The organism is Leucobacter sp. USCH14 (genome assembly GCF_037619215.1).
Lineage (GTDB): Bacteria > Actinomycetota > Actinomycetes > Actinomycetales > Microbacteriaceae > Leucobacter.
The window spans coordinates 113,820-164,468 of sequence record NZ_JAQPZP010000007.1; the positions used below are offsets into that span (position 1 = coordinate 113,820).

Sequence of the window (50,649 nt, forward strand, 5' to 3'; positions counted from 1 at the left end):
CATTCTGTGATCAGTGCTCACTAAGTTGTTCGACCTCACTGTATTCCGCGTCCTCGGAGAAATCAAGAGCACTGATCTCTGAATTGCGGAGGTCGATCGAGCCTGGCACACTGAACGCATGGAGCGCCCGAGACGAACGCACGCGGAGGCCCGCGCGCAGATGCGCGCGGGGATCCTGCGCCTGGGCAGAGCCCAGCTCGCCGAGGTCGGCGCCGCGGGCCTCTCCGTGCGGGAGATCGCTCGGGGCCTCGGAGTCGCATCTTCGGCGATCTATCGGCACGTGGCGAATCGCGATGCGCTGCTTACGCTGCTCGTGGTCGATGCCTACACCGAACTCGCGGACGCGGTGGCGGCTGGGGTGTCGGCGACCGAGGCCCCCGCGCAGCGCCTGCGGCAGCTCGCGTGCGGCATGCGGGAATGGGCCGTCGCCCACCCCGAGTCGTGGGCGCTGCTCTACGGTTCGCCCGTGCCCGGGTACCAGGCGCCCGCAGCGCAGACGACTCCGGTCGGCACCCGGGTGATGGTGCAGTTCCTGGGCGTGCTGGCAGCGGGGGACGCTGCCGTGCGTCATCGCGAGCGCCCTCCCGTCAGTGCGGGGCTCGCCGCCGAGCTCAGCGGGGGAATCGAGGAGCTGACCGACGACACCGATCGGTACCTCGCGTCCGAGGCCGCCGCCGCACCCGGCTTCGCCGCAGATGCGCTCGAATCCTGGACGGCGCTGGTCGGCATCATCAGCGCCGAGGTCTTCGGGCAGCTGGGAAGCGACCTCTCGGCCTATGGTGAGGAGATGCTCCACCGCTGCACGACGACGATGGCGCAGCGCTTCGGATTGCGGTGACGGAATCGAGTCTCGGTGGGACGTCTCAGGGGCATGGCACACTGAAACGCATGGACCGCGATCGCACCGAGCACTCATCCGGTACGCCGACCCCCGCAATCGGGCGGGCGATCATCGTGATGGGCGCCTCCGGTTCGGGCAAGAGCACGATCGCGGCGACGCTCGCCGCAGAACTCGGGGCACGGTACATCGACGCCGATGATCTGCACGCGCCCGCGGCGATCGAGCAAATGCGTGCAGGCGTGCCCCTCACCGATGAGGATCGCTGGCCCTGGCTCGAGACGATCGGCGCGCGCATCACTCAGGAGACCGCCGGCGGCTCCGACCTCGTCGTCGCGTGCTCGGCGCTGCGCCGCGTGTACCGCGACCGTCTGCGCGCGGGGAGCACCGCCGCCCTCCGGTTCGTGCAGCTGCAGGTGCCCCGCGAGGTGCTGATCGAGCGGGTGCAGGGCCGATCCGGGCACTTCATGCCGTCGGTGCTCATCGACTCCCAGCTCGCGACCCTCGAGCCGCTCGACGCCGACGAGTCGGGGTTCGCCGTGGACGGATCGCGCCCCGAGGTCGAGGTGCTCGACCGCATCGAGCGGGCACTGGGCCGGTAGCCGGCGCAGGGCAGCGCAGGGCCGCGCGCACCCGGTCGCCCTAGCGCAGGAAGACCGGGTCGAGTGCGAGCAGCAGCGCCGCCGTCCAGTGGCAGAGGAACGCGATGACGGTGAGCGCGTGGAAGATCTCGTGGAACCCGAAGACGCCGGGAACGGGGTTCGGCCGCTTGGTGCCGTAGATGACGGACCCGAGCGTGTAGAGGAGGCCACCGACCACCACGAGCACCATCGCCGCGAAGTTCGCATTCGCGATGTCGACGATGTACATCATCGCCGCCCAGCCGAGCAGCACGTAGAGCGGCACGTACAGCCAGCGCGGGGCTCCGATCCAGAACACGCGGAAGCCGATGCCGAGCAGCGCTCCGCCCCACACGAGCGCGAGCAGCAGTACGCCCTTGTCGAGGGGGAGCGCGAGCAGCGCGATCGGGGTGTAGGTTCCGGCGATCAGCACGAAGATGTTGGCGTGGTCGAGTCGTCTGAAGACCTGCTTCGTGCTCGGCTTCCAGTTGAAGCGGTGGTACAGCGCCGAGACGCCGAAGAGCAGCATGCTCGAGAGCATGTAGACGACCGAGGCCCACTTCGCGACCGCGCCGTGAGCGAGGGTGATGAGCACGATTCCGGCCGCGATCGTGATGGGGAACGTGCCCGCGTGGATCCAGCCGCGCCACTTCGGCTTCGCCTCGACCGACCCGGGTTGATCGTGCGAGTGATCGATGGCGTCGTCGAGGAGCGGAAGGGAGAGGCGATCGGGCTCGGGCAGCGGCCTCTCCGATGAGCGCGGGCTCTGCGACGTCATGCCTCCGAGTCTACGGTTCCGATGCCGCGCGCCGGGCATGCGTCGGGTCGAGCCGGTACACTCGGAACGTGAGTGCCCAGCCGTCGAATCCGCGGGCCGGTCTGCTCTACCGGCTGTACCAGCGACGCCTGCGACGCGAGATCGATCCGCGGCAGGTGCCGCAGCACATCGCCGTGATCGTCGACGGCAACCGACGCTGGGCGAAGCAGCGGCTGCAGGAGCGCGCCGCCTTCGGGCATCGCGCCGGTGCGCGCAAGATCCCGGAGTTTCTCGGCTGGTGCGAAGAGGCCGGCGTGGGCACGGTCACGCTCTACCTGCTCTCGGCCGACAACCTCGGTGCGCGGGATCGCCAGGAGCTCGACGACCTCTTCGGCATCATCGCCGAGCTCGCGGGCCTGCTGGCCGAGCACCCGGGCTGGCGCGTGAAGCACGTCGGCACCTGCGACGGCCTGTCTCCCGAGCTCACCGATGCGCTGCGGGCGGCGGAGCAGACGACGGCGGATCGCGAGGGCCTGCACATCAACCTCGCCGTCGGCTACGGCGGCCGCAGTGAGATCACCGCGGCGATGCACAGCGTCATCGCCGAGCACCAAGCAGCCGGCGGCACCATCGACACGCTCGCGGAGCGGTTGACCCCCGAGCTCATCGGCGAGCACCTGTGGACGCGGGGGCAGGCCGATCCGGATCTCGTGATCCGCACCTCGGGGGAGCAGCGGCTCTCCGATTTCATGATCTGGCAGTCGGCGCACTCGGAGTTCTACTTCGTCGAGGCGCTCTACCCCGATCTGCGCGAGGTGGATCTGCTGCGCGCTCTGCGCGATTACTCGTCGCGGCAGCGGCGGATGGGAGGCTGAGCGGATGTCCGCACGCACGACGACGGCGACGACGGAATCCCGCGGTCTTCCCGACCTCGCAGGGCAGCGAGTGCTGATCACGGGAGCATCCGGCGGCCTCGGCGGCGGCATCGCCCGCGCCTTCGCCGCCGCAGGAGCGCGTCTCGCCCTGCACTACCGGGGTGCGAGCCGCGCATCGAGCGACGCCGTCGGGGCCCTCGCGCGAGAGCTGCGCGAAGCGGGTGCGGAGGCCGAGACGCTGCGCGCCGACCTCGCGCTGCCGGGCGCCGCGCCCGCACTGATCGATGACGCGGTATCGGCACTCGGCGGAATCGACGGGCTCGTGAACAACGCCGGCGTGCAGCCGGTCGCGACGCTCGCAGAGACGACCCGTGCGGAGTGGGACGAGGTGCTCGGCACGAACCTCGGCGCGGTGTTCGAGCTCTCGCAGGCCGCGGCAGCGGTGATGATGCGCGGCGGCGACCGCGGCGCGAGTCGCTGGATCACGCACATCGCCTCCGTCGAGGCGCATCGGCCGAGCCCCGCGCACGCGCACTACGCCGCGGCGAAGGCCGGTCTCGTGATGCACGCCCGTGCCGCGGCGCTGGAGCTCGGGCCGCTCGGGATCCGCGTCAACACCGTCTCGCCGGGGCTCGTCGACCGGCCCGGCCTGGCGGAGGCGTGGCCCGAGGGCGTGGAGAGCTGGACGAGCCGCGCCCCGCTCGGGCGTCTCGCCACCCCCGCCGATATCGGAGGCGCCTGCGTGCTGCTCGCGTCGCCCGCCGCGGCCTTCATCACCGGGCAGGATCTGGCCGTCGACGGCGGCATGCTGGCCACCCCGGGCTGGTGAACGTCACCACACCCCTGACTCGAGAACGGAGCTGCCGATGAGCGACTACGAAACCGTGCTGCGCGCCGACGCCATGCTGACCCCTGAGGGGACGATCGTCGACGCCGAGCTCGCCTTCGACGGCTCGGGGCTCATCACCTATGCGGGATCCGCCCGCCCCGATGCCGAGTCGGCGAGCGACCGCGTCGTGCACGAGCTCGCGGGGCAGGTGCTCATGCCGGGGCTCGTCAACGGCCACACGCACTCGGCGATGACGCTGCTCCGCGGGGTCTCCGACGACGAGGGCTTCATGCCGTGGCTGGCGGCGGTGCAGGCGCTCGAGCAGCACCTCACCCACGACGACGTCGCGGTCGGTCTGCAACTCGCGATGGTCGAGATGATCGAGACCGGCACCACCGCCTTCGCCGACATGTACCACTGGGACTCGGAGCTCATCGAACTCGTGCGCTCCTCGGGCATGCGCGCCCTCGTGGCGCTCGCCTCGTTCGCCCCCGACGCCGTCGGCTTCCCCGGAGTGTCTCCGTGGAACGGCGCGGACGCCACCGATCAGACGGAAGCGCTGGCCGCCCAGTACGCGGGCGACGCGCAGGTGCGGATCGCGTACGGCCCCCACGCGCCCTACACCTGCCCGCCCGAGTTCCTGCGCGACATCGCTCAGCGGGCCATGCGCCTCGGCATCCCCATTCACACCCACATCTCCGAATCCGAAGCCGAGGTCGCGCAGATCGAGGAGCGCTACGGGGCGACCCCGGCTGCCCACCTCGACTCCCTCGGGCTCTTCGAGGCCGACGTGCTCGCCGCGCACTGCGTGCATCTCACCGACGACGAGATCGCGCTGTTCGCGCGCACCGGAACCGCCGTGAGCCACAACCCCGTCTCGAACCTGAAGCTCGGCAACGGCATCGCCCGGCTGCCGGAGTGGGAGGCCGCGGGGCTGCGCATCTCGCTCGGCACGGACTCCGTTGCGAGCAACAACACGCTCGATCTCTTCGAGGAGATCAAGACCGGCACCATCCTGCACCGCGGCGCGCATCGCGACGCGGCGATCGTGCGGGCCGCCGACGTGCTCGACATCGCGACGCGGCGCGGGGCCGAAGCGATCGGCTTCCCCGAGACCGGGGCGCTCGAGGTCGGGCGCCTCGCCGACGTGATCGCGCTCGACGTCACGGGATCCGCCGCGATTCCCTTCGACACCTCGGCGCTCGTCTCGCACCTCGGATTCGCAGCGACCGGGGCCGACGTACGCCACGTCTTCATCGGCGGCCGGCACGTCTACGCCGAAGGCGAGCACCTGACCCTCGACGCCGATGCGATTCGGCAGCGGGCCGCGGAAGCCCGCGAACGCCTGAGCGCCGCCGCGCGAGACGCCTGAGCGCACGCGCGCCCTCACCGCATTCCATTCCCGACACACCGAAAGGCCACACATGCCCGTCCGACTCCCCGCCGATGCCGAACTGCCCCTGCTGCGCGCCCGCGTCTCCGACCTCGCCGATCGCGCACTCGTCGTCGGCGACCCCGCACGCGCCGCACGCGTCGCCGAACGCCTCGACGACGTGCGGCAGCTCGCCGTGAACCGCGAGTACCACGTGTACGCGGGCACCTGGAAGGGCGTTCCCGTGACGGTCGCATCGCACGGCGTCGGGGGAGCGGGAGCCGCGGTGTGCTTCGAGGAGCTCGCCCGCGGCGGGGTGACGCGCATCATCCGGTCGGGCACCGCGGGCGGCATGCAGCCCGGCATCGTCGACGGCGCCGTGGTTGTCGCGACCGGCGCGGTTCGCGCCGACGGCGTGAGTCACCAGCTCGTGCCGACCGAGTTCCCGGCGGTCACGACCCCCGAGCTGACCGTGGCGCTCCGGGAAGCGGCGAATCGGTCGGGGCTCGACGTGCACAGCGGCATCGTGCTCACCGGCGACATGTTCTACCCGAGCGACGTCATCACCGGCGTCGACCTGGCACTGTGGCAGCGCGCGGGAGTCGCCGCCGTCGAGATGGAGGCGGCGACCCTGTTCGTCATCGCCGCGCTGCACGGCATCGAGGCGGGCGGCGTGTTCGCCATCGACGGCAACCCGCTTGCCGCCGACGACACCGATATGGGCGAGTACGATCCATATCGCGAGATCGTCGTCACCGCGGTCGACGCCGCGCTCACGGCGGCCCTCGACGTGCTGGTGTCGTGAGCGTGCTGCTGCCGACCGCGCAATCGCCGTTCTCGGCGGTGCTCTTCGACTGCGACGGCGTGCTCGTCGACTCCGAGACGATCACCATCGGGCTGCTCGCCGAGATGCTGCGCGAGCTGGGGTGGGAGATCTCGTACGAGGAGACCGTGCGCACCTTCATCGGCCGCGCCCTCGTCGACGAGTGGGAGGTGATCCTGGCGAACACCGGCTTCCGCATCACCGATGCCTGGATTCACGAGTTCCACGTGCGCCGGGATGACGCACTGCGCGTCAGCGTGCGCCCCGTCGCCGGCGCGGACGAGATGCTCACCGCGATCACCGAGCGCTTCGGCGAGCGCATCGCCCTCGCCTCGGGTGCGGATCGCGTGAAGATCACCATGCAGCTCGAGGTCACGCGGCTCGGGCGCTGGTTCGGCGACCGAGTGTTCAGCGGCATGGAGCAGGCGCACAGCAAGCCCGCTCCCGACGTCTACCTCGCGGCCGCGGCGGCGCTCGGGGTCGACCCGGCCACGGCACTCGTGGTCGAGGACACGGTCGCCGGGGTCACCGCCGGAATCGCGGCGGGTGCGACCGTCTTCGGGTTCTCACCGGGAAGCCCGGTGAGCACCCACCGCGATGCGCTGCGCGGCGCCGGAGCTTCGCTCGTGTTCTCGAGCATGAGCGAGCTCCCCGGCCTGATCGACGACTACGCGATGCGCGAGCGGTCGAACGCGTCGAGGCTGATGCCCTGAGCGAGCACGACCTTCGCCCACTCCCGGGCCGAGTGCAGGCTGTGATCGCGGTAGTTGCCGCAGCTCACCGCCTCCGTGCCGGGCACGTCGCTCCAAGTGATGCGCTCGGCCAGGTCGGTGAGCGAGCTCTTGATCGCCTCGGCGACCGTCTCGACCGTCGGCTCGCCCCACGCGATGAGGTGGAACCCCGTGCGGCAGCCGAACGGCGAGATGTCGATGAGCCCCTCGAAGCGGGTGCGCAGCAGCGCGGCGAGGGTGTGCTCGATGGTGTGCAGACCGGCGGTCGGAATCTCCGCCTCGTTCGGCTGCACCAGGCGGATGTCGAAGTTCGAGATCGCGTCGCCCTTGGGGCCGCGCTCCACGCCGATGAGGCGCACGTACGGGGCCAGCACCTTCGTGTGGTCCAGGGAGAAGCTCTCTACTTCGGCAAGTTCGACATCGCTCATGCGCCCCAGTTTCTCACGGGGAACGATGCACGCGGCGCAGGTTACGCCGCGTGCACCGCTCAGGCTGCGCGGGCCAGATCCTTGCGGGTCAGGGCGATGCGCGCTCGCGCGCTCGACGGGGATTCGGAGACGCTCACGTTCCAGCCGGCTCGATCGAGCCGCTTGAGATCGCTGCGCGCGTCGGTGAGACGGTCGGTCTCGACGAGGTACAGGGTGCGGCCCGAGCTCCGGTAGACCGAGCGGCGCTGCGCCCAGGCGGGTACGAGCATGTCGTCCGCTCCGCTCAGGGAGTGGTACGGGGTGCGCAGGGGAGCCGCGATGGCGGGGCGCGCGTCAGCGGTGCCGGGCATCTGGTGGATGGGCTTCTGGTGGACGGGATTCTGGTGTTGGGGCATACGGGTATGCGAAGTCATGGTGTTCCTTTCTCAGCGCACCGTCACGGTGCGCGATCCCCGAGCGATTCTCGGGGGATGGGCTCGCTCGGAGCCCTGCGCTGCATCGCCGGGGCTGCGTCGGTACAGCCCGCTCGATCTTCAGGATCGAAAGCGGAGCGCATCTGCACCGGTCTCATCGGGGGACCAGCCTCGTCTGAGGCCTTCGGTGCTTGGTGGGTATCGCGGCACCTGTCGCAGAGTTGAGGTGATCTCGACGTGCCAATCGTTGGCGATCATGCGTACGGCTCGCGAACCCGACCCTTCATATTAGAACACATTTTCGAGAAGCGCTAGTGTTGGGTTCGAATATGTGGATCGACGGGCGCGCGAGCGCCGCTGGGAGTGCCGATGTCTGAACCTGCGACCCTGCTCGTGTTCGCCCACCGCGACGAGGCGTCCGCCTTCGCCGACGTAGAGCACCTCGTGACGGGCGTCGGCAAGGTCAATGCGGCGGTGGCGCTCGCCGCCGAGCTCTCGGAGCGGCCGGTGGAGCGCGTCGTGGTGCTCGGCACCGCGGGCGTGGTGAGCGACGGCCCCGAGCGCCCATCGCTCGACACTGTGTACCAGATCACCGGGGTCGTGCAGCACGACTTCTCGCTGCCGTCGCCGGAGTTGCGGCCGGCGGGCGACGCGATCCTGCCCCCCGAGGCCACCGCCGTCATCGCCACGGGCGACGTCTTCGTGCAGAACGACGAGCAACGCGCGACGATCGCGGGGCTCGGCGCGAACCTGGTGGATATGGAGGCCTACGCCTACGCGAGCGTGTGCGCTCGCTTCGGTGCGGCGCTGCAGATCTTCAAGGTGCCCTCCGACTTCGCCGACTCGTCGACCACCGACGAGGAGTGGGACACGATCGTCTTCCGCAAGAGCGAGCAGCTGCGCGAGTTCTGGGACGCGCGGCTGGCGTAGGGGGCGCGGTGGGGGCGCGGTGTCGCTGTGCGATTATTCCCGTGGCGGTGAGCAGTTGCGGCGCCCGGAGGTACAGGAGCGCATCTCGACGAGATCCCGTTTTGTGCTGCTTCGAAGTGAGGGGTGCGCACAAAGTGCGCTCTCGCTCTTCGCGCAGGCGCGAGCTTTGCAGTGCCGGCGCGCCCCGGCCGGCTCGATTGGCGCGCCGGGATCGCATCCCGTAGGATCTTCCGCGGTGACGTGTCCGAGCGGCCGAAGGTGCAACTCTCGAAAAGTTGTGTAGGGTAACCCCCTACCGTGGGTTCAAATCCCACCGTCACCGCCACATGTGCAAGCCCCCGAGATCCTCCGAATGAGAATCTCGGGGGCTTCTCGTCTTCGCCGATGAAGATGGGATAGGGCGAGTCACCGAGGGAGCGCGATGGTTGTACTAGAAGCGGGGTCGTACCCGGAACGTGCACGAATCGGCGCCAAGCTGCGCCGTGCACGAATCGCGCGTCACCTGACGATGCGCCAGGTCGCCGAATCGAGCGGTGTCACCGAGGGGTTTCTGAGCAAGCTCGAGCGCGATCTCACCTCGCCGAGTCTCGCGACACTCGTGACGGTGTGCGATGTGTTGAAGTTGGACGTCGGGGATCTGCTGTCCAAGACGGAGGTTGCCCGGGTGCGCTGGGAAGAAGCGCCGAAGCTTCTCGAAGCAGACGAGGGCGTTGAAGAACGTCTCCTCACGCCGCGATCCGAGGATCGATTGCAGGTGATCTACAGCGTGTTCGCTCCCGGTGCGAGCGGCAGCATGCTCGATTACTCCTTGAATACGCCGTTGCACTTCGTGCACGTCCTCGAGGGCGAGCTCACGGTCGTATTGCACGACGAGGAATGGACGCTCGGTCGTAGGGATTCGCTGACGTTGGACGGCCGGGACCTGCACAGTTGGCAGGCGTCGGCTGAAGTCGGAGCCTCCGTGATGTGGTGCTTGGCGAAGACGATGCAGCAGTAGGCGTCGACAGCTCTGGAGAGCAGCTGGGAGAATCCGCTTGCAATTGACTTGCATGTAGGGCAATAATAATTGACCTAGAAGCAATACACGGCGAAGGGGCCGCATGTCAGTTCAAGCAATGCACGAGGAAAACCGTCTCGCGTCGGGAGCGATCAACCTGCCCGAACTCGTCTTCACCGCGTTGGCGACGCTCGCGCCGCTGACGCTGGTCGCAGCCGTGATGCCACTGCACTTCTTGGTAGGGGGTGCGGCCGTCCCGGGCGGCTATCTCATCGCCGCCGGAGTCATGGCGCTGTTCGCCGTGGGGCTCAACACCGTGGTGAAGTATCTGCGCAGCTCCGGCGCGTTCTACACGATCATCTCGAGGGGCCTGGGAAAGGTCACGGGCACGGTTGCGGCAATGCTCGCGGTGCTCGCATACAACGCGCTGCAGATTTCGACGTATGGAGTCATCGGTACGTATGCCGCGAGCAGTCTGGCGCAGTGGTTCGGCATTTCGTTGCCATGGTGGGCCTATGCCCTCGTCTCACTCATGATCGTCGGTGCACTGGGGTACCGGGGTATCACGGCGAGCGCGAAGATTCTCGGTGTCGTTCTCGTGCTCGAGGTGCTTGCCCTCATCGTGCTCGCCATCGTGGTGCTCACGGCGCCCGCAAGTGGAGACGTTCCCGTCGAGATCTATGCGCCCGCCCTCGTGCTGCGCCCGGAAACACTCGCGATGTTCGCGCTCGTCTTCGGCGCCTTCATGGGGTTCGAGTCGACGTCGATCTACTCTGAAGAGGTGCGAGGCGGGACGCGCACCGTGCGGCGTGCGACGTACATCGTGGTCGCGTTCATCGGAGTCTTCTACAGTCTGATGGCGCTCGTCGTGGTCACTGCATACGGTGCCGACGGTATCACCGGGGCTGCTGAGAGCGATCTCGAAGGTCTCGTCGTCAAGCTCTACGCGGGCCTGACTCATCCTGCGGTGTACGAGATCGTGAACCTTCTCCTGATTCTCAGCGCGTTCGCTGCGCTGCTGGCGTTGCACAACGCATCGAACCGCTATGTGTACACACTCGGGCGGGAGAGGATCCTGCCACGGGTATTCGGGCGCACCCATCCCAGAACGTACTCGCCGTGGGTAGCGGGAATGCTGCAGAGCGCACTCGGCCTCATCGTGGTCGTGGTCTGCGCGTTCGGGAACGTCGACCCCTACACCGTCCTCCTGCTCGTCGGCAGCGCGCTCGGGTTCCTCGCGATCATCGTTCTCTGGTCGCTGTGCTCACTCGCGAGCGCGGTCTACCTGTGCCGAGCGCATCCAGAGGAGGGCCTGTGGAGAACCCTCATCGCGCCAGGCGCGGCCTGGCTCGCACTGACCTTCATCGCGATCCTCGTGATCGTGAACTTCGATCTCTTCACGGGCGGAGACCCGACGGTGAACATCATCGTATGGGTGCTGGCAGGGTGCGCGGTCATCGGCGGACTCTGGCGCGGCCTCTATCTGCGCAGTAGACGGCCCGACATCTATCAATCGATGGCCGCTACCACCGAAATCTCCGTCATTCCCTGACGTCGCATCCCGCGAAGTCATTGCGTCGATCGCTCACCGCACCGCAAAGAAGGAGCTGCACACCTTGAGTGCTATCAGCCGGCACGGCTACATCCCCGTAGATCTGACCTCCGCTTACAACGCGCCCGTTTCGCTCTTCGAGGATCCCCGAGAAGTGACGCTCGGCCAGCGCACGCTGCACGGCCTGCCGTTCTCATTCGGCACACCCGACCACGCCGTCGTGCGTGTAGATCCATTGCAGCACGTGACTATACCCGTGGGAGACACCGCTCGCTGGCTCGTCTTCGCCCACGCGGTGCTCGAAACCGATTTGTACGACGGGGGATCGATCGGAGAGCCTGTCGGCTCGTACCTCGTGCGTTTCACGGATGGCACGGAAGAAGAGGTGCCGCTCTCGCAACGGTTTGAGATCGGCCCGACGCCTCGGAAGTGGCTGGGACACGTGACACCCCTCGACTGGGGGCAGACGCCGTTTCTGGCAGTCAACGACGCCGAGCACGAACTCATGGACCGCGTCTGCGGAAGGTTCGACACCGCAGGTGCGCGGCTCGTCGAGATCGAGGATCCGCAATCCCGAGTTCCGTACGTGCTGCCGTATCGCTTCTACCTGTGGGCGTGGCGCAACCCGCGGCCCGCCCAGGAGGTTCGCGACGTCGTGCTCCGCGGAGGAGACCGGCACACGCTCATCATCGGTGCTGTGACGCGCAGCATCCTCGACGAAGAACCTCTCAATCGCGCGGTCGAACGTGAAATGCTCGTGCGGCTCGAAGACTCCGAGGTCGATGAAACCGTCGAAGTCCTCGTCGACCGCGGCACGGCCCATTACGTATACCGGACCAATCGCACACCCGAACACACCCGCGTCGGAGCGCCCGGGTGGGGGAGCGAGCACACGAGCGCCGACAGCGGATACACGCGGATCGCCGCGGCCGACTCGGCGACGATCACGATCGTGCGCGGGGGCCACACCATCGCGGTGTTCACCTGGGGCGATCTCGTCGCTGCGGGCACTCTTGAACTGGACAACGGAGTATCCGTTTCCCTCCCATCCGCTGATCGAACCTGGGTCACGGGAGAGATCAGAGATGCGGATAGCGGGGAACCGATCGCTGCTCGGATCCGATTCGAATCGGAGCACGGTGTTCCTTACGCTCCCTACGGACACCACGCCCACATCAACTCCGATGGCGGAACGTGGAACCTCGACATCGGAGGAGACGTTCGTCTCGGAGCCAGCACGTATGCCTTTGCCGACGGACGATTCGAAGGCTGGCTTCCGAATGGGAGTGTGACTGTCGAGGCGGTGAAGGGGTTCACCTACGAGCCCGTCCGGGAGCAACTGACTGTCACTCCCACGCAGCACCACTTCGTCATCGAGCTCAAGCGGAAGTTCAGGCCGATCGATCGCGGATTCGTCGGCGGGGACACGCACGTGCACTTCGTATCGACCAAGGGTGCCGAACTCGAGGCGCGTTCAGAAGATCTTCACGTCGTCAACCTGCTGCAAACGCAATGGGGGCACCTTTTCACCAGCACCGAAGAGTTCAGCGGTCGGGCGGAATACTCGCACACGAGAGATGCCGTGGTGTTCACCGGTCAAGAGAACCGCACCAACATGCTCGGTCACATCAACCTGCTCGGGCTCCGAGAGCCCATCATGCCGTGGTGCACGGGAGGCTCGGAGGAGGCGGAACTCGGCGGGGGTCTCGAGACGACACTGTCGCGATGGGCCGACGAGTGCCACGCGCAGGGTGGAACCGTCGTCCTCGCCCACTTCCCGGTGCCCTACGGCGAGACCGCGGCGCTCCTCGCCACGGGAAGACTCGACGCCGTCGAGACCATCGGGTTCGATCACTACAACATGGGCGAGTACTACAAGTACTTGAATGCTGGATTCCAGATTCCGCTCGCTGCGGGAACCGACAAGATGACCGCGGAAGTTCCGATCGGGATGCTGCGCACCTACGCGGGCGTCACGACGAATGCCATCGATTACTGGGAGTGGTGCCGGGGCATTGCGTCCGGGAATACGATGGTCACGAGTGGTCCGCTCCTGTGGGCGACGGTTGACGAGCACGTCGCCGGGGCGACGCTTCACGTGCAACACGGTCGTCTCGTGACGGTCGCGGGTGAACTCGAAACGATATTCCCCGCCGCGGAGATCGAGATCATCGTCAACGGAATCGTGCACACTCGCGTACCCGTGGATCGGACAACCGGCACGTTCGCCTTCGCTCGCGACATTGCGATTCATGAGGACTCGTGGATCGCTCTCCGTTGCTTCGGCGAAGCAGATGCGCGGCACCACGACACATGGGATCGGGTGGTATTCGCACACACCTCGCCGGTCTACGTCTCCACCGGCGACACATACGGCAGGTACAGCGAGGACACCCTTCGCAACATGCTCCGCATCGTCGAGGGCGCCCGCCGTTACGTGATCGAGCGCGGCCGCACGCAGTGGGCCGGTGCGGTGTCGCATCGCCACCGAATGAGCGACCACACCGCCTATCTCGTCGCCCCATTCGACGAAGCCACCGAAGCTCTTCACGCGCGACTGCGCAATCAGCAATAGTCACACCGAGAGGAACTGCACCACGCCATGCACCAGACCGAACTCGTGTATCTTTCCGCGACCGAAGCCCTCAGGCGTTTCGCCGAGGCCTCACTGCGACCCAGCGAGCTGCTCGAAGCGCTCATCAACCGGATCGAAGCCGAGAACCCGAAGCTCAACGCGTTCACCGCGGTCTACGCGGACAGCGCGAGAGTAGCGGCCCGAGAAGCGGACGAGCGTTACGCGACGGGAACTGCGCGACCGCTTGAGGGAATCGCGCTCGCCGTGAAAGACAACATTCCGATTGCAGGACATACGGTGACATACGGCTCGAAACTGTATGAGCACAATGTCACCGCGAACACCCATCCCGGCGTCGAACGGCTTCTGGATGCGGGTGCTATCGTCATCGGTCGCACCACAATGCCCGAGTTCGGTGAAGCGGGCAATTGCTACACGCCGCTGTGGGGCGTCACCAGAAACCCGTGGAACACGCAATACGGACCGGGCGGATCCTCATCCGGAGCCGCAGTTGCGCTCGCCGCCGGAATGACCACGATTTCAGACGGGTCCGACATCGGCGGATCCATCCGGATTCCCGCGTCCTGCTGCGGCGTGTACGGCTACAAGGCTCCGTACGGTCGAAACCCGAATGATCTTCCGAACACCTTCGACCCGTATATGCACTACGGACCGCTCGCCCGAACCGTCGACGACATTCGCCTCATGCAAGGGATCATCTCAGGTCGCCATGTCGACGACATCGGGACCGTTGCGGAGACCGTCGACTACACGAGGGTTCAGGACGTCAGGGGGTGGAAGATTGCGTACTCGATCGACCTCGGCTACTTCCCCGTCGACGAGGACGTGCGCGACAATCTGCTCTCGCTCGTCGAAGGCCTTCGGGCGCTGGGCTGCACCGTCGAAGAAGTGCCTCTCGACTGGGGCACCGAAGTCTTCGATGCGTGGGTCGCCACCAACTCCAGCAGGGGATCTGCGGCGCGCTTCGTCCACGACTTCGAACGCGATCGGCATCTGCTCTCGGACTACGCGGAAGACATGATCGCGAAAGGCAAGGAGCTCTCGTCGAGCGACCTGATCGAAGCGCTCGAGGTGCACGTGCAGATGTACCGAGAACTCGGGCCGATCCTGGAGAACTACGACGCGTTTCTCTGCCCGACGACCGCACTTCCGTCGGTGCCCGCCGACCGATCGCCCCTCGATCTCGACATCGAGATCAATGGTGAGGTCGTGCCCCCGAAGGTCGCCGAAGCGTGGTTCATGACGTACCCTTTCAATTCCCTCGCTCAGCTTCCAGTGCTCAGCGTGCCCAGTGGAATCTCACGCACCGGCGTTCCGACCGGCGTGCAGATTGTAGGACGCTCCTACGATGACAACCGCGTTCTCTCCGTCGCGAATGCGCTCGAACGCCATGTCCACGCGACCGACTTTTCCGCACTTCAGCAAGGAGTACAGCAGCATGACCACAATTGACGCCGTTACTGATGTCCGCTCGTCGACGCTCCCCGGTTCGACACCGCCCCTTGATTCCTACGATCATGTGAGCTCGGGGTGGTCGGAGACCGAGTATCGCGCGGACCTCGGCAACCCCGCAGTAGAGGGTGGCTACTGGTGCGGCGGCGAAGGAAGCGTTTCGTTCGACTCCTGGCCGTACACCGAGCTGTGCGTCATCCTTTCCGGGCGCGTCGCTGTGGAAGACAGCGAAGGCCGTCGGAGAGAGTGGGGAGCGGGTCAGTCCTTCCTTATTCCACAAGGTTTCTCCGGAACTTGGCTGACCCTTGAACCCACGGAGAAGGTGTTCGTGGGGGTCCACAGCTGAATCGCAGCGCATCGATTTCGTCAGAGCATGGGTTGGAGCACGGGCGTGAGAGCATGTGGGGATGGTGGACATTCGACAAGCGGTGGATGCGGACGCCGATGACATGGTCGAGGTGCAGAACGCGATCTACTGTGCGGGGTTGCGGTCGGGCCCCGTCGACATCGCCACCGTGCGAGAGCGCTACTTGGAGATGAGCTACCGCATCGCCTGCACGGTCGCCGACAAGGACGGCCGCGTGATCGCCTTTCAGTCGCTCAAGTGGGCCTGGCCCGACAACCCCTACGGCCTTGCAGCCGACTGGGGGATCATCGGCACCCACGTGCATCCCGAGGCCGGGCGCTCCGGGCTGGGGAGGCGCCTTTTCGAGGAGTCTCTGGCGGCGGCCCGGGTGGCCGGCATTGCGCATATCGACGCGAGTATCGGTGCCGACAATGCGCCCGCGTTGTCGTACTACGCGGCGATGGGCTTCGCGCCCTACATGCGTCGCGGCGGGGACATCGCGCACCGCCTCGACCTGGAGGGCTCTGTCTAGACCTCATCCTCTCGCCGCGGGTTGCGGATCCCGAGGAACGACACGATCGCCCCGGCGAAGAACAGCACGCCCGTGACGATCGCCGCGGAGTGGAACCCGCCGAGGTCGAGCCGCCCGCCGACGATGGTCGCGAGGAGCGCGATGACGATGAGCCCGGCGACGCGGGAGATCGCATTGTTGACGGCCGAGGCGATCCCGCTCCGCTCGGGCCCGATGGCTCCGAGGATCGCGGCGGTGAGCGGGGCCACCATGATCGACAGCCCGAACCCCATGACCACCATGGAGGGCAGCACCTGCCACCAGTAGGAGAACGGGTCGCCGACGAGCAGCAGGAGCAGGGCGCCGGTGCCGAGCAGCAGTGGGCCCACGGTCATGAAGAGGCGCGGCCCGTACCTGCCGGCGAGCGCCCCGACCTTCGAGCTCAGCAGCACCATGAGGATCGTGATGGGGAGGCTCGCGAGCCCGGCGAGCGTCGCGGTGAGCGCCGGCCCATCCGGGTTCTGCAGGTAGACGCCGACGACGAAGCCGTTGAGCGACAGCGCCGCGTAGATGAAGAGCGTGGCGAGATTGCCCGTCCAGAAGTTGCGCACCCGGAAGAGCGCGAGCGGCAGGATGGGGGAGGCCACGCGCGTCTGCCACCAGAGGAACGCGAGCAGCAGTGCGATGCCGGCGGTGAGCGGCACCCAGATCGCGGGGCTCGCCCAGCCGTGCATCGGCTCCTCGATGAGCGCCCACACCGCGAGCCCGAGCCCGATGGCCGCTGCCGCGCCGCCGAGCCAGTCGATGCGCACGCCGCGCTGCCGGTCGTCGGTGTCGGGCAGCTTGATGAGCATCCAGAGCGTCACCCCGATCGGCGCGACGTTGATGAGGAACACCAGTCGCCACGAGAGGTAGTCGGTGAAGAGGCCGCCGAGCAGCGGCCCGATGATCATCGCCCCGGTCGTCGCGGCCGTCCAGGCGCCGATCGCCTGCCCCTGCGCGGCCCCCGAGATGCGGGAGGTGATCAACGCGAGCGAACTCGGCAGCAGGAACGCGCCGGCGGCTCCCTGCAGCGCACGAGCGATGATCATCATCTCGGGGGAGACGGCGAGCCCGACCGCGATCGAGGCGATGCCGAAACCGATCAGGCCGATCCGCATGATGAACACGCGACCGTAGGCGTCGGCGATGGATCCGGCGAGCAGCATGAGTGCGCTCAAGGTGACGAGATAGGCGTCGACCACCCACTGCTGCGTGCTGAGTCCGCCCCCGAGCTCCTCGGAGATGCGGGGGAGCGCGACGTTCGTGACCGACATGTCGAGCGATGTCACGAACGAGGCGAGAATGGCGATCGTCGTGACGAGTCGCCGCGGGGCGCTGAGCCGCGTATCGGTCATGCGAGCAGGATACGCCGCTGGCCGTACGCCGGGGCGCCCGTTCGCTCAGCGGAAGACGCGGCTGATGCTGCTCACGAGTTGCGACAGCTGCACCCAGATGATGAAGCGGTGCGCGGGGCGCAGCAGCACGCCGACGAGCGAGCGCAGCAGATTGCGTCGCTGCGCATGGGCCGCGGACCGGTCCCAGGCGAACGCGATCCGGAGCCGCGTTCCGTCCCCCTCGGGTTCGAGGCGCAGGTCGATCGTGCGCGTGTTCGCGCGCGGGGCGTCGGGGAAGGAGAGTCTCCACACGATGCGCCGGTCGGGGTCCCGCTCGAGCAATTCGATGCTCAGTCGGTGGAACGCCTCACCGACGTTGAGCGGCGTGCCGTCGGGTCGCGTCGTGGTGGCGCGCGCGCGCCAGGTCGCCCCGTTCTCACTGTGCTCGACGCTCGCGACCGACAGCTGCCACTCGGGCATGCGCGCAGGATCGGCGAGAAGCGCCCACACCTCGGCGATCTGGGCGGGCACGAACCCTTCCGTGGTGCCTGCCAGGGCGCTGGAGCTTCGCCTCGAGACGCCGAGGTCGGGCGAGGTCTTTCCAGTGTCGCCGCGGGACCCGAGGTCGCGCTCAATCGCTTCGCGGCTCACTCCGGATTCCAGCAGGATCGCTTCGATGAACCCGCTGGGCTCCGCGAGGAGCTCGACGAGCACGGCGACGGCATCACCCGATTTGCCGCGCGAGTTCGCGCTCGTGAAGATGCGCTGCGCCCGGTCGCTCCATTCGTACCCCTCGGTCTCGTGGAAGACGATGCGCCCCTCCTCGGGCTCGCGCACGCTGACCCCGACCGCGGCGAGCTGGGCGGCGTGCTGCGCGGCGATGCCCGCGCGCGCCGCCTGCAGGGTCAGCCCGTGGCTGCGGAGGGCGCGGCCGGCGTCGTCCCGGTCGATGGTGAGCGCGAGGAGCAGGTGCTCGATGTCGGCGGTGCGCAAACCGACGCGAGACGCCTCCTCCATCGCGGCGAGCGACAGGCGATGGGAGGTGTCGGCCGAGCGGGCGAACTTGCTCATGCGTTCCTCCGCGGAATGACGATCGTCGGGTCGATGCGCTTGGCGTACTTCTTGTGCACGGCTTGGCGCGTCACGCCGAGCGCGTCGGCGATGTGCTGCCAGCTCATTCCCGAGATCAGTCCCGCCTCGACCTGGCGGAGTTCGAGGGTGTCGGCGAGGGCCCGAAGTGATGCGACCGCTCGTAACCCGGCACGCGGGTCGGAGAGATCGGCGGCGCGAGCAGCGATGCGAGTGGATTCCATGCTGTCAACCTACGTTGCTCACGCCGCCGGTGTCAACCGGGGTTGCTACTGAGTGCGTCGGTTCACCGCTCGAAGAATCCGCGCAGATCGAAGTTCGAGACCGCGTCGCCCAGCGAGCCCAGCCCGCCCTGCGCGGCGTCGAGCGTCGAGCTCGCCGCGTCACCCGCACCCGAGATCGCATCCTCGACGCCGGGTACCGCGTCGCCCACGCCCGACAGCACGTCGTCCGCGGCGAGATCGCCCATCAGCGCCTCGGGATCCAACCCGCCCGCGAGGGCGTCGAAGTCGACGCCTGAGCCGATCGCATCCGCGAGGAGCGAGCCGCCGACGGAGGTCGCGATCGCGCCACCGGCGACCAGTCCCAGCAGGCCGACCGCACCGGCGCCCGCAGCGAGCGCGCCGCGGTTCCCCGACCCACCGGAGCGGGCGAGGAGGCGCCGCAGCGACCCCGGGTTGCGCACCTCGCTGCGCGTCGCAGCGCGCGCGAGATCGGACGGCTCCGCCGACGCCGGGCGCTCGGAGGGGGAGAGGTCGCGGTTCATGTCCTGCTGCAGCAGGGCCCGCTGCGTCGGAGTGAGCTTCGCGAAGGCCTCGGCATGCACCTGTTCGAGCTGCCGGGGGTCGGCGGTCTCCAGCAGGTAGTTGTAGCGGGCGATCGCCGCCCGGTCCTGCTGGCTGACAGCTGGGGAACTCTGCCGTGCGTGCGCCGGCGGAGGAGTGGGGGTTCCGCGGTACTGGGGAGCGTGCCCACCGCGGTCGCGCGAGTGCTCGCGGGATTCTCCGGTCACGGCATCCGCAGCCTTATGCACCATCGAACGCCAGTCTGTCGAACCCCGAGTCGATCCTCCGTGCTGAGATCCGCTCTCGCTCGTGCTGCGCGAATCCATCGCCTTCTTGGCCAGGTTGAACAGCTTCTTCATATTGCTCATCGAAAGTCCCTTTCTGAATGGAGCGTGCAGGAATGAGAGTCACCGGAGGAGGGGTCGCCGGAGCGCGCCCGTGCGCGCGAGAGCGCCCGTGCGCGCGAGAGCGAACCGAATGCGGATGCGCCGCGAGCCGAGAATGCGGCACGCGCGGTGAGCGCGGCTCCTACGAGGTGCGCATCTGGGTGCATCGAATACTCCAAGGGTGACGTGGGTGATCGTCAAGGTCTCCTCCACTGACGAATCAGCTGGTGGTCCGGGATGAACGACGCATCCGTAATGACGAACCCACCACACAGCGGGAGTACTCCCCTTGGTGCCTTCCAAGATACCGGTTGCATGCCCGCTCTAGCTGGGAAGATCGCAGGTTCTTCCGGAACACCCGGCGGCCGGACAGGCGGCTAAGCTCATGGGCGTGACCCAGCTCTCCCCGCCTCGCCGTCGCCGAGCTCTCGGATGCGGAATCGCGGCAACGGTCGTGGCGCTGGTCGGGATCATGCCGACCGTGATCGTGTTCGTTCTCGCAACGACGTCGGATCCGAATTATGGATGGCTCCTGTTCATCACCCTCCCGATCGCCGTGCTCTTCGGGGCCGTCGCCGTCGTGCTCGGCATCATCGGGATCGTGTTCGCTCGCGCCGAGCCCGGCGGATACGGGTGGCCGATCTTCGGAGTCGTGCTCGGTGCGCTGCAGCTGCTCCCCGCGGCCGTGTTCCTGACGGGCGTCTGACAGGGCGCACCCCGCAGCCACACCCGCCCATTTCACCGCGTTATGAAGGAGAAAGGCTCCGTGCGCAAGAACCCGCCCGCCAACAGAGTCGTCGTCGTGATCGCCGTCGTTCTGGCGGCCTTCCTCGTGTGGGGAGCGCTCGTGCGCCCGCTGATCAACGGGGAGTCGCCGGCTGCCACGCTGCTCGCCTTCGCGGCGGGGCTGGCGGTGGCCGGCCTCATCGTATGGATCGTGCTCGGACGGATCCGGAGGCTGCAACGTACCCAGAGGCGAGCGCTGCAGAAGAGCGAACCGCAGGCGCGCGTCTTCGGCTCCTATGCGCTCAACGCCGTTGCGGCATTCCTCGCTCGCGCGATTCCTCGGCTCGGACTCGGCAGCGCCCCGCGCGGGCTGCTGATGTCGAGCCCCACGGGCGTGATCGACCCGTCGGGGTTCCGCCTGATCCGAGGCGGCGCTCGGCTGCTCACTGCGTACCGCGTGCCGCGCGACCGGATCGCGGGTGTCACGAGCGGCGGCATTCAGGAGGGCGCGTTCCTCTACCCGACCCTGGTCATCGTGATCGCCCACGGAACGGAACACGCCGCGCTCCCGATCCCGGTCTCGCGCGATAGCGCACCTCTGCGTCGTGAGACGCCGGACGGCATCGACCGCCTCGTCTCGGATGCAGCGCGGGTCTGGGGCGTTCCCGTTCTCGGGGAGACCGACTGAACTGATCCCCTTGCTCGAGCAACGGCGTTCGGACGCCCGGCGCCCGAGCCTCGCCCTACCGTTCGCCGCGCATTCGACCCTCGACATGACGAAGGCCCCGCATCCAGTCTGATCAACGGGAGGCGGAGCCTTCGCAATATGGCGGTGACGGTGGGATTTGAACCCACGGTAGGGGGTTACCCTACACAACTTTTCGAGAGTTGCACCTTCGGCCGCTCGGACACGTCACCGCTATCGAGATTAGCGCATCTGATCGATGAGGCGCGAATCGAAGCGGCGCTGACGCGAGTCGGTGCGATCGCGATCCTCCCCGGGCAGCCGCACCTCGCGCATGAGCGCCGCGAGCTCACTGCGGTCTCCCGCACTCAGTTTCGCTCGCGCGTGGGCGATGTGCGACTCCACCGTGCGCACGCTGCACCGCAGGCGGGTCGCGATCGCCTTGTTGCTCAGCCCTTCTGCGACGAGCCGAGCCGTGGCCGATTCGCGCGGAGTGAGCTGCACGTGATCATTCGAGGGCAGCTGGTCCAGCCGGAACCACGGATCCACTCGTCGGGCCGTGGTCTCGAGGTCGCCCAGCAGGGCCTCGCAGCGATTCACGCTTCCCGTGGCGCGACGCCGCATGAAGATGCGCTTCGCCTCGCGGAGCGCGTACGCGGCCGGCGCCCAGTAGCCGGCTTCGGTCAGCGCGTCCGCGCCCTGCAGCAGCGCCACGGGGTTCTGGTCGTTCGCGGCCTGCACGTGAGCTCGGGCCAATGCGACCATGACGAGGGCGCGCGAGGGGTCGATCGGCGACCCGTGGAGGTGCTCGTAGCGACGGATCCGGGAGCCGATTCGGTCGAGTCGGCCGCTGAAGTAGGCGAGCACCTGCGTGGGGAAGTCGTCGACGATCTCCTCCCCGTTCCCGTCCACATCGGTGTGTCCCATCGTAGTGCGGAGGATCGCGCTGCCGGTGTCGTCGATGAGCGCGGTGAGTCGCGAGGGGATGAACCGGGGCAGCCGGGCTTCGAAGAGCTCCCACTCGCGCAGCGCTCGCGGGATGTCTCCCGAAGAGATCGCCTGCCCCACCGCGCCGAGGTGCCCGAGCCACAGGCGATGCCTCGCCGTGGCCGGGAGCGATTCCGTCAGCGAGTAGAGCGCGGCATCGCTTCCATCGGTGTCGCCGAGATACAGGGCGAGCATCGCCTCGGTCACCGTCGCCGCAGCCAGCACGTCGCGCAACTCGGGAGCGCTCGACACAGCGATATCGGTGACTCGCGCGATGCGCTCCGTGCACGAGGCCGGATCCCCGGGCCGCCTGCCGATCTTGATGTTCTCGAGGTCGATGAGTTGCCCGGCGAGGAGAGCCACCTCCCGGAACGGATGCGTCACCGCAATGCGCTGCAACTCGTCGATGTCCGAACCGATGGGGCCCGTGTCGTTCCACCGAGCGAAGACGAACCGGGCGTCGCGTTCCAACGAGTCGCCGCCCTCGCCCTCCGTGGAGGCGCCGGACCGTGCGTGCTGCGGGATCGGAGACTCGGCTGAGAGTTGACTCGCGAGCGCGATCGCGGCGATGCGCTGCGCCGGGTTCTGGGCGTCGGCGGCCGATGCCGTATTCAGGCTGCGGAGGCCGGCGAGTGCTCCGTGCATGACGGTGGCCGCCCGGCTGCGATCGAGCGGGTGGAGCGCAGCGCCGTAGCCCGCGCCTCGCACGAGGAGGTCGCGGCACTCCGCACCGGCGCCGAAACTGAGCGCATCGAGCGCCACCCGCTGAAAGAGCTCGGCCCGAGCTGGATCGGGGTCGTGCCGACCCGCTCCGTCGTCGGCCACCGTGGTGCAGAAGTGCGCCTCTCGCTCCGAGAGCGGCACCCCGAGCGACTCCTGCAGCATCAGCGTGCGCGCGGCGCGCTGCTCGACATTCGCCACGGCGTCGGGCTTCGCCCGCAATCGCATCCCGCTCGCGAAGAGCTCGGGCACTCCGTAGATCGTGGGGTCGTGCGGGGTGGGAATCAGCACGCCGTTCGCGACGAGCGATGCGACTGCGGCGCTTCCGATGAGGTCCTCGTGCCCGAACAGCGTGCGGGGTTCGAGCTGCGCGAGCGTGGTGGCTCCCGCGACCTCCTCGTCGCTCAACGCCTTCTGCGCCACGGAGTCGGCGAACTCGAGCGACGCGCTCCCCGACTCGCTGATCTGCGTCAGTGACAATCGAGGCCATGGCGTCGCCAGCACCGCGCCCTGCGCGGCCAGGTGGATCAGGTCGATGAGCCAGGCGGGCCGGCCCCACGACATCGCGTGCAGCGCGGCGAGCACGCTGGAGTCGATCGGGGCGGTGGTCACCTCCACGGCGATCTGCAGCGTCTCCGGCAGGGTGAGGGGCTCCAGGTGCACGTATCGGGTCACCGGCCCCTCTGCGTCCTCGGGGGTCAACAGGTGCGCCCAGTCCGTCGTGCGCTGCACCTCATCTGCAGAGTGGTCTGCGGCAATGGCGCAGAGGATCCGCCCGCCGCTCCGCACTCGGTCGACGAGCGCGGCGACCATCTCGGGGGAAGCCTGCTCGGCGTCGTCCACGAGCACGACGCGCGCAGGGTCGGCCTGCTCGACGCCGTCGATCGCTCGAGAGTCCGCTGCGCTGCCGCGGAACACCGAACGACCCGCTGCAGTCAAGGACGCCTCGACGGCCCGCACGACGTGCGAGCGGCCGCTGCCGTGTCGGCCGGCGAGCACGACGGTTCCCGGTGCTTCGAGTTCTCGCACCAACTGAGCGACGATGTCGCTTCGAACCCTGCCCCGTTGCACGCGACGATCCACGTCCTTCCCCCCTCGAAAGACGAACTGCCTCCGTAACCGCTGAGCATTCGCTCAACACAAAAGGCGTCTGGGAACACCATAGCATGCGGATAGTGCTGTGCTGAGGGGTTGACTTCAGGCTGATGCTCTGTTGGCCTCAGTCCTCGCGGTGACGCTGCTCAGTAGATGCCATCTGGTTCTCAGTAGTCACGTCACCTCCGCTCAGGGGAAGCTCGATGGCGGTAGAGCACTACGGCAAGTCGTAGCTTCAGGGAACACACATAAATAGCCTCGCGGGAGGGGGAAGGACTGCGTCTGCACCCCGATGCCGCAGTGACGCGGAATACACGTCAGCACGGATCAAAGGGGGCCTTTCGTGAGGTACAGAGAAGATAGAGGGAGGAGCGGGTTCAGACGAGCCGCTCGTCCCATGGCAGTGGGGCTTGCGGCGGTGACGGCGCTCGCCTCTGCTTCGGCGTTCGGCGTGACCGCGGCCGTCGCCGACACGCAGCTTCCGAGCGCAGAAGCCGAATCGGCGGCGCACGGACACGGACTCTGGGTCGATGGGCTCGGCCTCGACGTGGCGAGCACGGCGTCGTCGAGCACCGAGTTCCCGGGCGCCGAGGGCCCGGTCACGAATGGACTGGACCTCGCGCTTCTCGAGACGGCGACCGTCAACGCGAACGGACTCGACCTCCCGCTGCTCAGCAGCGCAGAAGGTGACGGCGGGCTGCTCGCGCTCGGCGACCTGGGCGCGCTCTCCAGCTTCTCGACATCCCCCTCCGCAACCTCTTCCGTCGCTTCATCCGGCATCATCACCGACGAGGGCGGCATCGACCTCGGGCCGGTGAACGACCCCTCGAGCTTCGCTCCCGCCGAGCTCGATGCGAGCGCACTGGTGCGGCAGCTCCTCGGAGATGCCGTCGCTGACGAATTGCTCGACGAGGCGACCCTGAGCGTCGGCGCCCTCGCCTCGCGCGTCGAGGCCGACAGCGCCGACATCGTGTCCGAGTACTCGCTCACGGGCCTGGACCTCGAACTCTCGAGCCCCGCCGTGGGTGGACTCGTCACCGACATCGAAGGTGTCGCCGACACCATTCTCGATCCGGTCGACGCTCTTCTCGCACCGGGCGGCAGCGTCGACACGCTCGTGACGAACCTCGTCGCGACGCTCGATGCGCTGCCTCTGGTCGAGGCCTCGCTCAACGAACTCGGCCTTGACACCTCTGCGCTCACGACGGAGCTGCGTGCCCAGCTGCTCGAGGCTCCGTTGGAGAACGCGGACGGCAGCGTGTCGATCGATCTGAACGACGGCACGATCACGGTCGAGCTCGACGAGCTCGCGGTCAGCGGTCAGCCGGGTCAGAACCTGAGCACGCTCGCACCGAACACCGACGTGCTGAGCGGAGACACCGTCAACGCGATCCTCAACGGGGTGACCGAAGCGCTGGTCGGCCCGGGGCCGAACTCGCTGGTGACCAAGGCGACGAACCTCATCACCGAGGGCGTGTATGGCGTGGGATTGACGGTGGACATCCAGGTCGGGCTCGGTCTTGACCTCGGACTGACGACGATCGACGTCGCCGAAGGGCCAGTGCTCATCGAAGGAACACTCGGCGGCGTCTTGGGCCAGACGGGATATGACCCTCTGGGAATCGACGTCTCCGGTGTGACGCTGTTGCCGAACCTTCCTGTGCCCGTCGAGCTCGGGGCACTTCTGCAGCCGGTGGTGGATCTGATCACGCCAGTGATCGCGGACATCGGAGCTGCTGTACTCCCCGTGCTGACCGACGCGGTGGCCGACATTCAGCCTTCCGTGACCGAACTGCTGAACCCCATCGTCACGGATCTGCTCGACACCGCGCTGGAGCCGGTGCTGAATGAGGTGCTGGACGTCACGATCAACGAGCAGCCGGCGGAGAGCGATCTCGGGCCGGAGGGCTTCACCGTTCGCGCGCTGAGCGTCACGCTGCTGCCGTTGCTCGAGGAGTCTGCGGTGAACCTGCAGCTCGGATCCGCTTCGGCATTCGCCGAAGCGGCAGCAGCGACGCTGGCGGCATCGCCGAACCCCGTGGTGCAGGGCGGGGTCGTGACCCTCACGGGCACGGGCTTCACCGACGGCGAGGACGTCACGGTGACGTTCCCCGACGGAACCACGGAGGTCGTGACCGCCGAGACCGACGGATCGATCACCGCGACCTGGGACGTCCCCGAGGACTACACGCCCGGCACCGCGACCTTCTCAGCGGCCGGAGGAACGAGCGGGCTCACCGCAACGGCAACGACCGAGGTGGTCGCGGCTTCCGATGCGACGCTCGGCGCGACACCGGATCCCGTTGAGCAGGGCGGCACCGTCACACTCACCGGCGGCGGCTTCGACGACGGCGAAGACGTCACCGTGACCTTCGCCGACGGCACCGTGGAGACCGTCACAGCGAACGACGATGGCACTTTCACGACCGAGTGGGACGTGCCCGCGGACTTCCCGGTCGGGCCCGCCAACTTCTCGGCGACCGGCGCGACCAGCGGCGAGACCGCTGCCGCGACCGTTCAGGTGGAGGCGGCCGCGACCGCGCTCCTCGAGGCGACCCCCAATCCCGTGTCGCAGGGCGGCACGGTGACCCTCGCGGGCGGCGGCTTCGACTCCGGCGAAGATGTGACCATCGTGTTCCCCGACGAGACGACCACCACCGTCACGGCGACGGAGGATGGAACGATCACCACGACGTGGGAGGTGCCCGCCGACTTCCCGGAGGGTGACGCCACCTTCACGGCGACCGGTGCGACGAGCGGCCTGACGGCTACGGCCACCACTGAGGTCGTCGCAGTCGTCGAGGCGACGCTCGAAGCGACGCCGAACCCGGTGCTGCAGGGCGGCACCGTGACGGTCACCGGCAGCGGATTCGGCTCGGGCGAGGACGTCACGGTGACGCTGCCCGACGGCACGACCACCGTCGTGGTCGCCGAGATCGATGGATCCATCAGCACGACGTGGGAGGTTCCGGCCGACTTCGCGGTGGGCACGGCGACCTTCACCGCGCTCGGCGCGGAGAGCGGCGCGACCGCCACCGCCACCACCGAGGTCGAAGCGGCTCCGGTCGCGACGCTCGAGGCGACGCCGAACCCGGTCGAGCAGGGCGGCACGGTCACCCTCTCCGGTGGCGGATTCACCGATGGCGAAGACGTGACCGTCGTGTTCCCGGACGGCTCCGAGGAGACGCTCACGGCCGGCGAGGACGGCACGATCTCGACCGAGTGGGAGGTGCCCGCGGACTTCGAGCCCGGCGAGGCGACCTTCACCGCGACGGGCGAGACCAGCGGCCTGACGGCGACCGCGACCACCGTGGTGGAAGCGGCTGCGGATGCTGATGTGAACGCGAATGCGTCGGCTTCGGCGTCGGCTTCGGCTGATGCGGCGGCGGATGATGACGCGTCGGCGTCGGCTCAGGCTGCAGCGCAGGCTGCGGCGAACGATGACAACACGAGCGACGCTTCGGCGGCTGCGGATGTGTCGGCGAATGCTGCGGCCGAGGTCGCTGCGACGGCGGATGCCTCTTCGGAGGCTTCGGCGGAGTCGAACGCTGCGGCTTCGGCGGCGGCGACGGCGAGTGCCGACTCGACGGCGGATTCGACGGCTGATGCGGATGCGTCGGCGGCGGCTTCGGCTGCGGCTGAGGCGGATGCGTCGGCGGCTGCGGATGCGGCGTCGGAGGCTGCTGCTGAGGCGACGTCCTCGGCGGATGCGTCTGCTGCGGCTTCCGCTGACGCGACCGCTGATGCGGATGCTGATGTGAACGCGAATGCGTCGGCTTCGGCGTCGGCTTCGGCTGATGCGGCGGCGGATGATGACGCGTCGGCGTCGGCTCAGGCTGCAGCGCAGGCTGCGGCGAACGATGACAACACGAGCGACGCTTCGGCGGCTGCGGATGTGTCGGCGAATGCTGCGGCCGAGGTCGCTGCGACGGCGGATGCCTCTTCGGAGGCTTCGGCGGAGTCGAACGCTGCGGCTTCGGCGGCGGCGACGGCGAGTGCCGACTCGACGGCGGATTCGACGGCTGATGCGGATGCGTCGGCGGCGGCTTCGGCTGCGGCTGAGGCGGATGCGTCGGCGGCTGCGGATGCGGCGTCGGAGGCTGCTGCTGAGGCGACGTCCTCGGCGGATGCGTCTGCTGCGGCTTCGGCCGATGCGACCGGGGATGCCGACGGCGGAGAACTCGTCCTGTCGGACCCCGCGGACGTGACGGTTACCGAGGGCGAGGACGCGGTCTTCACCGTCGAGGTGGTCTCCGGATCGCCGACCTCGATCACGTGGGAGGAGTACACGCCGGTCGCACCGTCCGATAGCGCTGCGGAGGGTCTCCAGCCGATGGCCGAGGGCGCGTGGTCGCCGACCGACGAGTTCGTCTCGGAGGACGGCAGCACGCTGACGGTCGAGGCCGCTGAGGTTCCGGAGACGGGCATGCTCTTCCGGGCTGTCGCGACGGACGGGACCACCACGGTCACGACCGACGCCGCTGAGCTCACGGTGCTTCCCGCTGAGGCCGCCGACGCCGACAGCAGCTCCGGCGGGGCCGCTGACGCAGGCGGCGCCGCGGACGCGGGCGGTACGTCGACGGCCGGCGGATCCTCGTCCGCGAGCGCGTCGGGTTCGAGCGACGCCTCCGGTGGCCCGGGGCACCTGAGCAATACGGGTAGCGAGAGCCAGTTCGGTCTCGGTATCGCGGGGCTGCTGCTGGTGCTCGCCGGAGCGGGCATCGCGGTGTCGGTTCGCCGCCGCAATCTCGCACGACGCAGTTAAGCAATACGCATGAAGGCGTGCGGTCGGGGAAGCCCGGCCGCACGCCTTCGTCGTGGTAGGTTCGCCACGACTGCCCGCACTCCATTCCGGCAAGACAGGAGCAGGTGTGACCCCTGAAACGACGCAACCGAGCGCGCGACCCGCGGTGAAACTCTGGGTTCGCCTCGTGGCATGGGCGGCCGTGCTGCTCGCGGCCTGGCACATTCTCGCCTCGTTCCTGTGGATCGCTCCGTACTCGGCGAACGCCCGCGAGGTGGTTCCGGGAAATACTCTGAGCTCGTACATGCTGCCCATGTTCGGCCAGTCCTGGAGCGTGTTCGCGCCGGAACCCGTGAACGGCGACTACCACTTCAATGTGCGCGCCATGGTGGAAGACGCTTCGGGGGAGCGCACCAAAACCGGGTGGGTGAGCGCGACCGACGTCGAGCTCTCGATGATCCGCTACAACCTCACCCCTCCGCGTGCCGGAATCCAGTCGACCGAGCTGGCCTCGGGCTTCAAGAAGTCCTTCGACGCGCTGACGGAAGTGCAGCGCACGACCGCCGCCGGCGATTTCATGACCGCGGAGTGGGAGATCGGGCTGCGAGCCGCGCTCGAGAACGGGGCGAAGAACTCAGGGCTCGATCCCGCCGCGATCGAGAAGAACGCCGGCACCGTCGACGAGTTCATGAGCGAAGAGCGCCGCTCGACGGCATACGCGACGCAGGTGGCGAAGGCCGTATGGGGTGACGACGTCGTCGCGGTGCAGTACCGGGTCAGCCGCCAGAACATCATCCCGTTCGCTGAACGCCACAACGCCGACGCGAAGCGCCCGGAGCCCTCCGTGGTGCTCCCCGGCTGGCGTCCCCTGGTCGTGGAGGACGGGCAGAACGAGGGGAACTTCACCGACGTCTTCCGTTCGCAGTTCGAGAGGATCTCAGAATGAGCGAGCAGCGTTCCGCTCCCGGCCGGTTCGGCGCGTTCATCGGCAGTCTGGTCGCCGCGGCGTGGAGTGCGGTTACCGGCACGGTCGGCCGGGCGATCGACTTCGTCGAGCGCTGGCTCTTCATGGGCAAGAAGGCGCTGTACGGCCTCGCCGTCACGCGCATCGTCTTCGGCCTCACCGCGTTCGGCCTGCTCGCCGCGAACTTCGGCACCCGCCTCTACACGTTCGGCTCCGGGTCTGCGTGGAACGGTGAGCTCGCCGAGCCGGTCAGCGACTTCCCGAAGGTGTGGATCTTCGGCGCCTTCCACGCCGTCGCCGGCAACGACGTCGCGTTCACGCTGCTCTACCTCTTCCTCATGGTGCTCGCGGTCGTCTTCGTGCTCGGGTGGCGCTTCAGGATCGTGCTTCCCGTGTTCTTCGCGCTCTGGGTCGGGTTCATCGAGATGAACGACATGGTCGGCGATCAGGGCGACAACATGTTCCGCATCGCGCTCGTGCTCATGTTCTTCGCGGATCCCGCGGCCAGGTGGTCGCTCGACGCGAGGCGCCGCGCCAAGCAGGAGTGGTTCCCCGCCGGCACCTCGGGAAATCAGATCGGCACGGTGCTCCACAACCTGGCCCTCGTCGCGCTCACCGCGCAGGTCACGTTCGTCTACGCCTCCGGCGGGCTGTACAAGGCCCAGGGCGCGCCCTGGGCCGAGGGGTACGCGGTGTACAACCCGCTGCAGACGATGCGGTTCGGCACATGGCCGATCCTGAGCGACATCGTGACGGCGTGGGGCCCGGCGGTCGCCATCGGCACGTGGGGATCCATCATTCTGCAGGTCGCCTTCCTCCTGATGCTGCTGTCGCGACCGACCCGACTCTTCGCGCTCTTCGGGATCCTCAGCTTCCACATCGCGATCGGAGTGCTGATGGGCCTGCCCTGGTTCTCGCTGACGATGATCGCCATCGATTCGATCTTCATCCGCGATCGCAGTTGGAAGCACCTCAGCGATTCAGTGTCGCGACGGTGGCGGCAGCACATGGGGTCGAAACCTGCGGAGCACCGTAACGGATCGGATCACGTCGAGCGCACCGATTCGAAGCGGGTCGAGCAGGAGGTCGCCGCGCCCCGGTGATGCACGGGGCTGCAGGATGGCTGCGCGCTGCGCTACTCCTTCTCGGCCCGCTCCGCCACGCGCAGGTCGAGCGGGAAATCGACCGCACTGCCGCCGAACAGCAACCGCCCGGCCGCGGCGGCCGAATCGCGAACGGCTGCCGCGACCGCGTCCGCGTGCTCGGCGGGGGAGTGCACGATCACTTCGTCGTGGAGGAAGAACGCGAGGTGCGGGCGGCGCTCGAACACGGGTCCGGAGGCGCGGGCCGCATCGCGCTCGGCGACCGGCGGAAAGGCGGCGAGCCGCTGGCGCAGGTCTGCCATCCAGCACAGCGCCCACTCGGCTGCCGTGCCCTGCACCACGAAGTTGCGCGTGAACCGACCGCGGTCGCGAGCGGCGCGGCGGGCGGCGGCCTCATCGCGACCCGTCGCCTCCGGCAGGCTCGCGCTCGACTGCACCCGCTGCCACTCGGGATCGGGAGCGTGCGTGCTTCGTCCGAGCCACGTCGACACCGTTCCGCCGCGCGCCCCCGCCTCCGCGGCGTCGTCGACCAGGGCCATCGCCGCGGGGTAGGTGCGGCGGAGTCGCGGCACGAGACGCCCGCTCTCGCCCGTCGTCGCACCGTACATCGCTCCGAGCATGGCGAACTTCGCCTCCTGACGCGTCGCGACGGCTCCGCTCTCCACAATGCCGGTGTAGAGATCTCTTCCCGCCCCGGCCGCCGTCATCGCGCGGTCTCCCGCCATCGCGGCGAGTACCCGCGGCTCGAGCTGCGCCACGTCCGCGGAGACGAGCGTCCATCCCGGGTCTGCTCGCAGCGCGGGGCGCAGCTGGCGCGGGATCTGCAGCGCCCCGCCCCCGCTCGACGCCCACCGGCCCGTCACCACACCTCCGGGCACGTAGACGGGCCGGTAGCGCCCGTCGCGCACCCACTCGTCGAGCCACGCCCAGCCGTTCGCGGTCAGCAGCCGCGAGAGCTTCTTGTACTGGAGCAGGGGCGCGATCGCGGGGTGCTCGTGCTTCGCGAGCTCCCACCGGGAGGTGGAGTCGACCTCGATCCCGGCCGAGCGCAGCACGCGCAGCAAGCGCGGCGGCGAATCGAGCGGGGCGTCGGGGCTTCCGAGCTGCCGCCGCACCTCTGCTCCCACCTCGATCATGCGCGCCGGTTTCGTGTCGGCAGCGGGCCGGGGCCCGAGCGCCTCGGTGAGCACGCGATCGTGCTCGTCGACATCCCACGGAACGCCGGCCGCGGAGAGCTCGGCGGCGACCAGTGCACCCGCCGACTCGGCGGCGAGCAGCAGGCCGAGGCGGCCGGGCTCCCGCGCGCTCGCGAGGGCCTCCCGCTGCCGATCGAACTCGGCGAGCGCTTCCTCGAGGTCATCGGGAACGCCGTGCCGTCGCCTCGGTTCGGCGACCACATCGAACAGGGTCGGCGCCGCCTCGAGCGCCGGAGGGGCAGCCGCGGCCTCCGCCTCCGGCGGTGCATCCCATCGCCGTGCGGCGCGCAGGTCGGCCGCATCGCCCACCGAGTCGGCGTGCCGCAGAATCTGGTGGCAGAGTCGCAGATCGTGACACCGCTCGACACGCACGCCGGTGGCGAGAAGCGGCCCGTAGCAGGCTGCGGTGTCGTGCCACACCCACCGCGGGGAGGCGCGGTGCTCGCGCCGCGCGATGGCGGCGGCGAGCTCCTCCGCCGCTATCTCCTCCGGATCGGCCCGCGTTCCGTCAGCGGCAATATCGACGACGGCCCAGGCGCCCGCTCCGGTGCGGCCGAGCACGCACCAGCGCGCAGCGGAGCCTGCGGTCGCGGTCGATTCGGGCATGCACTCACCGTACTGCTGACCACCTACAGGCGTGCGACCGAGGGCGCCACGCGCTCGAACGTCGACGTCGGAGGTCGCCAGTAGGCTCGCAGCATGGCGAAATCAAGCGGGTTGTACACGTGCACCGAATGCGGGTGGCAGACCTCGAAGTGGGTCGGGCGCTGCGGCGAGTGCCAGCAGTGGGGCACCGTCGTCGAGCCGGCTCGGGCCGGGGCGTCGCTCGCGCGCACCACGCGGGCTGCCGCGCCCGCTGCGGGTCGCGAAGCGCGCCCGATCACGGAGCTGCAGGGCGACGCGGTGCGGCATCGGCAGACCGGGATCGGTGAGCTCGACCGCGTGCTCGGCGGCGGCGTGGTGCCCGGTGCGGCGATCCTCTTCTCGGGGGAGCCGGGGGTCGGCAAGTCGACCCTGCTGCTCGACGCCGCGGCACGAGCCGCGCAGACGGGCGCTCGGGTGCTGTACGCGAGCGGCGAGGAGTCGACGGGCCAGATCCGCATGCGAGCCGAGCGCACGGGCGCGCTGCACGACACCCTGTATCTCGCGAGCGAGACGGACCTCGCGACGGTGCTCGGCCACATCGAGACGGTCGACCCGGCCCTCGTGATCGTCGATTCCGTGCAGACGATGGCGAGCGACCAGATCGACGGAGGGGCGGGAGGCCCGGCGCAGGTGCGGGAGGTGGCCGCGGCGCTCATCCGGGCGGCGAAGGATCGCGGCACCCCGGTGATCCTCGTCGGGCATGTGACGAAGGACGGCACCGTCGCGGGCCCGCGGCTGCTCGAGCACCTCGTCGACGTAGTCTGCCACTTCGAGGGCGACCGGCACACCTCGCTGCGATTTTTGCGCACGCTCAAGAACCGGTACGGCCCCACCGACGAGGTGGGGTGCTTCGAGATGACGGATCGCGGCATCTCCGAAGTGCCCGACCCCAGCGGGCTGTTCCTCAGCCGTCCGGGCGCACCGGTGAGCGGCACCTGCGCGACCGTCGCGATGGAGGGCCGACGCGCATTGCCGGTCGAGGTGCAGGCCCTCGTCGCCAAGAGCGCGACGCCGAACCCTCGCAGGGTCACGAGCGGCGTCGACCAGTCTCGCGTGGCCATGATTCTGGCGGTGCTCGAACGGAGATTCGGCGCGCGCCTGCACGACCAGGATGTGTACGTCTCCACGGTCGGAGGTGTGAAGCTCGCCGAGCCGGCGGCCGACCTCGCGATCGCGCTCGCGGTGCTCTCCGCGATCGCCGACCATCCGCTCCCGCACGACCTGGCGGCCTTCGGGGAGATCAGTCTCGCGGGCGAGGTGCGCCCCGTGGTGAGCGGGGTGCAGCGATCATCGGAAGCGGCGAGACTCGGGTACGTGCGCGTCGTCGATGCGTCCGTCGAGACCCTGGATCGTGCCCGGCGTCAAGCTGGGTTCTAGGGGCGGCAGAGCGAGCTAGACTTGCACATCGTGAGCAACAACACCGTAGACGTCGTCCTCATCGGTGGCGGCGTAATGAGCGCCACGCTGGGCACGCTGATCAAGCAGGTCCAGCCCGATTGGTCCATCGAGATCTTCGAGTCCCGCACCGAGGTCGCGACCGAGAGCAGCAACGCGTGGAACAACGCGGGCACCGGTCACGCGGCCCTGTGCGAGCTCAACTACATGCCCGAGGGCAAGGACGGGAGCCTGTCGCCCGCCAAGGCCATCGACATCAACGAGCAGTTCCAGCTCTCGCGCCAGTTCTGGTCGAAGCTCGTGCAGGAGGGGATCCTCGGCGAGCCGTCGTCGTTCATCAACGCGACGCCGCACATGACCTTCGTGCGCGGAGCCGAGAACGTCGACTACCTCCGCCGCCGCTGGGAGCTGCTGCGCACCGAGCCGCTCTTCGCCGATATGGAGTTCAGCGAAGACCCCGAGCAGATCGCCGAATGGGCGCCCCTGCTCGTCGATCGTCGATCGAAGGACGAGGTCTTCGCCGCCACGCGCTCGGAGAGCGGCACCGACGTGGACTTCGGCGCACTCACGCGTCAGCTCATCTCGCACCTCGTCTCCGAGGGCGCCGGGCTGAGCGTCGGCACGGAGGTGCGCAAGCTGCGTCGCCTCGACGACGGCACCTGGGACGTGTACGTGCGCAACCGCTCGGGGTACACGACCACGATCGTGAACGCGAAGTTCGTCTTCGTCGGGGCCGGAGGTGGCGCGCTCTCGCTGCTGCAGTCCTCGGGCATCCCCGAGATCAAGGGCTTCGGCGGCTTCCCGATCAGCGGCAAGTTCCTGAAGACGAGCAATCCCGAGATCGTGCGCCAGCACAAGGCGAAGGTCTACGGCAAGGCCGCGGTCGGCGCGCCCCCGATGTCCGTGCCGCACCTCGACACCCGCGTCGTCGACGGCGAGGAGAGCCTCCTGTTCGGGCCCTACGCCGGGTTCAGCCCGAACTTCCTCAAGAAGGGCTCGTGGTGGGATCTCCCCGGGTCGATCCGCCCGCACAACCTCGGGCCGATGCTCAAAGTGGGCCTGACCGAGTTCTCCCTCGAGAAGTACCTGCTCGGCGAGCTTCTCGCGAGCCGTGAGAAGCAGATGGAGACGCTCCGCGAGTACATGCCGACGGCGCGCACCGAAGACTGGGAGATGATCGAAGCCGGCCAGCGCGTGCAGGTGATGAAGAACGACCCCGAGAAGGGCGGCATCCTGCAGTTCGGCACCGAGGTGATCACGGGGGGCGACGGAACGATCTCGGGTCTGCTCGGAGCCTCGCCCGGCGCTTCGACCGCGGTCTACGCCATGCTCGGCGTGCTGCGCAAGTGCTTCCCCGAGCAGTTCACGAGCACGTGGGAGGCGGTGTTCGCCGAGAACATCCCCGCACTCAAGACCGGTGGTCTCAACAACGACCCCGAGCTCGCCGCGGCGTCGCTCGCGCACACGTCCGAGGTGCTCGGCCTCACCCGGGCGAGCGCCTACACGTCCGTGTGACAGGTCAGTACAGTGCGCTATCCGGAGAGATAGCGCACTGTACTGACCGCTCACGAGCGGCGCGGCATCGCTACTCGGCGATGAGCGCCTCGATGTAGGCCGCGGTCTCGGCCCAGCCGGTGACCGCGTGACACGCGACCCCGAGGGCGAGCACGGGGTAGTCGTTCCCATCCTCATCGAGCCGGTCGCCGATGAACAGCATGTCGTCGAGCGGAACCCCCGTGTGCTCGACGAGCTTCTGCATGCCGTACGCCTTGTCGATGCCGCGCCGGGTGATGTCGACCGAGGTCGAACCGCCGCTGCGCACCTCCAGGTGCGGCAGCCGGGCCGCGACCGCAGCGCGCAGCGCGCTCTTCTTCGCGCCGGTCGGGTCCCAGGCGTGCTTGGCCTCGACGGGGGCGCGCTGGCCCAGAGCGGAGAAGGTGATCTGAGACCCGCGATCCTCGAGGATCTCGCCCCACGTCTCCCGCTCCCAGAGCTCCAGACGCTCGGCCTCCTCGCGCAGCGCGCACAGCGCGTCGCGGCGCTCCTGCTCGGAGAGATCCTCCTGATAGACCGTCACCCAGCGCCCGCCTTCGCGTCGCTCGTAGCGCGTTCCGCAGGTCGGGAGCAGGTGCAGCCTTCCGAGTGATTCCTCGGTGACGCTCTCGACGGCGTCGAGCTGCGAGACCAGCTGCGACTCGAACTGCTGGAAGTTGCCGCCCGAGATCACGGCCACGTTCGTACGCTCGAGCAGCCGCGTGAACACCGTCAGCATGCGCGGGTCGAGCGGGGATTTCGAGGGTGCGAGGGTGTCGTCGAGGTCGAAGGCGACGATGCGCGGGAGTTCAGTCACGGGTCGATTCTTCCACGTCGCAGTGCGAGCCCGAAGCGAGCAGGGACCCGGTCACCCCTCGTCGTCGAGTGACGGCAGGGAGGTCGCGTTCGCGTAGAAGCGCACATCGACGCGTTCGAGGCCGGTGCCCTCGAAGATGATGCGGTAGCTCCCCGGCGATGGCACCCGGGCCTCGTTGAGCGGGAACACCATCGGGATGTACCCGAAGCTGTCGTTGCCCCCGCCGAGGCTGAATGTGCCTTCGACGTTGAAGAGCTCGGGCCCGCCGACGGAGGGCTCGCACCGTGCGCGGAAGGCGCGATCCGGATCGCCGCGACGAGCTTCGTTCTCGTCGTACTCGACGACCACGACGAGCGTCGCGCCGAGGGTGGCCGGGTACTCCTCGCGGTTGATGGTGTTGATGAAACCGGAGAGAACACCGAGCGTCCCCTCGCGCACGTTCGCCGCGTCGGCGAGGAAGGCGGCTGCTACTCGCATGTGGGTCTCCTGTTCACCGCGTCGACGCTACTTCGCGAGCTTGCGCAGTGCTGAGCGCTGGTGCGCTGCCGTCGCGCCCGACTTCTCGGACTTCACGATGTACGCCGGCTCCTCGCTGGACGCCGTGAACTTCTGCCCGTCGTGCGTGAAGTCGCGCGTCTTCTGCTCGACGATCTCGCCGTGCGTGCGCCCCTGCGGGGTGTTCCAGCTCACGCGGTCTCCGACTCGCAGCTGCTCGCTCATCGTGAGGGGTCGGAGACCTAGTGCTGACCGGAGAAGTCGATGGGCGATTCTCCGGTGACCGCGGAGATCAGCACCAGCACGAGCGTCGCGGCCGCGGCACCGATGAAGACGACGCCGTAGAAGAGTGCGACGGCGTCGAAGATCTTGTTGAACATTGTGGGCCTCTCTGGGTGCACATCAGGTCGGTTTCAGCCTACCGCGGTCGGCCGCGAGCCAGACACCCCCGGCGCGACGCTCGTCCGCCCGCGTCTAGACTGATACGGGTGACCCGACATTTCCTCCGTGACGACGATCTGAGCCCCGCCGAGCAGCGCGACGTTCTCGAACTCGCCGCCCGCCTCAAGCGAGAGCCGTTCGCGGAGCGTCCGCTCGAAGGGCCCCGATCGGTGTCCGTCTTCTTCGACAAGACGTCGACGCGCACCCGCTTCAGTTTCGCAGCCGGCATCGCCGAGCTCGGCGGGTCGCCCATCATCGTGAACCCGGGGGAGGCGCAGCTCGGCGTCAAGGAGTCGATCGGCGACACCGCGAAGGTGCTCTCGCGCATGGTGTCGCTCATCGTGTGGCGCACCTTCGATCATGCGGGCCTCGTCGAGATGGCGGATCACGCGAGCGTTCCGGTCATCAACTCGCTCTCCGACGACTTCCACCCGTGCCAGATTCTCGCCGACCTGCAGACCATCCAGGAGCGGAAGGGCGAACTCGCGGGCCTGACGGCGACCTACATCGGCGACGCGGCGAACAACATGGGGCACTCCTATCTGCTGGGTTTCGCGACGGCGGGAATGCACATCCGCATCGCGGGGCCCGAGGGGCACCATCCGCGGCCGGACATCGTGGCCGACGCCGAACGCATCGCAGCCGACACCGGGGGGAGCGTGCAGATCTTCACCGACCCCGCGCTCGCCGTCGCCGGAGCCGATGCCGTGATCACCGACACCTGGGTGTCGATGGGGCAGGAATCGGAGAAGGCCGCGCGCATCGAGACCTTCGGTCCGTACCGCGTCACCCCCGCGCTCATGGCGAATGCGGCGAGCGACGCCGTCTTCCTCCACTGCCTTCCGGCGTACCGGGAGTTCGAGGTCGCCCCCGAGGTGATCGACGGCCCGCAGAGCGTGGTGTGGGACGAGGCGGAGAACCGCGTGCACGCGCAGAAGGCGCTCATGACCTGGCTGCTGGCGCAGGCGTAATACGGAGAGAAGCTGAATGATGACGAACGAACACGAGCACGCCGCAGGAGTCGAGGCAGAAGCCGGGATCACCGGCAACCGCGCCGGAGAGAGCGGAGCCCTGTGGGGCGGTCGCTTCGCCAGCGGGCCGGCGCCCGCCCTCGCCGCGCTGTCGAAGTCCACGCAGTTCGACTGGGTGCTCGCGCCGTACGACATCCGCGGGTCGAAGGCCCACGCGACGGCGCTCGCCGCAGCGGGGTACCTGTCCGAGCACGAGCTGACCGAGATGCGGGCGGCGCTCGACGAGCTCGCCGCGCGGGTGGCCGACGGTCGCGCGGTGCCCGGCGACGACGACGAAGACGTGCACTCGGCGCTCGAGCGCCTGCTCATCGAGATCACCGGTGTGCAGCTCGGCGGCAAGCTGCGCGCCGGCCGCAGCCGCAACGACCAGATCGCGACGCTGGTGCGTCTGTACCTGCTCGACCACGCCGCGGTGATTCGCGGCATGCTGCTCGATCTGCTCGACGCGATCGCCGACCAGGCGGCCGCGCATCCCGACGCGATCCTGCCCGGTCGCACGCACCTGCAGCACGCGCAGCCCGTGCTGCTCGCGCACCAGCTCGCTGCGCACGCGTGGCCCATCGTGCGCAATCTCGAGCGCCTCCGCGATTGGGCGGCGCGCGCCGGTGCCTCGCCGTACGGCGGCGGAGCGCTCGCGGGATCCTCGCTCGGCCTCGACCCCCGCCTCGTCGCGGCGGAGCTCGGCCTCGGCGATCCGCTCGAGAACTCGATCGACGGCACCGCGGCCCGCGACGTCGTCGCCGAGTTCGCCTTCATCACGGCGCAGATCGGCATCGACCTCTCCCGGTTCTCCGAGGAGATCATTCTCTGGAACACGAAGGAGTTCGGGTTCGTTCGCCTGCACGACGGCTACTCGACCGGTTCGAGCATCATGCCGCAGAAGAAGAACCCCGACATCGCCGAGCTCGCCCGCGGAAAGTCGGGGCGTCTCATCGGCAACCTGACCGGACTGCTCGCGACGCTGAAGGGCCTGCCCCTCGCCTACAACCGCGATCTGCAGGAGGACAAGGAGCCCGTCTTCGACTCGGTCGGCCAGCTCGAGGTGCTGCTGCCGGCGTTCACCGGAATGGTGGCGACGATGACCTTCAACACGGAACGCATGGCCGAGCTCGCTCCGCAGGGGTTCTCGCTGGCGACCGACGTCGCCGAGTGGCTGGTGAAGCAGGGCGTGATCTTCCGCGACGCGCACGAGATCTCGGGCGAGCTGGTGCGCCACTGCGAGGAGCGCGGGCTCGAACTGCACGAGCCGAGCGACGAGGATCTCGCATCGGTCTCGAAGCACCTCACCCCCGCGGTGCGCGAGGTGCTCACCATCGAGGGATCCGTGAACTCCCGTGTCGGCGCCGGCGGCACCGCGCGTATTCGCGTCGACGAGCAGCTCGCCCGCCTCGGCGAGCGCATCGCGGAGTTCCGGGCGCACGCGCGATAGGAACGGTACGATGACAGGCGTGTCTGAACTGAACGATCGCACCGAGATCCTGGCCGCCCAGCGCAACGACGACAGCTTCTCCACACTGTGGGAGGAGCTGGAGTGGCGCGGGCTGATCCACGTGTCGACGGACGCCGAGGCGCTGTCGAACCTGCTCGAGGGCGAGCCGTTCGCGTATTACTGCGGCTTCGATCCGACTGCCTCGAGCCTGCACCTCGGGCACCTCGTCCAGCTGCTGCTCATGCGCCGCATCCAGCTGCGGGGCCACCGGCCGCTCGGGCTCGTCGGCGGATCCACCGGTCTCATCGGCGACCCTCGCCCCACGGCGGAGCGCGTGCTCAACTCGCGCGAGACCGTCGCGGAGTGGGTGGACTCGCTCGGCCAGCAGGTGTCGCGCTACCTGAGCTTCGAGGGTGAGAACGCCGCCCGCCTCGTCAACAACCTCGACTGGACGGCTCCGCTCTCGGCGATCGACTTCCTGCGCGAGATCGGTAAGCACTTCCGGGTGGGCACGATGATCAAGAAGGACATCGTCGCGAAGCGTCTGAACTCCGATGAGGGCATCAGCTACACCGAGTTCAGCTACCAGATTCTGCAGGGCCTCGACTTCCTCGAACTGTACCGCCAGTACGACTGCAAGCTGCAGTCGGGCGGCAGCGACCAGTGGGGCAATCTCACGAGCGGCACGGAGCTCATCCGCAAGGTCGAGGGAGCCGCGGCGCACGCCATCGGCACGCCGCTGATCACGAACGCCGACGGAACGAAGTTTGGCAAGAGCGAGGGCAACGCCATCTGGTTGAACCCGGAGATGTGCTCGCCCTACACCTTCTACCAGTTCTGGCTGAATCAGGCGGACGCCGACGTGATCGACCGTCTCAAGGTGTTCACGTTCCTGTCTCGCGCCGAGATCGAGGAGTACGCGCGGCAGGTGGAGACCGAGCCGTTCAAGCGCGCCGCTCAGAAGCGCCTCGCGCTCGAGGTGACGACGCTGGTGCACGGTGCGGCCGCTGCGCAGGGCGCGATCGACGCCTCCGAGGCGCTGTTCGGTCGCGGCGATCTGACCGCGCTCGACGAGCCGTCGCTGCGCGGCGCCGTCTCCGAGCTGGCACAGGCGGCCGGCGCGATCGGCATTCCGGTCGCGCAGCTCCTCGTCGACACCGAGCTCGTGAAGAGCCTCGGAGAGGCCCGGCGCGCCATCGCTCAGGGTGGCGTGTACGTGAACAACATCGCAGTCGAGTCCGAGGATCGCCTGCTCGAGAGCGGCGACCTGCTGCACGGCGGTGTCGCGGTGCTGCGCCGCGGCAAGAAGACGCTCGCCGGCGTCGTGGTCGAGTAGGCGCTCGAGATGCGCATCGCACTGCTGCAGGCGGCCGCCGCACCGCTCGAGCCCGAGACCAACCTCGCGACGATCCGTGCGGCCGCGATCGATGCGCAGGAGGCAGGCGCCTCGCTGCTGCTCACGCCGGAGCTCTTCGTGACCGGGTACGCGCCGGTCGAGCTCGCCGAGTGGCTGAGCGCTGAGCGCGTCTCGGGCTTTCCGGGCGCGCTCGCCGCGATCGCGCGCGAGACCGGAATCGCGGTCGCCGCCGGGTTCCCGCTCGCGCGAGAAGACGGCACCTTCGCGATCGCGGCGGGGCTGTGGGATGCGACGGGCGCCGAGGTGCTGCGGTACGAGAAGGTGCACCTCTGGGGTGCCGACGAGCGCCTCGCCTTCACCCCGGCATCCGAGCCCCCGCGCGTCGCCGGATGGAACGGCCGACGGGTCGCCTTCCAGATCTGCTACGACATCGAGTTCCCGGAGCCGGCACGGTTCGCGGCGGCGCACGGAGCCGACCTGCTGCTCGTGCCGACCGCGATCGACGGCGACTCGGCCTACGTGCCCGAGCTGCTCGTCCGGGCCCGTGCCGCCGAGAACCGAGTGGTCGTGGCGTATGCCGACCATGCGGGCGGCATATTCGCGGGGCTGAGCGTGGTCGCCGGGTTCGAGGGAGCGGTGCTCGGCGCCGCGGGTGCAGCACCCGAACTGCTCATCGTGGAGGTTCCGGATCCCGAGGCGTCCGACCCGGAGCGGCCGTCGGTCGGGGCGGGAGCGCAATACCTGCGCGATCACCGTCCGGAGGTGTACGCGGGCTGGCGCTGATCCGGTCGCCCTCGCCGTACTGCTCCTTCACGATTCTGAGGTTCGCCCAGGTCTCGATGCGGGTGACCTCCGGGAGCGTGCGCAATCGGTCGGCCTGGTCGAGGAGCTCCTCGTAGCTGTCGGCCGACAGCGTGACGATGAGGTCGTAGTCGCCGATCGTCGTGGCGATGAACTCGGGGTCGAGGGAGCGGACGCTGGTGAGTGCGGCCGCGATCCCGCCCTGGATCTTCACGCCGACCCCGAGCGACGGCGTCTCGACCCGGTCCGCGACGCCGACGCCCTCGGGGGCGGCCAGCGCGCCCCGCACGGGAATGCCGACGACCTTCACGGCTCCATTGCGTGTCAGACGATCGAAGCGCAGTCGTGCGCCGCTCGGCGAGATTCCCGCGGCCTCTCCGAGCTCGCGGAACGATGCGCGCCCGTTCCGCTGCAGATGGCTCACGAGCGCGCGGTCGGCGGCGTCGACGACGAATGAGGTGCGTCCGGTGCGCAGCGGCGAGTAGCGGTTGACCTCGATGCTCTCGTACAGGTGCGTGCGCACCTCCTCCACGCCGGGCAGCTCGCGGACCCGGTCGACGGTGGTGCGCAGGTGGGGGTCGGCGCCGACGCGCACCTCGACATCGATCGAGTAGTGCCCGCTGATGTCGGCCACGAACGTCGACTCGGGCATCGCGACGAGTGCCGTCCGCACGGGCGCGATGGGCCCCGACACCGAGAGCTGCAGGTAGGCGAACCGCTCGAGCCCGAGGAGATCGGGGCTGATCGAGACGGTCAGCCGCAACTCGCCCCGCGCGATCGCGCTCTGCACGATCTGCGTCACCTGACGACGGCTCACGCCGAGCTCCTGCGCGATCCGCGAGTAGCTCGCACGCCCGTTCTCGCGCAGGCCGCGCAGCACGCGCCGTCTCAGCTCGGCCGGTTCGCCCGACGTCTCCACTCCTGCCTCCGCATTCCCTTGATGCCGACTGCGCAGATTCGCATCTGAACGGCGCAATTCTACTGCGCTCGCGCGCGATCGGACGATGCACGGTGCATCTGTGCAGTCGGGGAGGAACGGAGCAAACGAAATGTGCGGGCGTCGCCTAGGCTTGCTGCGTTCTCCGCGGGAGCGGAAGCGGGATCGAACGGATACACAAGGAGGTCTGTCCCATGAACGCAGATACTCGGCTCGCCGAAGAGCTCGAGCGACGCCTGACGCACATCGACACGCACGAGGCCGGCGATCCGGTGCACGCGAAGCTCGGGGGAGGCAGCCTGGCGCTCTTCCTCGGCGTCGTCGGCGTCATCGCGGTCGGGTCGTGGATCGCGGGTGCGCTGTGAGCGGCTCCGCGCGCGGGCGCACGTCTGAATCCGCCGCCGAACTCACCGAGACGCAGGCGGTGCGCGTCGAAGCCGCCGTCGCCGAGGAGGCGACCTTCGGCTCGCTCCCGCTCACCAAGAGCGAGCGCACGTGGCGAGCCGCCGACTTCAGCTGGGTCACGCTGAGTCTGGCGATCGCGACCTGGGCGTTCCTCACGGGCGGTTCGACCGTGCTGCTCGTCGGCTTCGGCGACGGCATCGCCGCGATGCTGCTCGGCAACACGCTCGGGCTCGCCATCATGGTGCTCGGCAGCGTGCTGCTCAGTCAGCGCCTCGGCGTCGAGCAGTATCGCGCGCTGAAGTCGGTCTTCGGCGCGGTCGGGGTCGCCATCGTCGTGTTCACGGTCGTGCTCGTCACCGAGATGGGGTGGAGCTCGCTCCTCGGCATCATGTTCGGTCGTGCCTTCACGGAGATATCGAATCAGGCGTTCGGTACGGGATTCGACGTGGAGGGTCCGGTCGTCACCGTCTTCGCGCTCGCGGCGATCCTCGCAGGCTGGTTCCTGCTCTCCCGCGGCCCGGTCGCGATCAGCAAGCTGAACCGCTTCGTCGCTCCCGGGCTCCTCGTCATCGTGGCGCTCATGATGGTGCTCCTCATGTCGCAGCACTCCTGGACCGACCTCTTCGCGGCCGAGCCGCTCGCCCCCTTCGAAGACGAGACGCTGAACTTCGCGATGGCCGTCGAGTTCAATCTCGGCGCGGGGCTCTCGTGGTGGCCCGTCATGGGAACGCTCGCCAGACTGACGCGCGGCCCGAAGGCGGCTTTGTGGCCCGCCTACGGCGGCATCTTCATCGGCACCGTGGTCGCGCAGATCGTCGGCATGGCCGCCGCACTCATGCTCGGCGCCGCCGACCCGACGGCCTGGATGGTGCCGCTCGGCGGGCCCGTGCTCGGCATCCTCACGCTGCTCTTCGTCGGCTTCGCGAACGTCACCAGCATGGCGTCCATCGCGTACTCGACGGTGCTCGCCATCAAGCAGTCGAGCGGGCGGGTGCTCGCGAGGCTCCGGTGGCCGGCGCTCTGCGCGGTCTTCCTGTTCTTCCCGGCGGTGCTCGCGCTGTTCCCGAGCTTCATGTACGGGCAGTTCATGACGTTCGTCGTGATCTCCGGGGCGTTCATCGCCGCGATCTGCGGCGTGATCATCGCCGACTACCTGATCCTGCGGCGGCAGAATGTGCCGATGCGCGCGCTGTACGCCAGCGGGCCGGAGGATCCGCTGCGCTTCACCGGCGGAGTCAACCTCGCCGCCATGCTGTCGGTCGCGGTCGCCTCGATCTTCTACCTCTGGGTCTACAACCCGATCACCCTCGAGACGCTGCCGATCTTCCGGTACGCGACGGCCACCGTTCCGACCGTCGTCATCGCGATCGCGGTGTACCTCACCCTCAACTGGCTGCTCTACGTGCGCCGCGGCCGCGGTGCGTACGGCCAGACCGATCCATTCGCGGCCGCCGGAAGGAAGTAGAGATGACCGAGGCGATGCAGGTGCGGGCGGCCGTGTTCCGCGGCACCGACGGTGACCGCCTGTCGGTCGAAACCCTGACACTGGCGGCCCCCGAGCACGGCGAGGTGCGCGTCGCGGTGCGCGCGGCCGGGGTGTGCGGGTCGGATCGGCACGTACTCGACGGCGAGTGGCAGGTGCCGCTTCCCGCGGTCATGGGCCACGAGGCGGCCGGAGTCGTCGAGGCGGTGGGAGCGGGTGTGCGCGGGCTCGAGGTCGGCGATCACGTCGTCATCGCCTGGCACCAGGCGTGCCAGCGGTGCGAGGAGTGCACCGGGGGGAAGCCCTGGGCGTGCACCCGGGCGAAGTCGAACGACTCGCTGCTGCCCGACGGCTCGACACGGTGGAGCGATGGTGAGAACGGCTCGGCCGCGTACCCGTACCTCGCCACCGGTGCGATGGCCGAAGCCATTGTCGTGCCCGAGTTCGCGGCGATCAAGATCGACGAGCGCGTGCCGTTCGACGTGGCGAGCCTGATCGGCTGCTCGGTCGGCACCGGATACGGAGCGGTGGTGAACAACGCGCGCGTGGTCGCCGGGGAATCCGTCGTCGTTGTCGGCGCGGGAGGCGTGGGGCTGTCGATCATCTCCGCGCTGCGCCTCGCGGGTGCGAACCCGATCGTCGCGGTCGACGTCTCCGAGGCGAAGCTCGCCGAAGCCGAGCGCGCGGGCGCGACGCGCACGCTGCTCAGCGGCCCCGATCTCGCGGAGCAGGTACGCAGCGCCACAAACGGCGGCGCGGACGTCGCCTTCGAAGCCATCGGGCGCGTCCAGACGATGCAGCAGCTCCCCGAGTTGATCCGCCCCGGCGGCAGAGCCGTGTTCGTCGGACTGCCGCCGGAGGGGCAGAAGGTGGAGGTCGACGGTCTGCTGCTCGCGTACGAGGGCAAGACCATCATCGGCTCGAACTACGGCGGGCTCGTGCCCGCCCGGGATTTCCCTCGCGTCGCGGGTGCGTACCTGTCGGGCGCGCTGCCCCTCGACGAACTCATCAGCGCGCGGGTGGGCCTCGACGAGGTCAACGAGGCGTTCGACGCGATGCGACGCGGGGAGCGCACGCGCAGCGTGATCCTCTTCGAGGAGTAACCGCGCGCACCCCGCTCGAGAGCGCAGTTCGGCACCGATCCTCTGACGGGACGGTGCCGAACTGCGCTCTCGTAGCCCCAGGGCCGTGCCTCCGGGGGCCGTGAGTGACCTCGGGCCGCATGATCCCGGGCCGCCGCGGTTCCGGATCCGCCCACCCGATTCAGGCTGAACCGCTCCAGGCGGCCGGTACGAGCACCCACACGGCCTCGGCACCCGCTGCCCCGGCGCTCCAGGTATGGGGCGTGCGGCCGGGGAAGGTCAGGGTGTCGCCGCTCTGCAGGGCGACCTGGCGATCCGCGAAGGTGATCTCGAGCTCGCCGGAGACGACGTGCAGCGATTCGAGGCTGCAGTTGACGGTGTAGAGCTGATCGCCTCCGCTCGCGTTCGGGGCGAGCGTCGAGCGCAGCACCTGCACCCGATCCTCTGACCGGGGCGTGACGAGACGCTCGTCGGCGCCGGTGCCGCCCATGTTGATCGCGGGCGCGGTGTCGAGGGGGATGAGCTGCAGCTCGGGCTCCTCGAAGAGGTTGCCGATCGGCAGGGAGAGCGCCTGGCAGAGCTGCACGAGCGTCGGCACGCTCGGCATCGTGTCGTCGCGCTCGACGCGGCTGATGAATCCCTTCGTCAGACCCGTCGCCTGCGCGAGCTGCTCGAGGGTGAGCCCCTGCGCGAGCCGGGAGGAGCGGAGCTTCGCCCCGATGCGGATCGCCTCGACGGCTGCGGTCGGGTGGATCGGTCGCATGCGTGCCGCCCTTCCCGTTGACCTCTCTGCGACCCCCAGTCTAGAGTGAATGCGAGTTCACCTACAGGACTCACTTGTTTACCTATAGAAAACTTTGGAAGGACGAGTCGCATCGTGACCTCTCACACGCCCCAGGGCCCCGTCGACGCGAGCCAGACCCCCCGCTACGCGGGCACCGCCACCTTCGCGAAGCTTCCCCGCATCGAAGACGTTCCGGCCGCCGACATCGCCGTCGTGGGCGTGCCGTTCGACTCGGGCGTGAGCTTCCGTCCCGGCGCGCGCTTCGGCCCCTCGCACGTGCGCGAGGCATCGCGCCTGCTCCGCCCCTACAACCCGGCGCAGGACGTCTCGCCGTTCAACGTCAAGCAGGTGGTCGACGCCGGTGACATCGTCGCGAATCCCTTCAGCCTCGACGAAGCCGTGCGCCAGGTCGAAGAGGCCGCGACCGAGCTCGGCGAGCAGGTAGACAAGATCGTGACGATCGGCGGCGACCACACCATCGCGCTCCCGCTGCTGCGCGCGATCAACAAGAAGCACGGCCCCGTCGCCGTGCTGCACTTCGATGCGCACCTCGACACGTGGGATACCTACTTCGGCGCCCCCACCACGCACGGCACCCCCTTCCGCCGTGCCTCCGAAGAGGGCCTCATCGACCTCACGGCCTCCATGCACGGCGGCACCCGCGGCCCGCTCTACGGCAAGAGCGACCTCGAGGACGACGTGAAGCTCGGCTTCCAGATCGTCACCAGCGAGTTCGTCGAGGAGCACGGCATTCCCGCGGCGCTCGAGAAGATCCGTGCGCGCGTCGGCGACAAGCCGCTCTACATCTCGATCGACATCGACGTGCTGGATCCGGCTCACGCCCCGGGCACCGGCACGCCCGAGGCCGGCGGGCTCACGAGCCGCGAGATGCTTCGCCTGATCCGCGGGCTCGCCGATCTGCACATCGTCGGCGCCGACGTGGTCGAGGTCGCGCCGGCCTACGATCACGCGCAGATCACCGCGGTCGCCGCCAGCCACGTCGTCTACGAACTGGTGAGCGCCATGGCCGCGCGCGACTGACCGGCCCGGAACCGCGCAGGCGGGGCGGGTCGAAGCGATCCGCCTCGCCCCGCCAACTCTCCGACACCCTCTCCCACCCCAGCCCACGCCAATGGAGGCCCCCATGCACATCCCGGACCAGGCAGCCGTGCTCGCCGCGGCCGACGCCATCATCGAAGCATTCGCCGCGACCGACACCGAGGCGTACTTCGCCGGGTTCGCGGCCGACGCCAGCTTCGTCTTCCACCCCGAAGCCGCGCGACTCGATTCGCGCGCCGAATACGAAGCGCTCTGGAGCGGATGGGTCGCATCGGGGTGGCGAGTCACCTCCTGCACCTCGACCGACCGCCTCGTGCAGACCTTCCCCGGCGGCGCGGTCTTCAGCCACACGGTCTCGACCAGCATCGAATCCGCCGAGGGCCCCGACTCGTACGTCGAGCGGGAGAGCATCGTCTTCCGTGCCGACGCCGATCAGCCGGACGGGCTGATCGCGATCCACGAGCACCTCTCCACCGTGCCCGCTCCGGCCGCCGCTGCGATCGATACGGCGCTCTGATCATGACCAGTCCGGAGACCATGGCCGTCAACCTCGACGGCCAGCACGAATCGGCCGGCCCCGTGCGCGGCACCCAGTCCCTGCTGCACATCGGCATGATCTGGCTCGCCGCGAACCTCGTGGTCACGACCCTCCTGACCGGAACGCTCTTCACGCCGTCGGTCTCGTTCGGCACCGCGAGCGCCATGATCGTCGTGGGCACCCTGATCGGCGTGGTCGTGCTCGTGCTCATCGGCAACATGGGCACGCGCACCGGGCTCCCGACGATGGCGCTCACCCGAGGCTCATTCGGTATTCGCGGGAGCATCCTCCCGGCGGCGGCGAATCTCATCATCCTCATGGGATGGAGCTGGGTGCAGGCCATGCTCGCCGGCGTCACCGTGAACTACCTGGTGCACGAGGCGACGGGGTTCTCGAACCCGATGCTGTTCTCCGCGCTGTGCCAGGCGATCGTCGTCGTGCTCGCGATCTTCGGGCACACGGGCATCTCGCGCGTGGAGCCGTGGCTCGCCCTTGCGATCCTCATCGTCATGGGTTTCGTGTTCACGGCCGCATTCACCTCATTCAGCCCCGGCGAATTCGCCGCGCTTCCCGTCGACGCCTCGCTCGGGGGCACCCCGTTCATCACGCTCGACATGGTGATCGCCACGGCGATCTCCTGGACCGTGCTCTCCGCCGATATGAATCGGCACGCGAAGAGCAGCACCGCCGGCATCGTCGGCTCGGGCATCGGCTACACCCTTTCGACGAGCATCGCGATGTTCCTGGGCCTCGTCGCCTTCAGCGCCGTGCTGCTTCGCGGGCACGAGGCGACGCCGTTCGACCCGTCTGTCATCGTCGCCGAGTTCGGCTGGCCGCTCGGCATCGCGATCTTCCTCTCGGTCATGGCGACGAACACGATGGTCGTCTTTGGCATGGTCACATCGGTGGTGAACGCTCAGTCGAAGTGGCACCTGCGCTTCCTGCCCACGGCGATCGTGCTCGGCATCGTCTCGATCATCGGCTCGACCTTCCTCGGACTGCTGAACCAGTTCACCGACTTCCTCTTCATCATCAGCGCGTTCTTCGTGCCGGTCTTCGCGATCATGATCGCCGACTACTACCTGCTGAAGCGGCGGGGGTACTCGCGCCAGATCCTGCACGAGCGGCCCGAGAGCCGCTACTGGTACCGCGGGGGCGTCAACTGGATCGCCGTGATCGTCTGGGTCGTCGGCGCCGTGCTCTCGTACGTGCTCGCGTACGTCGCCCCGAGCCCGATCGGGGCGAACATCCCGGCGTTCGTCATCAGCTTCGGGCTGTATCTCGGGTTGATGCTCGGGATCGGCCGACGCGGCGCGCTCGGCCTCGTCGACCCCCGTGACTCGCACCCGACCGGGCACCTGCTCGACGGCGCCGACGAGACCGCCGCGCTGCGGCTCGGCAACTGACGTGGTAATCGTCGACCTGAGTCACCCGGTGACGACCGGTATGCCGGTCTACCCGGGCGACCCCTCGGTCGTGATCTCCCCGGCACTCACCGTCGGGGCAGATGGAGTGGCGGTGGCGCGTCTCGACATGGGGACGCACACCGGCACGCACCTCGACGCACCCGCGCACTCGATCGACGGCGGTCGCACCGTCGACGAGATCTCCCTGGAACTGCTGGTGGGCCCGGCGCGCGTGCTGCGCGTGGGGCCTTCGACTGCTGCGGCGGGGGAGTCGATCACCCTGGACCGGCTCGCGGCGGCGATTCCGGATCACCTGCCGCCGATCGTCTGCGTCGCCACCGGGTGGGACGTGCACTTCGGCGGGCCAGCCGCGGAGGCGCACCCGTCGATCTCGCTCGAACTCGCGCGCGTGCTCTGGGAGCGCGGGGCGCGCGTGCTCGGCATCGACTGCTTCAGCCCGGACCCGACTTCCGGCGACGATGCGGCGGCAGGCATGCCTGTCCACGAGTTCTGGCTCGGGGGCGACGGGGTCATCATCGAGAACCTCGCGCGGCTGACATCGTTGCCGGAGGTCGTCGAGATGTCTCTGCTTCCCCTGCACCTCGCGCAGGGGGACGGGTCGCCGATTCGAGCCGTCGCCTTCGTGGAGTGACCGCCGGCCCGCCCGCACGTCGTGCCTCGTGAGCGCCGCCCTTCTCCGGAGGGGCGGCGCTGTCGTGCATCTGGGCGAGAAGCACCGTAGAGCGTGCGCGACGCGCCCGGAAAACCGGCATATCGGCGGGTTTTGCCGGTTTCTCGTGCGGTGGAGCGGTGGGGAAGCGCGGGTGTCGGTCTGGTGTCGTGCGGGTGAATCGGCGGATTCCTGCGGCAACACGCCCGGGATACGAGCGCGTGTTGCCCGGTCGCCGGGATAGCCGTAATGTATTCCCTTGTCAGCGCGACGCAGCCGGACTGAAACGGTCCGGCTCATTTACATGCGCTTCTCACCACAGATCATGTGGTAAGTTGGACAGGTTGCTGTTCGGAGCTCTCTTGGTTGGGGGTGACGGGTGGTGTCTGGTCTTTGAGAACTCAATAGTGTGCAC

At 68.5% G+C, this 50,649-nt stretch carries 47 protein-coding genes and 2 tRNA genes; 33 read left to right on the forward strand and 16 right to left on the reverse strand.

The window, feature by feature from the left end; genetic code table 11:
- Window positions 1-118 precede the first annotated feature (118 nt).
- Complete coding sequence (locus PQI23_RS08970) at window positions 119-838, forward strand: TetR/AcrR family transcriptional regulator (protein WP_339973711.1); 720 nt, start codon at window positions 119-121, stop codon at window positions 836-838.
- A gap of 50 nt (window positions 839-888) precedes the next feature.
- Entirely contained in the window at window positions 889-1,440 is a 552-nt protein-coding gene (locus PQI23_RS08975; protein WP_339973712.1) for a gluconokinase, read from the forward strand.
- A 40-nt stretch (window positions 1,441-1,480) separates the two neighbouring features.
- Here the strand turns inward: PQI23_RS08975 and trhA are convergent, their stop codons facing one another.
- Window positions 1,481-2,236, reverse strand: a complete 756-nt coding sequence (gene trhA, locus PQI23_RS08980; RefSeq protein ID WP_339973714.1) for a PAQR family membrane homeostasis protein TrhA — start codon at window positions 2,234-2,236, stop codon at window positions 1,481-1,483.
- Between the two features lie 68 nt (window positions 2,237-2,304).
- On the opposite strand from trhA, the gene PQI23_RS08985 reads away from it, so the two are divergent.
- The 5 genes from PQI23_RS08985 to PQI23_RS09005 are packed head-to-tail and all read left to right on the forward strand — an operon-like array spanning window position 2,305 to window position 6,827.
- Window positions 2,305-3,090: an isoprenyl transferase gene (locus PQI23_RS08985; RefSeq protein ID WP_339973716.1), complete on the forward strand. Its 786-nt coding sequence runs from the start codon at window positions 2,305-2,307 to the stop codon at window positions 3,088-3,090.
- A 4-nt stretch (window positions 3,091-3,094) separates the two neighbouring features.
- Complete coding sequence (locus PQI23_RS08990; protein WP_339973718.1) at window positions 3,095-3,919, forward strand: SDR family NAD(P)-dependent oxidoreductase; 825 nt, start codon at window positions 3,095-3,097, stop codon at window positions 3,917-3,919.
- A gap of 37 nt (window positions 3,920-3,956) precedes the next feature.
- A complete protein-coding gene (locus PQI23_RS08995) occupies window positions 3,957-5,291 on the forward strand; it encodes an amidohydrolase (RefSeq protein ID WP_339973720.1) in 1,335 nt (444 codons plus the stop codon).
- 52 nt (window positions 5,292-5,343) lie between these two features.
- Window positions 5,344-6,096 (forward strand): nucleoside phosphorylase, encoded by a 753-nt coding sequence (locus tag PQI23_RS09000; protein WP_339973722.1) that lies wholly within the window; start codon window positions 5,344-5,346, stop codon window positions 6,094-6,096.
- Window positions 6,093-6,827 (forward strand): HAD family hydrolase, encoded by a 735-nt coding sequence (locus tag PQI23_RS09005; RefSeq protein WP_339973724.1) that lies wholly within the window; start codon window positions 6,093-6,095, stop codon window positions 6,825-6,827. Before PQI23_RS09000 ends, PQI23_RS09005 begins: the two co-directional genes overlap by 4 nt.
- On the opposite strand, the gene PQI23_RS09010 is transcribed toward PQI23_RS09005, so the two are convergent.
- A complete protein-coding gene (locus tag PQI23_RS09010; protein ID WP_339973726.1) occupies window positions 6,782-7,273 on the reverse strand; it encodes an S-ribosylhomocysteine lyase in 492 nt (163 codons plus the stop codon). The genes PQI23_RS09005 and PQI23_RS09010 overlap by 46 nt on opposite strands.
- Window positions 7,274-7,332: 59 nt before the next feature.
- Window positions 7,333-7,668: a hypothetical protein gene (locus tag PQI23_RS09015; protein WP_339973728.1), complete on the reverse strand. Its 336-nt coding sequence runs from the start codon at window positions 7,666-7,668 to the stop codon at window positions 7,333-7,335.
- 387 nt (window positions 7,669-8,055) lie between these two features.
- On the opposite strand from PQI23_RS09015, the gene PQI23_RS09020 reads away from it, so the two are divergent.
- The 8 genes from PQI23_RS09020 to PQI23_RS09055 all read left to right on the forward strand — a co-directional run bounded on the left by PQI23_RS09020 (window position 8,056) and on the right by PQI23_RS09055 (window position 16,091).
- A complete protein-coding gene (locus tag PQI23_RS09020; RefSeq protein ID WP_339973730.1) occupies window positions 8,056-8,616 on the forward strand; it encodes a phosphorylase family protein in 561 nt (186 codons plus the stop codon).
- A gap of 234 nt (window positions 8,617-8,850) precedes the next feature.
- Window positions 8,851-8,941: transfer RNA gene (locus PQI23_RS09025), tRNA-Ser, on the forward strand.
- A gap of 96 nt (window positions 8,942-9,037) precedes the next feature.
- Window positions 9,038-9,613, forward strand: a complete 576-nt coding sequence (locus tag PQI23_RS09030; protein WP_339973732.1) for a helix-turn-helix domain-containing protein — start codon at window positions 9,038-9,040, stop codon at window positions 9,611-9,613.
- A gap of 103 nt (window positions 9,614-9,716) precedes the next feature.
- Window positions 9,717-11,165, forward strand: coding sequence for an APC family permease (locus PQI23_RS09035; RefSeq protein ID WP_339973734.1), 1,449 nt, complete (start codon window positions 9,717-9,719; stop codon window positions 11,163-11,165).
- Window positions 11,166-11,229: 64 nt separating this feature from the next.
- Entirely contained in the window at window positions 11,230-13,740 is a 2,511-nt protein-coding gene (locus PQI23_RS09040; protein ID WP_339973736.1) for a CehA/McbA family metallohydrolase, read from the forward strand.
- Between the two features lie 27 nt (window positions 13,741-13,767).
- A complete protein-coding gene (locus PQI23_RS09045) occupies window positions 13,768-15,213 on the forward strand; it encodes an amidase (RefSeq protein ID WP_339973738.1) in 1,446 nt (481 codons plus the stop codon).
- The gene (locus tag PQI23_RS09050) at window positions 15,200-15,559 is read left to right on the forward strand and encodes a cupin domain-containing protein (protein WP_339973740.1); all 360 of its coding nucleotides are present in this window, start codon (window positions 15,200-15,202) and stop codon (window positions 15,557-15,559) included. The genes PQI23_RS09045 and PQI23_RS09050 overlap by 14 nt, the downstream gene beginning before the upstream one ends.
- A 61-nt stretch (window positions 15,560-15,620) precedes the next feature.
- Window positions 15,621-16,091: a GNAT family N-acetyltransferase gene (locus PQI23_RS09055; protein WP_339973741.1), complete on the forward strand. Its 471-nt coding sequence runs from the start codon at window positions 15,621-15,623 to the stop codon at window positions 16,089-16,091.
- On the opposite strand, the gene PQI23_RS09060 is transcribed toward PQI23_RS09055, so the two are convergent.
- The 4 genes from PQI23_RS09060 to PQI23_RS09075 form a co-directional block, all read right to left on the reverse strand.
- Complete coding sequence (locus tag PQI23_RS09060) at window positions 16,088-17,467, reverse strand: MFS transporter (RefSeq protein WP_339973743.1); 1,380 nt, start codon at window positions 17,465-17,467, stop codon at window positions 16,088-16,090. The two genes, PQI23_RS09055 and PQI23_RS09060, sit on opposite strands and share 4 nt — an antisense overlap.
- 45 nt (window positions 17,468-17,512) lie before the next feature.
- On the reverse strand, window positions 17,513-18,517 hold the full coding sequence (locus PQI23_RS09065; RefSeq protein ID WP_339973745.1) for an SRPBCC family protein: 1,005 nt from the start codon (window positions 18,515-18,517) through the stop codon (window positions 17,513-17,515).
- Window positions 18,514-18,759: a hypothetical protein gene (locus PQI23_RS09070; protein ID WP_339973747.1), complete on the reverse strand. Its 246-nt coding sequence runs from the start codon at window positions 18,757-18,759 to the stop codon at window positions 18,514-18,516. Before PQI23_RS09070 ends, PQI23_RS09065 begins: the two co-directional genes overlap by 4 nt.
- Before the next feature lie 62 nt (window positions 18,760-18,821).
- Window positions 18,822-19,688, reverse strand: a complete 867-nt coding sequence (locus PQI23_RS09075) for a cation-transporting ATPase (protein WP_339973749.1) — start codon at window positions 19,686-19,688, stop codon at window positions 18,822-18,824.
- A gap of 409 nt (window positions 19,689-20,097) precedes the next feature.
- Here PQI23_RS09075 and PQI23_RS09080 point away from each other — a divergent pair, with 409 nt between their 5' ends.
- The gene (locus tag PQI23_RS09080) at window positions 20,098-20,412 is read left to right on the forward strand and encodes a hypothetical protein (protein WP_339973751.1); all 315 of its coding nucleotides are present in this window, start codon (window positions 20,098-20,100) and stop codon (window positions 20,410-20,412) included.
- Window positions 20,413-20,472: 60 nt separating this feature from the next.
- Complete coding sequence (locus PQI23_RS09085) at window positions 20,473-21,120, forward strand: hypothetical protein (RefSeq protein ID WP_339973753.1); 648 nt, start codon at window positions 20,473-20,475, stop codon at window positions 21,118-21,120.
- Between the two features lie 139 nt (window positions 21,121-21,259).
- Here the strand turns inward: PQI23_RS09085 and PQI23_RS09090 are convergent.
- Window positions 21,260-21,350: transfer RNA gene (locus tag PQI23_RS09090), tRNA-Ser, on the reverse strand.
- A gap of 10 nt (window positions 21,351-21,360) precedes the next feature.
- Window positions 21,361-23,895: a LuxR C-terminal-related transcriptional regulator gene (locus tag PQI23_RS09095; RefSeq protein ID WP_339973755.1), complete on the reverse strand. Its 2,535-nt coding sequence runs from the start codon at window positions 23,893-23,895 to the stop codon at window positions 21,361-21,363.
- 421 nt (window positions 23,896-24,316) lie between these two features.
- Here PQI23_RS09095 and PQI23_RS09100 point away from each other — a divergent pair, with 421 nt between their 5' ends.
- The 3 genes from PQI23_RS09100 (at window position 24,317) to PQI23_RS09110 (ending at window position 30,730) form a co-directional block, all read left to right on the forward strand.
- Window positions 24,317-28,684 carry a choice-of-anchor G family protein gene (locus PQI23_RS09100; protein ID WP_339973757.1) on the forward strand — a complete coding sequence of 1,456 codons (4,368 nt, stop codon included), beginning with the start codon at window positions 24,317-24,319 and terminating at the stop codon, window positions 28,682-28,684.
- 106 nt (window positions 28,685-28,790) lie between these two features.
- On the forward strand, window positions 28,791-29,609 hold the full coding sequence (locus tag PQI23_RS09105; RefSeq protein WP_339973759.1) for a DUF5819 family protein: 819 nt from the start codon (window positions 28,791-28,793) through the stop codon (window positions 29,607-29,609).
- Window positions 29,606-30,730 carry an HTTM domain-containing protein gene (locus PQI23_RS09110; protein WP_339973761.1) on the forward strand — a complete coding sequence of 375 codons (1,125 nt, stop codon included), beginning with the start codon at window positions 29,606-29,608 and terminating at the stop codon, window positions 30,728-30,730. Before PQI23_RS09105 ends, PQI23_RS09110 begins: the two co-directional genes overlap by 4 nt.
- A gap of 32 nt (window positions 30,731-30,762) precedes the next feature.
- On the opposite strand, the gene PQI23_RS09115 is transcribed toward PQI23_RS09110, so the two are convergent.
- Window positions 30,763-32,532: a bifunctional 3'-5' exonuclease/DNA polymerase gene (locus PQI23_RS09115; RefSeq protein ID WP_339973763.1), complete on the reverse strand. Its 1,770-nt coding sequence runs from the start codon at window positions 32,530-32,532 to the stop codon at window positions 30,763-30,765.
- A 93-nt stretch (window positions 32,533-32,625) separates the two neighbouring features.
- Between PQI23_RS09115 and radA the strand changes: the two genes are divergently transcribed.
- Window positions 32,626-33,948, forward strand: coding sequence for a DNA repair protein RadA (radA, locus tag PQI23_RS09120; protein WP_339973765.1), 1,323 nt, complete (start codon window positions 32,626-32,628; stop codon window positions 33,946-33,948).
- A 30-nt stretch (window positions 33,949-33,978) separates the two neighbouring features.
- Window positions 33,979-35,481: a malate:quinone oxidoreductase gene (locus tag PQI23_RS09125; protein WP_339973767.1), complete on the forward strand. Its 1,503-nt coding sequence runs from the start codon at window positions 33,979-33,981 to the stop codon at window positions 35,479-35,481.
- Between the two features lie 70 nt (window positions 35,482-35,551).
- Here the strand turns inward: PQI23_RS09125 and PQI23_RS09130 are convergent, their stop codons facing one another.
- Genes PQI23_RS09130 through PQI23_RS09145 form a run of 4 tightly spaced genes read right to left on the reverse strand, consistent with a single transcriptional unit; the run spans window position 35,552 to window position 37,191 of the window.
- Window positions 35,552-36,316, reverse strand: a complete 765-nt coding sequence (locus PQI23_RS09130; protein ID WP_339973769.1) for an HAD-IIB family hydrolase — start codon at window positions 36,314-36,316, stop codon at window positions 35,552-35,554.
- A 51-nt stretch (window positions 36,317-36,367) separates the two neighbouring features.
- Window positions 36,368-36,793, reverse strand: a complete 426-nt coding sequence (locus PQI23_RS09135) for a DUF6941 family protein (RefSeq protein WP_339973771.1) — start codon at window positions 36,791-36,793, stop codon at window positions 36,368-36,370.
- A gap of 27 nt (window positions 36,794-36,820) precedes the next feature.
- Entirely contained in the window at window positions 36,821-37,036 is a 216-nt protein-coding gene (locus PQI23_RS09140; RefSeq protein WP_339973773.1) for a hypervirulence associated TUDOR domain-containing protein, read from the reverse strand.
- A gap of 17 nt (window positions 37,037-37,053) precedes the next feature.
- Window positions 37,054-37,191 (reverse strand): hypothetical protein, encoded by a 138-nt coding sequence (locus PQI23_RS09145; protein WP_339973774.1) that lies wholly within the window; start codon window positions 37,189-37,191, stop codon window positions 37,054-37,056.
- A 108-nt stretch (window positions 37,192-37,299) separates the two neighbouring features.
- Here PQI23_RS09145 and argF point away from each other — a divergent pair, with 108 nt between their 5' ends.
- Genes argF through PQI23_RS09165 form a run of 4 tightly spaced genes read left to right on the forward strand, consistent with a single transcriptional unit; the run spans window position 37,300 to window position 41,852 of the window.
- A complete protein-coding gene (gene argF / locus PQI23_RS09150; protein WP_339973776.1) occupies window positions 37,300-38,223 on the forward strand; it encodes an ornithine carbamoyltransferase in 924 nt (307 codons plus the stop codon).
- A gap of 19 nt (window positions 38,224-38,242) precedes the next feature.
- Window positions 38,243-39,712, forward strand: a complete 1,470-nt coding sequence (gene argH, locus PQI23_RS09155; RefSeq protein ID WP_339973778.1) for an argininosuccinate lyase — start codon at window positions 38,243-38,245, stop codon at window positions 39,710-39,712.
- Between the two features lie 10 nt (window positions 39,713-39,722).
- Entirely contained in the window at window positions 39,723-41,048 is a 1,326-nt protein-coding gene (tyrS, locus tag PQI23_RS09160; RefSeq protein ID WP_339973780.1) for a tyrosine--tRNA ligase, read from the forward strand.
- Window positions 41,049-41,057: 9 nt separating this feature from the next.
- Window positions 41,058-41,852 (forward strand): nitrilase-related carbon-nitrogen hydrolase, encoded by a 795-nt coding sequence (locus PQI23_RS09165; RefSeq protein ID WP_339973782.1) that lies wholly within the window; start codon window positions 41,058-41,060, stop codon window positions 41,850-41,852.
- On the opposite strand, the gene PQI23_RS09170 is transcribed toward PQI23_RS09165, so the two are convergent.
- A complete protein-coding gene (locus PQI23_RS09170; RefSeq protein WP_339973784.1) occupies window positions 41,740-42,789 on the reverse strand; it encodes an Lrp/AsnC family transcriptional regulator in 1,050 nt (349 codons plus the stop codon). The two genes, PQI23_RS09165 and PQI23_RS09170, sit on opposite strands and share 113 nt — an antisense overlap.
- A 212-nt stretch (window positions 42,790-43,001) precedes the next feature.
- On the opposite strand from PQI23_RS09170, the gene PQI23_RS09175 reads away from it, so the two are divergent.
- The 3 genes from PQI23_RS09175 to PQI23_RS09185 are packed head-to-tail and all read left to right on the forward strand — an operon-like array spanning window position 43,002 to window position 45,798.
- Window positions 43,002-43,172, forward strand: coding sequence for a hypothetical protein (locus PQI23_RS09175; RefSeq protein WP_339973786.1), 171 nt, complete (start codon window positions 43,002-43,004; stop codon window positions 43,170-43,172).
- Window positions 43,169-44,677 carry a purine-cytosine permease family protein gene (locus PQI23_RS09180; protein WP_339973788.1) on the forward strand — a complete coding sequence of 503 codons (1,509 nt, stop codon included), beginning with the start codon at window positions 43,169-43,171 and terminating at the stop codon, window positions 44,675-44,677. The genes PQI23_RS09175 and PQI23_RS09180 overlap by 4 nt, the downstream gene beginning before the upstream one ends.
- A gap of 2 nt (window positions 44,678-44,679) precedes the next feature.
- Window positions 44,680-45,798, forward strand: coding sequence for an alcohol dehydrogenase catalytic domain-containing protein (locus PQI23_RS09185; RefSeq protein WP_339973790.1), 1,119 nt, complete (start codon window positions 44,680-44,682; stop codon window positions 45,796-45,798).
- A gap of 160 nt (window positions 45,799-45,958) precedes the next feature.
- On the opposite strand, the gene PQI23_RS09190 is transcribed toward PQI23_RS09185, so the two are convergent.
- Window positions 45,959-46,540 (reverse strand): helix-turn-helix domain-containing protein, encoded by a 582-nt coding sequence (locus tag PQI23_RS09190; RefSeq protein ID WP_339973792.1) that lies wholly within the window; start codon window positions 46,538-46,540, stop codon window positions 45,959-45,961.
- Window positions 46,541-46,654: 114 nt separating this feature from the next.
- On the opposite strand from PQI23_RS09190, the gene speB reads away from it, so the two are divergent.
- The 4 genes from speB (at window position 46,655) to PQI23_RS09210 (ending at window position 50,216) form a co-directional block, all read left to right on the forward strand.
- Window positions 46,655-47,602 (forward strand): agmatinase, encoded by a 948-nt coding sequence (gene speB / locus PQI23_RS09195; protein WP_339973794.1) that lies wholly within the window; start codon window positions 46,655-46,657, stop codon window positions 47,600-47,602.
- A gap of 103 nt (window positions 47,603-47,705) precedes the next feature.
- A complete protein-coding gene (locus PQI23_RS09200; protein ID WP_339973796.1) occupies window positions 47,706-48,137 on the forward strand; it encodes a nuclear transport factor 2 family protein in 432 nt (143 codons plus the stop codon).
- A 2-nt stretch (window positions 48,138-48,139) separates the two neighbouring features.
- Window positions 48,140-49,564 carry a purine-cytosine permease family protein gene (locus PQI23_RS09205; protein WP_339973798.1) on the forward strand — a complete coding sequence of 475 codons (1,425 nt, stop codon included), beginning with the start codon at window positions 48,140-48,142 and terminating at the stop codon, window positions 49,562-49,564.
- Window position 49,565: 1 nt separating this feature from the next.
- On the forward strand, window positions 49,566-50,216 hold the full coding sequence (locus PQI23_RS09210; RefSeq protein ID WP_339973800.1) for a cyclase family protein: 651 nt from the start codon (window positions 49,566-49,568) through the stop codon (window positions 50,214-50,216).
- Window positions 50,217-50,649: the final 433 nt, after the last annotated feature.

What these genes read in the sequence shown, in the direction of transcription:
- PQI23_RS08970 (WP_339973711.1), top strand. Translation starts at nt 119, where the DNA reads ATGGAGCGCCCGAGACGAACGCACGCGGAGGCCCGCGCGCAGATGCGC.
- PQI23_RS08975 (WP_339973712.1), top strand. Translation starts at nt 889, where the DNA reads ATGGACCGCGATCGCACCGAGCACTCATCCGGTACGCCGACCCCCGCA.
- trhA (WP_339973714.1), bottom strand. Translation starts at nt 2,236, where the DNA reads ATGACGTCGCAGAGCCCGCGCTCATCGGAGAGGCCGCTGCCCGAGCCC.
- PQI23_RS08990 (WP_339973718.1), top strand. Translation starts at nt 3,095, where the DNA reads ATGTCCGCACGCACGACGACGGCGACGACGGAATCCCGCGGTCTTCCC.
- PQI23_RS08995 (WP_339973720.1), top strand. Translation starts at nt 3,957, where the DNA reads ATGAGCGACTACGAAACCGTGCTGCGCGCCGACGCCATGCTGACCCCT.
- PQI23_RS09000 (WP_339973722.1), top strand. Translation starts at nt 5,344, where the DNA reads ATGCCCGTCCGACTCCCCGCCGATGCCGAACTGCCCCTGCTGCGCGCC.
- PQI23_RS09010 (WP_339973726.1), bottom strand. Translation starts at nt 7,273, where the DNA reads ATGAGCGATGTCGAACTTGCCGAAGTAGAGAGCTTCTCCCTGGACCAC.
- PQI23_RS09015 (WP_339973728.1), bottom strand. Translation starts at nt 7,668, where the DNA reads ATGCCCCAACACCAGAATCCCGTCCACCAGAAGCCCATCCACCAGATG.
- PQI23_RS09020 (WP_339973730.1), top strand. Translation starts at nt 8,056, where the DNA reads ATGTCTGAACCTGCGACCCTGCTCGTGTTCGCCCACCGCGACGAGGCG.
- PQI23_RS09030 (WP_339973732.1), top strand. Translation starts at nt 9,038, where the DNA reads ATGGTTGTACTAGAAGCGGGGTCGTACCCGGAACGTGCACGAATCGGC.
- PQI23_RS09035 (WP_339973734.1), top strand. Translation starts at nt 9,717, where the DNA reads ATGTCAGTTCAAGCAATGCACGAGGAAAACCGTCTCGCGTCGGGAGCG.
- PQI23_RS09045 (WP_339973738.1), top strand. Translation starts at nt 13,768, where the DNA reads ATGCACCAGACCGAACTCGTGTATCTTTCCGCGACCGAAGCCCTCAGG.
- PQI23_RS09050 (WP_339973740.1), top strand. Translation starts at nt 15,200, where the DNA reads ATGACCACAATTGACGCCGTTACTGATGTCCGCTCGTCGACGCTCCCC.
- PQI23_RS09055 (WP_339973741.1), top strand. Translation starts at nt 15,621, where the DNA reads ATGGTGGACATTCGACAAGCGGTGGATGCGGACGCCGATGACATGGTC.
- PQI23_RS09060 (WP_339973743.1), bottom strand. Translation starts at nt 17,467, where the DNA reads ATGACCGATACGCGGCTCAGCGCCCCGCGGCGACTCGTCACGACGATC.
- PQI23_RS09065 (WP_339973745.1), bottom strand. Translation starts at nt 18,517, where the DNA reads ATGAGCAAGTTCGCCCGCTCGGCCGACACCTCCCATCGCCTGTCGCTC.
- PQI23_RS09070 (WP_339973747.1), bottom strand. Translation starts at nt 18,759, where the DNA reads ATGGAATCCACTCGCATCGCTGCTCGCGCCGCCGATCTCTCCGACCCG.
- PQI23_RS09075 (WP_339973749.1), bottom strand. Translation starts at nt 19,688, where the DNA reads ATGAGCAATATGAAGAAGCTGTTCAACCTGGCCAAGAAGGCGATGGAT.
- PQI23_RS09100 (WP_339973757.1), top strand. Translation starts at nt 24,317, where the DNA reads ATGGCAGTGGGGCTTGCGGCGGTGACGGCGCTCGCCTCTGCTTCGGCG.
- PQI23_RS09110 (WP_339973761.1), top strand. Translation starts at nt 29,606, where the DNA reads ATGAGCGAGCAGCGTTCCGCTCCCGGCCGGTTCGGCGCGTTCATCGGC.
- PQI23_RS09115 (WP_339973763.1), bottom strand. Translation starts at nt 32,532, where the DNA reads ATGCCCGAATCGACCGCGACCGCAGGCTCCGCTGCGCGCTGGTGCGTG.
- radA (WP_339973765.1), top strand. Translation starts at nt 32,626, where the DNA reads ATGGCGAAATCAAGCGGGTTGTACACGTGCACCGAATGCGGGTGGCAG.
- PQI23_RS09135 (WP_339973771.1), bottom strand. Translation starts at nt 36,793, where the DNA reads ATGCGAGTAGCAGCCGCCTTCCTCGCCGACGCGGCGAACGTGCGCGAG.
- PQI23_RS09140 (WP_339973773.1), bottom strand. Translation starts at nt 37,036, where the DNA reads ATGAGCGAGCAGCTGCGAGTCGGAGACCGCGTGAGCTGGAACACCCCG.
- PQI23_RS09145 (WP_339973774.1), bottom strand. Translation starts at nt 37,191, where the DNA reads ATGTTCAACAAGATCTTCGACGCCGTCGCACTCTTCTACGGCGTCGTC.
- argH (WP_339973778.1), top strand. Translation starts at nt 38,243, where the DNA reads ATGACGAACGAACACGAGCACGCCGCAGGAGTCGAGGCAGAAGCCGGG.
- tyrS (WP_339973780.1), top strand. Translation starts at nt 39,723, where the DNA reads ATGACAGGCGTGTCTGAACTGAACGATCGCACCGAGATCCTGGCCGCC.
- PQI23_RS09165 (WP_339973782.1), top strand. Translation starts at nt 41,058, where the DNA reads ATGCGCATCGCACTGCTGCAGGCGGCCGCCGCACCGCTCGAGCCCGAG.
- PQI23_RS09175 (WP_339973786.1), top strand. Translation starts at nt 43,002, where the DNA reads ATGAACGCAGATACTCGGCTCGCCGAAGAGCTCGAGCGACGCCTGACG.
- PQI23_RS09185 (WP_339973790.1), top strand. Translation starts at nt 44,680, where the DNA reads ATGACCGAGGCGATGCAGGTGCGGGCGGCCGTGTTCCGCGGCACCGAC.
- PQI23_RS09190 (WP_339973792.1), bottom strand. Translation starts at nt 46,540, where the DNA reads ATGCGACCGATCCACCCGACCGCAGCCGTCGAGGCGATCCGCATCGGG.
- PQI23_RS09200 (WP_339973796.1), top strand. Translation starts at nt 47,706, where the DNA reads ATGCACATCCCGGACCAGGCAGCCGTGCTCGCCGCGGCCGACGCCATC.
- PQI23_RS09205 (WP_339973798.1), top strand. Translation starts at nt 48,140, where the DNA reads ATGACCAGTCCGGAGACCATGGCCGTCAACCTCGACGGCCAGCACGAA.